This window comes from Neisseria sp. 19428wB4_WF04 (assembly GCF_015235335.1).
Taxonomy (GTDB): domain Bacteria; phylum Pseudomonadota; class Gammaproteobacteria; order Burkholderiales; family Neisseriaceae; genus Neisseria; species Neisseria musculi.
Map to the genome: position 1 here is coordinate 1 of NZ_JADGLG010000003.1, position 56,856 is coordinate 56,856.

Here is a 56,856-nt window from a genome sequence, read left to right on the forward strand (position 1 = left end):
CTGCAGATATTTGGCGACTGTATTGCGGGAGAGTTTGAGTTGTTTGGCGATTTCACGTTGTGAGAGTTTCTGTCGGTGAAAAAGCCGGTGCACTTTTGCGATGGTTTCCATGCATAACATCCAGGTTGGGCTCCGCTGTGTGATAAAGCGGAGCAGTTTATAACAAACGGAGAGTGGCTCAATTTTGGAGCACAACTCCCCGTTTCCCTGGCTCAGTTTTGCACGATATTTAACACATAGCGCATGATTTCCACCTCGGAGCGGTGTTTAACCTTAATCCGCTGCGACACCGTGCTCATTGGTCAACTCGAAAATCTGATTGATATAGGCCGATTCTTCCTCATGGCATTCGCAGCACATGAATAAAAATTCAAGCTGCTCCGATTTGCTTAATTCACGCCCGCAGGCTTCGCAGGTTTCAGACGGCATCATTTTTCGATTCCTTTTTAGCTCGGGCCTCTGCCATAAATTTCCGATACTCTGCATCATCACAGGATTCGTTCAGCCATCCGTAATGCAGTTTTTCGTTTCCATTCAACTCCGCCCCGCATTTTTCGCAGTGGGTTTGGTATTCGTTATTAGGATTGTTCATTATTTCCGCCGTTCTGCTGATACTCAATCAATACTGGGTCTTGCATCTTTTTAGCGTTCGCCCGCCGTGCCAAATCCGCCAAATTCTCCAATGCCGCTGCCTGCCGCTGCGAATATTCCAGCAACGATTGCTGCGTTTCGCCGTCCTGAGCCAGCTTGCCAAGCGCGGCTTCTTCCTGCTCGATAACGTGCGGCGTCATGCCCATATCCGCCAGCGACATACCGTTTTTCGATAAAAAATCTTGTAACGAGCGCAACAGCGGATGGGCCTTCACGTCGTAGATGGTGCGGCGCTGGCCGGTTGCCAAATCTTCATATTCAGCAATCACCACATTGCCATCCTTATCCACCGCCCACGCTGGCGTGCGCAACGACACCCCCTTCTTTCAAAATGGTTTGTAAAATCTGCTGCATGATAGCGGTGATACCCGCATGCATATCGGCATAAATCGGGATTAAATGCTTCGGGTCGCGCTGTTCAAAAGCCGCCTGATGCAGCATGAAAAGCTGCGTCTGCTTTTGGCAGGCCGGCTGCGCCGCAAAACGCACGGTCGATATCGCAGGTTTCGCACACCGCGTAGCGGTCGGGTTTTGCCGGGAAATACTGAGCCACACGGACGGGCATTCAACCCGTGCTTCATCGCATTAAAGCGTGTTCGCTTCGCCTCTTCCGGCGTCGGGTGGCCGTCTAAATTTTTAGCTATCGCCGCCTTTCCCTCCGCCGTTTTCGGCTCCATCACATTGCACCAAGCCTTAATCAGATTCACTTCATACTGCGCTTGCTCAACTTCCGCACCGCGGGTAGGGTACGACGCGAAATAACGGAAAGGGTGGTGCGGCCTGACCGGCTCATCCTCCCCCCACTCAGGCGCTCACTCAAAGTTTTCCGGCAGCCGTAACAGCCGAAAACCACCGAATCAAGGGATTGTGAATAATTGCGCGATTTTTTAGACATACCGCCATTAAATGGCCAAAGGCAAAACTAAAACAGCGTGATTTTTAACAATCACGCCGCTTTCGAGAATTATTTAGGTAACTGAATAGATAAAACTTTGGTTCGCATCTGGGCTAGAACGGGGAGCCAAGTTTTAAAAGCCCTAAACAACGTTTAGGCTTTTTTTCTTTGTCACCCTCCTATTTTGGAGGTTGCTGAATTAGGCTTAATCTCCGATTCCTTGTCTTGCTCAAAAGCAAACAGATAAGGTAGATTGCGTTTCAGGCTGTTATACGCGCTTCTTAATCTTTATTTTGTGTGCTGTCTTCATTGAAACTGATATCATTGCCCATACTTCACCCACCTACTGATGCCAGTGTAGCGTTTCAGACGGCTTTACATTAAAACACGTTGGCTGATGCCGGTCGCTCTTTCAGACGACCCTTCTTGATGGTACTAAAAATCACGAAATAATCATTTTGGTAGAAATAAAAGCTGTTTAGAAAAAAATGTAATCAACTCGACCTTTCCAAAGATTGAGGCTGCCCGAAAATAAGATACCCGATGGATATAAACCATCAGGTATCTTATTTTACTTTTTCACTATATAAGTTTATGAATAAAGTCAACTGCCGATTAGTTTTAAGCGTTGGCCCGGTGTTACTGTGCGGGTATTTCGGTTCCAACGGCGGATATCGTTTACATCAACATTAAAGCGGCTGGCAATCGTGTTGAGTGTATCACCTTTGCGTACAGTATAAGAGACATTACGTACGGCATTCCGCTGGGTAGAGGCTGCGGTTACTTTTAATACTTGGCCTTTGCGGATACTGTTACCTTTGATATTGTTTACGGTAATCAAATCAGCTACGGTTAAGTTATAACGCTGGGAAATATTGAACAAAGTATCACCGGCTTCTACTCGGTGGGTATTATTGGCATGTTGCGCAGCTGCATTGGCTCGAGCTAAGCGGGCTTCGGTACGTTGCTGCTGTTTACTGCGGCTGGCAACAATACGGTTAACACGGGCTTTGTTGGCAGTTTCTTCGGCCTCTAATTGGGCTAGTGTGTTTTTAATGCTGTCGGCAGCATTCAAGCGTTGCTGTTCTGTGTCATTAACCAGTGCCAGCAAGGGGTCTGTAGGCTGGGTGGCTTGGGGGGTACGGTTGGGCAGAGCGGTGTCGTTTACGGCAACATCGGCAGATTCGTCAGAGGGGGTTGGTTGTTCCGAAATAGGGGTTGCAGAGGTTTGCGTAGGCAGGGGCAGGGGCTCCGCAATAGCAATTGTTGTGGTTTCTGGGGCCTGAACTGCGGTAAGATTAGTCTTCTCTATCTTAACGGAATTGGCTGTGTTACCTACTTTTTCAGGAAGTTGGTTGGGGGCAATCAGAGAGGCTGCAATGGAAACGGGTGCTGGTGAGGTGCTGCTTTGTTCCGAAACAGGTTTTGTTTGGCCTGTCAGAATGGCAATTGGAGCCGAACTGGATTCAGCTATTTTGACATCAGAACTGTTGATCTGTTTTAGAGAGGCTGTATTGGTGTTGTAACTGTTGGGTAAGGGGCTGCGTTCAGTTTCGATGCGAACATAGTTGTAGTCATTGGTGCTTTTGCCTTTAATGCTGTTTTTAGCCACCAACAGATTGCGGCCGGAGTTGAGCGAATCGCTGTTGGTATTGTTCAAACGTTTGAGTTCGGTTATATCCATGCCAGCTTCGGCGGCAATACGGTTCAAACTGGTTTTTCCGCCGGCGGTGTAAACGTCCCAAGAAAGCAATTCGTCAGACTTGGCATTGCGGTAGTTTTTCTCAAATGTAGAGGTGGCATGAGCCGGCAGCAGCAGTTTGCGGTTGGCTTTCGGTACAAAAACAGGTACATTGAACGCCGGGTTCAGAGCCAAAAATTCACTTTCGCTAATATTGGCCAAGCGCGCAATAGCTCTTGTATCAATGGGTTTATCTATATTTACGGCTTTGAAATAAGGTTTGTTTTCAATATCGCTCAAGCCCATGCCGAAAGCGTGGGGGTTTTTCACGATGTTGCGAACAGCAAGCAGTTTGGGAACATAATTGCGGGTTTCTGCGGGCATTCGCAGGTTTTCATAAACGGGAGCCAAGCCTTGTGCCCGTGCACGGTTGATTGCGCGGCTGACATTGCCTTCACCCCAGTTGTAAGCAGCCAATGCCAATGACCAGTCACCAAACATGCCGTGGAGATATTCAAGATAATTCAATGCGGCGTTGGTGGCGGCATATACATCGTGGCGGCCATCATATAAGGCGGTGCGTTCCAATCCGAAGTGACGGCCTGTGGCGGGCATAAACTGCCATAAACCCGAGGCACCTACATGGGATCTGGCTTTGGTAACAAATGCGCTTTCAATGAAAGGTAGTAGGGCGATTTCGGCGGGCATATTGCGTTTTTTGACTTCATTCGCAATATGATACATATAGGGTTTGCTGCGGTTGATGGTACGGTCGAAATAGGCGCGGCTGGCAGAAAATTTATTTTCGTGACTGCGCACCAAATTGGAATTAACTTCGGCCATACGGAAATCTTTACGCATGGCATTCCACAAACTGCCGGACGCAAGATTATTTTGGCTTCTTTTCTCTTGATCAAGTAATGATGAATTCAAGCGCATCATTGCCATACCTGCTGTTTGACTGGAAGGAGCTGCGTAGGTGTATGTTGCACCTGAAACTGCCGATACGCCGGTAACGGCTAAGGCTATAGATTTTAGTTTGGCCATAGTCTTTGTAAATTCGGAGATAGTGATTTTGAATATAAGGGATGGTAATATTTTAAAGGCATGAAGTCAAGAAGTTATCCAGAAATATCTGAAGCAATTAAAATACTTACCATGTAAATCATATTTTTTAAAATAATTTTTTCAGATATATTTTATATATTGTTATGATTGTTCGAAATTCAATTTAAAGTTTGAGTGATATGAATTTGGAAATGTTTGATAGCTGGTTTTTACAAACAGTAGCAGGGCAATATGTCGCTGGTTGGGAAAAAAGCTTTTTCAAGCGGTTTTACTTCTGTAACGAAATGCAGATAGCTGTTCAGGCAGGTATGTGCGGCTGGTTGGAGCCGCCCGGCACATGGCTTTGCAATAGTCGCGATTTTCATATGGATGCAGGCGTGTGGGCATGGGCAGATGAGTCGGTAGATGTATTATTGATGCCGCATACGTTGGAATGCAGCGGGGTTCCCCATATTGCGCTTGCTGAATCTTACCGCGTGATAAAACCGGAAGGAAAAGTAGTGCTGACGGGGTTTAACCCTTATTCGTTGTGGGGATGCAGTAAGTGGTTTGACGGCGTGCTTTTGCCCGACAAAAAATTTTGCCTGCCTCTGCAAACGCTAAAAGCGAATGCTAAAGCTTTGGGGTTTGCAGTCGTTTTTGGTCAGTTTATGGTTTATGTGCCCCCTTTCGACAACGAGAAGCTGTTGCGGCTGTGTCATTTTATGGAAGCGGCAGGCAACCGCTGGTGGCCGCATAAGGCGGCAGTGTATGGGCTGGTGCTGCAGAAAAGTGTGGGCGGGGTGCACATACTGCCGGAATACGGACAAGTCCTGCAGAATGCTGAAATGGTCTTGGGTATGGCTAAAATCAAAAGCCGTTCCTTAAACGCAGGCTGTTGTTAATCATTGTTTGTATGCCGGTTTACCAATAAATATGTGAAAGCATGGCGATATAGCCGGCCTGCCACAACAATGATAAAGATGCCAATGGAGATATTGCGTTTGCAATCGGGCTTGGCTGGGCTGTTCATACAGGCCAAGGCCGCAGCACGGCGCTGCTGTTCTTGCGCGCTTAAGGGGCGCAAGAACAGCAGGCTTTGGGGCAAAGGTTGCAGCGCCATTTTCAGTTCCCTCCCTGCGCTTTGCGCTCATAAGATTCTTGTAACTCAGCTTCGTAACGCAACCGCTCCGGGTCACGCTCTGATTGTTGCCACAAATGGTATCCAGGGTGCTCGGGAAGATCCAACCCCATATTCAGCTTGACAACATAAATCTTTACTTCATCATTGGGCAAAAAAATCACTTGAAGATTTCCCTCTTCCGGCTCATAAGGCTCAATCGGTACATGGCGTTTGAGATGGCGCTGGACCCAGTGCTTTTCACTCAGCTCTTGGGTAGAGAGTGCATTTCTTTCCTCGCCCGTCATAAAACGACCCTCTTTTTGAAAATGACCGATCCGCCATTCCACTTCCGCATCCAGGCCAGGGCGCCATTTTATGGGCAAGGTCACGCAACAAACACCACCACTCCCCTCCGCTATAACTGCCAATCCCACCTCCCCAAGCACCGTTCACATAAAACGCCTGTACGCCTTCTCGCGTGTAATTGGCTCCTGCCATGCTGGCCGGATATGTTTCTTCCTTGGGCGGTTTGGCTTCACAAGCGCCTAATACCAGCAAGCCGCACAGGCACAGGCTTTTGAGCCACATCAAAACCTCGCGTTTATTGGAAAAGGCACCTTGTACATGTTCATTGCTCATCTTCCTTTTGTTGAGTGGGCTGCTGTTGTCTGCCAGATAAATGTCCAACTGCCCGTTTCCCCAAGTCTTTTGTGCAGCAGTTAGCGCAGTTCGAGCGCTGCCCCACCTTGTATTCGACACTATCCACAGCCCTCCGGCTTGCATTTTCTTTATCGGAGATCAGATCTATTCACAGATACAGACAAGATATGTTTCTGTGGAGCGGTGCAAGAAAACAACATTTTTTGCTGAATATATTCTTGCATAATTTAACATATAGATACAATTATTTTGATTGGTTATAATCACACCGTTGATAACCAAAATGAAAAAAAGCCCGGCAAGCACGCGGGAATAACCGATTAAAAAGGATTTATCATGGAACCGCTTCTCACTTCGCTTCTGATTGTTTTCTGTTTGTTGCTGCCGATAATGGTTTATAAACGTTTACTGGTGGGAAAGAAGCAATATCTCAAGGCTTTTTCGCAAATTCAAATCCAACTCAAGCGCCGCCACGATATTATTCCTACTTTAGCAGATGTGTCTAAAGATTATTTCAACCATGCCCCTGCCGTTTTAAAGGCGGTTATTTCCGCCCGCGCACGTGCAGAAGTAGTTTTACTGGCGGCATCGGCCAATATAGACGAAAGTTCGCTGCTTTCTTTAGGTGCAGTAGAAACCGAATTGAATGCGGCTTTGCGCCATTTGCAGAGCGTGATTCAGAGCCATCCCGAGTTGAAGTCGGATTCGGATATCCGCCGTTTGATTGAAGCATTGGACAATGCCGAAAGCAGGGTGGCAGTAGCGCGCCAAGCCTATAATGATTCAGCAGTTTCTTACAATACCATGCGCCAATCCTTTCCGGCCAATGTGCTGGCTGGGCTGCTCGGACACAACAAAAATGCCGCCTTATTGAAATTTGAAGACAACACCGCCATCAGCATCAGCCCGCGTGTTTTGATGTAAGGCCGTCTGAAACTTATTGCAAACCAAACCAATGAAACCGCCGGTTTAATCTATATTTTTTAGATAGCCGGCGGTTGTTGTTTGGGCTTTATGGTGTGTATTCAGACGGCCGGAACAGGTTGCCGGTGCTGACGGTCTTTTACACCCATCATCCGAAAATACAGCGCTTTATCGGCTATAATAAGCGTTTTATTTTAGAGTCTGCCGGCGGGAAGAGGCCGTCTGAACAGCTGTGAAACTTGTTAGAAACTACCGCCGTTGGTGGCGTTACCATACGCTGCAGCGAGATGCGGCACTGCCGGCACATATGCTCGACTGCCCTGAATGCGGGCAGCGCATGGCGTTACCGTATTTGCGGCAGGGGCAGGAGGCGCACTGCCCGAATTGCGGTTATGAAGTAGTGGAGGTGGAAAACAATCCGTATGTTGCTCCGCTGGCCTATGCGGCGGCTTCGCTGGTGTTGATGGTGTTTGTGTACAGCATGATGTTTGTTACGGTTACGATGGCCGGGGTAACTTCGATCCTGTCGCTGCCTTCGATGATGAAACGCTTGGTGCTGCTCGATTTCGGCTTTTTGGCCGAAGTGATGTTTGTGCTCACGTTTGGCACGCCGCTGCTGTTTTTATTGCTGTGTGTTTATGTATATGCGGCATTGTGGCAAAACAGAGGATATCCCGGCCTGCTCTATGCCACCCGAACGCTGGTTCGGCTGCGCCACTGGATTATGGTTGATGTGTTTTTTATTTCGACATTGGTCGCGTATATCAAACTCTCTTCGGTGGCGCAGGTGGAATTTGGTGCGGCATTCTATTTGATGTTTGCGCTCTCGGTGATGCTGATACGCACTTCGGTGTCGATTCCCCAGCATTGGGTGTATTATAAAATCCACCGTATTTTGGGCCGTGATGCGGTTCAGACGGCCTCGGCAGGGCGTGTCTGCTGCAGCCATTGTCTGTATTTCCGCAGCCGTGAAGAAGCAGCTTGCGGGGTGTGCGGATCCGATCTGTATGTGCGCCGCCCCAAGAGCCTGAGCCTCTCTATTGCGTTTCTGATTGCGGCGGTGCTGCTGTATATTCCGGCCAACGCGCTGCCGATTATGATTTCTTCCAATCCTGCCACCGTGCAGATAAACACCATTTTCAACGGCATCGTGTATATGTGGAACGAAGGCGATAAGCTGATTGCCGCAATTATTTTCAGTGCCAGCATTTTGGTGCCGGGGGCAAAAATCGTGTTGATGTTGGTGCTGATTCTCAGCGCGCGCTGCGGCTTGCCGGCCGGCGTGCACACCATGCAGCGGCTTTACCGCTTTACCGAATCCATCGGCAAATGGTCGATGATTGATATTTTTGTGATTATTATTCTGATGAGTGCATTCCACACTTATGTGGCGCGGGTAGTGCCGGGGCCGGCGGCGGTATATTTCTGCCTGGTGGTGTTGCTGACCATGCTTTCCGCCTATTTTTTCGACCCGCGCCTTTTGTGGGACAGAGCGCGCTCTTTTGAACAATCTGTAAACAGGCCGTCTGAAAACCTGCCGGCAAGCCAACCTGAATGATGAGTAACGATAACGACAAACAACCCCATCAGCCCGTTGCGGCTGTGGTGCGCAAAGCAAACCTATTTAGCTCGGTTATCTGGCTGATTCCGCTGATTGCCCTGATTGCAGGCGGGTGGCTGCTGATGAAAGACATCCGCAACCGCGGGCCGGAAATCACCTTGTTGATGGACAGTGCCGAAGGCATCGAAGTAAACAATACCGTGGTGAAAGTGTTGAGTGTGGAAGTAGGGCGGGTAACCCGCATCCGCCTGCGCAGCGACCAAAAAGGCGTGGAAGTTACCGCCCGCCTGACTGCCGATGCAAAAGACATGATGCGTAAAGACACCCAATTCTGGGTGGTGAAGCCACGCATCGACCAAAGCGGAATTTCTGGTCTCAATACCTTAGTTTCCGGCTCGTATATTGCCTTTACACCTGGTAAAAGCAAAGAAACCGAAGAGCGTTTTGAAGTGCTCGATATCCCGCCGATCGCCGCTATCGGCCAAAACGGCCTGCGCCTGAGACTTATCGGTCTCAACGACAAAATGATAGGTGTGGGCAGCCCGGTGCTGTTTGAAAACTTCAGTGTGGGCGTGGTGGAAAATGCCGGGTTCAACCCTAAAGACCAAACCGTCAATTACACCGTATTCATTCAAAGCCCCAACGACAAACTGGTGGGCGAACACAGCCAGTTTTGGCTGCAACGGGGCATCAGCATCGCAACCACCGGTAACGGTATCAGCGTGGATTCCGCCCCTATTCCCGCCTTGCTTTCCGGTGCCATTTCCTTTGCTTCGCCGGCCGGAGGGGACAAAGGCAGGCCGGCGGTAAACGATGACACTTTCGAGCTTTATAACAACCGTAGCGAAATCGACAACCTGCCGACCGAACGCTCCCTCTATTACACCGCCTTTTTCAAACAAAGCGTGCGGGGTTTGATGAGCGGCGCACCGGTAGAATATAAAGGCATCAACATCGGCACCGTGGCCGAAGTACCTTATTTTGCCGAAAACGACAGCCTCAAACTGTTTGAAAACGGCTGGATTCCCGTGCGCATCCGCATCGAGCCGGAGCGCATAGAGCTTAACGCCGGGGCGCAGAGCCGCGAATATTGGCAAAACCAGTTTCAGACGGCCTTAAACAAAGGTTTAACCGCCACTATTTCCAGCAACAACCTATTAACCGGCAGCAAAATGATAGAGCTGGACGACAGGCCGTCTGAAAGTGCCAAACTCAAACCATTTGCCGACTATAACGGCAACGTAGTTATTGCCACCCGCAGCAGCGGATTTGACGATTTGCAGGCACAACTGGGCAGCCTGCTCGAAAAACTCAACAAACTGCCGCTCGCAAACACTGTGGGTGAGTTGAACGGCACACTGCGTGAACTTAAGGCTACTTTGAATGCGGCCAATGCCTTAATCAACAAACCGCAAACACAAAATATCCCCGGCGAGCTGAACCAAACCCTGCGCGGATTACGCCAAACCCTGCAGGGCGTGTCGCCGCAGTCGCCGTTCTACAGCGATGTGCAGAGCACTTTACAGAGTATCGACAAAACCCTGAAAGATGCACAGCCCGTGATAAACACCTTAAAAGAAAAACCCAACGCACTGATTTTCAACAGTAACATAAAAGATCCGATACCGAAAGGACGCCGCTGATGCACAAATGGATGATGATAGGCGCGCTGGCCGCACTGAGCGCCTGTAGCACGCCCGCTACCCAATATTTCACACTGCCCGACAGCCGATACACCCTTCCTGCCAAAAGCGGCAGCGAAATCGCCGTGCACGTGTATTTGGCCGATCCGCTCAATAACGGCGGGCTGGTATATCAAACCGATGATTATCATGTGAACTTTGCCCGCAACCACCTGTGGGCAAGCCCGCTGGATAAAGCATTGGCATCAGGTTTCAGCAATAAGCTCAACCGCTTGGGCGGCCGCTACGTTTTTGTACCTGCGGCCAGAAGCAGCAGTATGCAGACACTGAAAATTTATATAGAAGCTTTTCAAGGAAATTATCAAGGCAAAACGCTCATTAGCGGTTATGCCGTATGGCCGAACGGGCAAAGCCGTCCCTTTCACATTGAAACACCGCAAAACGGCGACGGCTATACAGCAATGGTTGAATCACTGAATCAAGGGTTGGAAAAGGCAGCTTCGGCAGTTGTTTATTGACATACAATAAAATTTTCAAATAGTTAGCAGGCCGTATGAAAATATTGTGAACACGGCCTGAAACAATGAGGGCTTCCATTACAATATCAGGTAGGTATTTGGGAGCAGATTAAGTGTAAATAAAAAGTCTGTTTCGGTACACCGTTAAATTTAACCAAGCGGTTTTTGGCATAACCCCAAAACAATTCGATGCCGTTAATGTGTTGCGCACCCCGGGCGAACTCGTCTGCACCATGATGTACCCTGAAGTGCTTTTCACAGCCCATATCGACCAAGCCGTGATAGCCGCGCCAGCCGTCAGTATTGATGACAATTTCAACAGCAACCCGCCCTCGAATAACCTGTTGCAGTGTAGCTTTCGAAGTATCCGGCACGATTTCGGTATAGACTTTGTCGTCCCGTTTTAAGATGCCGAAAGCAATGGTTTTGCCTCCCTCTCCCCCGCCCGCACTCGGATGCGTTTGGAGCCGAAGTAGGATTCGTCCAGTTCGACCACACCGGCAGAGGGAGTTTGCCGTTCACATTCAGCAGCCATACGGCAACGCAGTTTGAGAAACAGATATTGGCACTTTGGGTACTGATGCCGGTGAGTCTGGCGGTATCGGAAGCGGTCAAATCAAGTGTGAAAAGGCGCAGGATTTGACGGAATTTTGATTCGGTAATTTTACTGAACTTTTGGTATTTGTTTTTAATAGGTATATCAGAAGCTTAACATCATTTTTGCTGATTTTGCTTCGTAAGCCCATTTTTGAATAATTTGCCCTGAACATCAAAGAAACAATAGCCGGTAATACTCTATTCTCTGCGCTGTTAAGACGGCATTTCCGATTTGTCTTTTGTGAATTAGGCGGCCAGCTTTGGCTCGCGTAGGCGGAAATTGTCAAAGCCGTGATGTGTGAAAGTGAGAGTGTTGGAAGTCGATGCTGAACAAACGCACTGTTTTCACCATGCGCCTGCATAGCACGGCGAAAAGCGGCAGTCTGCCTAATCGGGTTTCAAACACGGATTGTGTTGAAAGGCCGTCTGAATTGTGTTTTCAGACGGCCTTCATTTAAATGAACGGGTTTATTCTCTCAACGAAGCAAACAGGTCAAAATAAGTGGGGAAGGTTTTGTGTGTGCATTTCGGGTTGTTGATGACAACCGGCACGCCCAGCAGCGACACCAGCGAAAAACACATGGCCATGCGGTGGTCGTCATAGGTGTCGATTTCGGCGTTGGGCGTAAGCACGGCAGGCGGGGTGATGTGGATGGCTTCGGGTTCTTCAGCCACATTTGCGCCCACTTTGCGCAGCTCGGCAGCCATGGCGGCGATGCGGTCGGTTTCTTTCACACGCCACGAGCCGATGTTGCGCAGCGAGCAGGGTGCGCCCGTGGCAAGGGCGGCTACGGCCAGCGTCATGGCGGCATCGGGGATGTGGTTGGCGTCTAAATCGAACGGCAGTACGGCTTGGCCGGCGGGGCGGGAAACTTCGATAAAGTTGTCGCCCCAAACCACGGCGGCTCCGATTTTTTCAAGCTCGTGCGCAAAAACTGCATCGCCCTGAATGCTGTTCTTACCGATGCCGGTAACGCGCACGGGTTGGCCGGAAAGCAGCCCGGCGGCGAGAAAGTAAGATGCGCTCGAAGCATCGCCTTCCACATAAACGTTTTCGGGCGCACGGTAGTGCGCGCCGGCGGGAATGTTGAATACGCGGTAGCCGTGGTTTTCTACGTTTACGCCAAACTGCGCCATCAGTTTGAGGGTGATGTCGATATAGGGTTTGGAAATCAGCCCGCCCACCATTTCTATGGCAAATGCCTCTCCGGTGAGCGGCAGTGCCATCAGGAGCGCGGTGAGAAACTGGCTCGACACATTGCCTTTGATCGGAATCGTGCGCACGCCGTTGTCGGCGCGCCCGTTAATTTGCAGCGGCGGGTAGTGTGTGTTGCCAAGATAGCGCACATCGGCGCCGGCGATGTGCAGGGCATCGACCAAGTCGCCGATGGGGCGCTCGTGCATACGCGGCACGCCGTGCAGGCGGTAGTTGCCGCCGAGTATGGCCAAAACGGCGGTGAGCGGGCGGAAGGCGGTGCCGGCATTGCCTAAAAACAGATCGGTGCTTTGGTTGGGAAAACGCCCGCGGCAGCCGTGTACTTTCAGACGGCCGTCTGAAAAAAATTCGAGCTTCACGCCGAGCGTTTGCAGGGCTTCAAGCATACGGTCGGTGTCGTCTGATTTGAGCAGCGAGTGGATTTCGCAGGTGTTGTCGGAGAGGGCGGCCAAGAGCAGCGTGCGGTTGCTGATGCTTTTCGAGCCGGGCAGTGCAACGGTGGAGGGTTTCAGGGCGGCGGCGGGCAGGCGGATGGATGCGGTCATTCGGGCGTTCTCTGCTGGAAATCGGTAAGGCCGTATTATGCCAAGAATCGGAGCCGGTGGAAAACCCGCCGGCGCGATGTTTCAGACGGCCTCATATATGGAACCGCTTTATTTCGCACCATGCCTGTTTTTTGCTTTCAAATTGTGCCACAATGGCCGGGTGTTTTATAACTTATTGATGTAAATAATATTATATTTTTTTGAAATATTTGTATGACTGATAAAAGGAGTGCGCAACATGAGCAAAAACATTTGGCTTCACATCGGCTTGGGCAGCTTCCACCGCGCCCACCAGGCATGGTATCTCAACGAATTAATCAAGCAGGGAGACGACAGTTGGACGATTGCGGCCGGCAATATCCGCAACGACAGCGAACATACCATCGAAGCGCTGCGTGCGCAAAACGGCGAATATGTGCTGGAAACCGTCAGCCCGCGCGGCGAGCGTGAATATGAGGTGATCAAGTCTATCCGCAAGCTGATTCCGTGGCAGGCCGGTTTGGTGCCGCTGATTGAAGAGGGCGGGCGGGAGGCGGTTAAAGTGATTGCTTTCACCGTTACCGAGGCCGGTTATTATCTCGACAGCAATTTCAAACTGGTGCAGAACGACCCTGCGCTGAAAGCGGATTTGGCGGATGGCAGCCAAACCATTTACGGCATTATTGCCAAAATCCTCAAAAAACGGATGCAGCTTGAAAACGGCGCCGTTACCTTGCTTTGCTGCGACAATGTGCGACACAACGGCGAGCGTTTTCACGATGGCTTGGTCGAGTTTCTCGGCCTGACCGGCCAAAACGACATCATCGAATGGATGAAAGCCAACGTCACCACCCCCAACACCATGGTAGACCGCATCGTGCCGCGCCCGGCCGAAGAGCTGCCGGCACGCGTTCAGGCGCAAACAGGCATTGCCGATAAAGCACCGGTAATGGGCGAAACCTTTACCCAATGGGTGATCGAAGATAATTTCAAAAACAATGTGCGCCCCGCGCTGGAGAAGGCGGGCGTAGAGCTGGTGGAGTCGGTGATTCCTTACGAAGAAGCCAAAATCCGCGTGCTCAATGTGCCGCACGCCGCCATTGCCTGGATGGGCACGCTGCTGGGCAAACTGTATATCCACGACAGCACCAATCTCGAAACCGCGCGCAAAATCGCCTACGATTATGTTACCGAAGACGTGATTGCCAGCCTCGGCAACGATTTAATCGACTTGGGCAAATACCGCGATGTGGTGCTGGAGCGGTTTACCAACCCCTATATCAAAGACACCAACCAGCGTGTGGCTGCCGATGGTTTTTCCAAAATTCCCGCCCAAATCCAGCCCACGCTGATTGAACGTTTCAAACAGGGCGCGCGCCCTGCGGCCACCGCCAAACTGCCTGCGCTGTTTTTCGTGTTTATGGAACGCTGGCACCAAGGCAGGCTGCCGTTTGCCTATCAGGACGGTATTCTTGACGAAGCTGCCGTACACGCCGTGTATGAGTCCGCCGATCCCGTGAAAGCCTTTGCCGCCGATCCGGCCCTGTTTGGCGAATTGGCAGGCAGGCCCGAGTTTGAAGCTCTGCTGCGCGAACAGATTGAGGAAGTGCGCAAACTGATAGCCTAACGGCGCAAAGGCCGTCTGAAGGGGAGCGTTGCCGGCTAAGCGGCAAACCCGTTTCAGACGGCCTATTTTATGCTCTGCCATACACGGGCTTTGTTAAGTAAAACAAATACATTTTATTTTCGACATAAGGCAGGCCCCAGACGGTGCAGGCAATACGGAACCGATTCTGCCGCCGCTTGGGAAGCCTGGCAAAACCGTACTCTTTGGGCTAAGAACGCCGCAGGCAATAAAGGGGTTCGCTATATTAAAAACCATGCCGCCCTGCCGACTCGGGGTATTCTGAAACAAGCCGCAAAAAAAACGCAAAAAACCAAACAGGCTTTCACGCCGAAACAGATCTTCAAGGGGTAGCCCGAATCAGGTATCCAAGCAAAAAACAGGGAATAAAAAACGGAGGAATGTAGGCAAGGCCGGGATTTGCCACCCTCTTGGCCGTCTGAAAACAGATTGCAGAGAACAGACAAATTTCAGAGAACAGAAAGAAAAAAGCACCGTTTCAAACCGGTGCTTTTTTCCGAGAAGGTTTTGGCGGAGTGGACGGGGCTCGAACCCGCGACCCCCGGCGTGACAGGCCGGTATTCTAACCAACTGAACTACCACTCCGCGCAAGAAACTTGGTGGGTGATGACGGAGTCGAACCGCCGACATTCTGCTTGTAAGGCAGACGCTCTACCAACTGAGCTAATCACCCGTTTTGCGTTGTGAGAAAGTGATTAAACCAAAATTCCCAAGTTTGTGCAAGCATTTTGATGCTGCTTCTTTGCACTTCCCGGCAAATGGTTAAAACTAAAAGAAATTACTTTTAGTCTTTACCTGCTGCCGCCCGGCAGGCAAAAGAGCAGGGCGGGCGGTACAAACCGGCAGCCCCTGCAGGCTAGGGCATCAGCATACCGCCGTTTACGTGCAGGGTTTGGCCGGTGATGTATTTGGCTTGGTCGCAAGCGAGAAACAGCACGGCATCGGCGATATCTTGTGCATCGCCGAATTTGCCCAGTGCCGTTTGCGCTTCAAACATTTTGCGGGTTTCTTCGGGTAGGGCACGGGTCATATCGGTGTCGATAAAGCCGGGGGCAACGCAGTTGACGGTGATGCCCCTGCTGCCGACTTCGCGCGCCATAGATTTGGAAAAGCCGATTAAGCCTGCTTTGGCGGCGGCATAGTTGGCCTGCCCGGCATTGCCCATAGCGCCGACAACCGAGGTGATGTTGATAATGCGGCCGCTGCGCTGCTTCATCATGCCGCGCAACACGGCTTTGCTGGCGCGGAACACGGCTTTGAGATTGACCTGCATGATGTCGTCCCATTCTTCTTCTTTCATGCGCATCAAGAGGTTGTCGCGGGTGATGCCGGCGTTATTGACGAGAATGTCGAGCTTGCCGGATTCTTTTTCGATGAGGGCAATCAGGTTTTCGATGCTTTCGGGTTCGGCGGCATCTAGGGCTCGGCCTTGTCCGCCCCATTGTGCGAGGCGTTCGCCGATGGCTTGGGCGCCGCTTTCGCCGGTGGCGGTGCCGATAACGGTGGCACCGGCAGCTGCCAGCGTGTCGGCAATCGCTGCGCCGATGCCGCGGGATGCGCCGGTAACGAGGGCAGTTTTGCCGCTTAAATCTTGTGAGCTCATGTGGTTTCCTTTGTGGTCGGTTTGGGGTTCAGACGGCCTTATATCATAAAATAAGGCGGGTTATCTATTTTGAGGCCGTCTGAAAACTTTTGGGCGGTCAGACAGGTTTGCCCGGTTTTTGATAGACGCAACAACCGCCTGAAATCTTTCAGACGGCCGGTCGGCTTTATGATTGGGGCGCGGGCACTTGGAATACTTGGCGCAAATAAGCAAGGAAGGTGTCGTTGTCGGTCATGGTTTTGCCGGGGCTGTCGGAAAGTTTGGCGACCGATTGGCCGTTGCATTCGACCAGTTTCAATACGATATTGAGCGTGGTATGCCCCAAATCGTTGGTGAAATTGGTGCCGATACCGAAACTGGTTTTGAAGCGGTTTTTGAAATATTGGTGCAGTGCCCATGATTTTTCGATATCGAGGCCGTCTGAAAAAGTGAGCATTTTGGTGCGGCTGTCGATTTTGAGTTTTTTGTAGTGCGCATAGGCTTTGTCGCCCCAAGTGTAGGGGTCGCCGCTGTCGTGGCGCAGGCCGTCAAACAGCTTGGCGAAATAGAGATCGAAATCGCGCAAAAATGCGTCCATACCCACCACATCGGTAAGGGCGATGCCGAGATCGCCGCGGTATTCGCGCACCCAGCTCTCGAGGGCGGCTTTCTGAAAATCGCGCAAGCGGACATCCAGCGCTTGAAAAGCCTGTAAAAATTCGTGTGCCATGGTGCCGATGGGGGTGATGCCGAGTTTTTTGGCGAGATAAACATTGCTGGTGCCGCGCATGATTTCGGGGGCAGCGGCGTAAAGGGTTGTGATAACGTGTTCCTGCCAAGCAAGGGTGTAGCGGCGGCGGGTGCCGAAGTCGGAAATCAGAAACGGCGGGTCGGCGGGGCTTTGCAAGGCGGCCAGTTGTTTGAGCCGCGCGGCTTTGGCCTGCAGGCGGCGTTGGCCTTCGGCCAATACTTCGGGAGTTTCGAGGCGGCGGAAGTAGAGCTCGTTAACGATGGCGAGAATGTAAATTTCGAAAAACATCGCCTGTATCATCGGCCCTTCAACGCGGATGTTCAGACGGCCTGCTTTGTCGGTGGCAACTTTTACGAAACGGCGTTTGAGTTGGAACAGTTCGAGATAATCGACAAAATCGCTTTTGATAAAACGCAGGCTGCGCAGATAGTCCAGCTCGCTTTGGGTTAATTGCAGCCGGCATAATCCATCGAGTTCCTGCTCCAATTCGGTTTGGATTTCGGCCAGCGGATAAGCGGTTTGATCGTTGTTGCGGCAGCGGAATTCATACACGCCGTGGGCTTGCGGAAATTGATGCAGGATAACCTGCAACATGGTGAACTTGTATAAATCGGTATCGAGCAGCGATTGAATGATGGGGGGGCGTTGGGCCATGGAACGGTTCCCGTTTGGTTGGGCAGGCTGCCATTAAATCATGTTTCAAGGCGTTTGTGGGGATTCGGTAGAATGCCTGAGTCTGATTCTTTTCTTGTTTTGATTCTGCATGTGCGGCTTATGCCGGAAATTTCAGGACGGTTTTATACCGGGCAATGGCCGGCAAAACCTTTCCAAAATCAATGCCAAAGGCCGTCTGAAAAAGTTGGAAGGTGTTTATATTACATAAACAATCTGATTTACCTATTGAAATGTAATAATAATACATCATTGCTTTTCCATCCGGCCAAACAACCGGCACTAGCGGGGAGGGGCAGCAAAAAAACTTGCCATATTTACGCCGGCCGTCTGAAAAGCCCAACAAACGCATTCCTGCAGGGTATGAATGGTGGCACGCAGCTTTGAGGCATGGTTTTCGAGTACAGACAAAACTTCCCAAAACCCGCCATTTTTCCGTTTTTTGCATATTTCAGAAATATTATCCAATTCAACTGCTTAAAAACCAACAGTGAATCAGGCGGTGCTTTTCGTTAAAGTGCGGTGTTTATGACGCAAGTCAAGAATATTTGTAACAATATTACTTATACTGTATTTAATGAAAGTTTATTACTTTATTCCTTACTTCTTTTCAGGAGAACACTATGAATGCATCTGCCGATAAAACTGTCAGCCCTGCGGTAGCCGAAGTCAACCGCTTGGTCGAACAAGGCTTGGCCGCACTGGATCGGTTTCTCACACTCAACCAGGAACAAATCGACTATATCGTGGCCAAAGCTTCGATTGCCGCGCTCGACAAACACGGCGAGCTGGCCATGCACGCAGTGGAAGAAACCGGGCGCGGGGTGTTTGAAGACAAAGCCACCAAAAACCTGTTTGCCTGCGAAAATGTGGTGCGCCGCCTGCGCGATTTGAAAACCGTGGGCGTGATCAGCGAAGACGATGTAACCGGCATCACCGAGATTGCCGACCCGGTGGGCGTAATCTGCGGCATTATCCCCACCACCAATCCCACCTCCACCACCATTTTTAAAGCACTGATTGCGCTGAAAACCCGCAATCCGATTATCTTTGCCTTCCACCCTTCTGCCCAGCAATGTTCCGCCCACGCTGCGCGAATCGTCCGCGATGCCGCCATTGCCGCAGGTGCGCCGGAAAACTGTATCCAATGGATTGAGAAACCTTCGATGGAAGGCACGTCTTCATTGATGAAACACCCGGGCGTGGCCACTATTTTGGCCACCGGCGGCAATGCCATGGTGGAAGCGGCCTATTCCTGCGGCAAGCCCGCGCTCGGCGTGGGTGCAGGCAATGTGCCCGCCTATGTGGAAAAATCTGCCGACATCAAACAGGCCGCCCACGACATTGTTATGTCGAAAGCGTTCGACAACGGCATGATCTGCGCCAGCGAGCAGGCGGTGATTGCCGACAAAGAAATCTATAACGAGTTGGCCGAAGAATTTAAATCTTACGGCGTGTATTTCGCCAACAAAAAAGAAAAAACGCTGCTGGAAGAATTTATTTTCGGCGTGAAGGCCAACAGCGCCAACTGCGGCGGTGCCAAACTCAATGCCTCGGTGGTGGGCAAACCTGCCGCCTGGATTGCCGAGCAGGCCGGTTTCAAAGTGCCTGAGCAAACCAACATTATTATAGTGGAATGCCGCGAAGTGGGCCCCAAAGAGCCGCTCACCCGTGAAAAACTCTCGCCCGTTTTGGCCATGCTGAAAGCCGAAACCACCGAAGAAGGCTTGAAATTTTCTGAAGAAATGGTGGAGTTTGACGGTTTGGGCCACTCCGCCGCCATTCATACGGCCGATCAAGAATTGGTGAAAACTTTCGGCGGGCGCGTGAAAGCCCTGAGGGTGATTTGGAACGCCCCTTCTTCATTCGGCGGCATCGGCGATGTGTATAACGCGTTCCTGCCCTCGCTCACCCTGGGCTGCGGCTCTTACGGCAAAAACTCTGTGGGCGGCAACGTCAGTGCCGTCAATCTGTTGAACATCAAAAAAATAGGCCGCCGGAGAAACAACATGCAATGGTTTAAAGTGCCCGCCAAAATCTATTTCGAGCGCGATTCCATCCAATATCTGCAAGATATGAAAGATTGCGAAAAAGTGATGATTGTTACCGACCGCTCCATGGTGGATTTGGGCTTTGTCGATAAAATCACCCACCAGCTGAGTCTGCGCAAAAACAAAGTTACCGTGCAGCTGTTTACCGATGTCGAAGCCGACCCGAGCGTGCAGACTGTGTATAAAGGCACCGACCTGATGCGCAGCTTCCAGCCCGACACCATTATCGCGCTGGGCGGCGGCTCGCCGATGGATGCGGCCAAAGCCATGTGGCTTTTCTACGAACAGCCGCAGGTTGATTTTGAAGACTTGGTGCAGAAATTCATGGACATCCGCAAACGCGCCTTCCGCTTCCCCGAGCTGGGGCGCAAAGCCAAGTTTATCGGCATTCCCACCACATCGGGCACCGGCTCCGAAGTAACGCCGTTTACCGTGATCAGCGACGGCGACAAAAAATACCCGATTGCCGATTATTCGCTCACCCCCACCATTGCCATCGTTGATCCCTCGTTTACGATGACCGTTCCCGCAAGCGTAACCGCCGACACAGGCATGGACGTGCTCACCCACGCAGTAGAAGCCTATGTTTCGGTGCTGGCCAACGATTTTACAGACGGCCTGGCGCTGCAGGCCATCAAGCTGGTGTTTGAATTTTTGGAACGCTCCTACAAAAACGGCGCAAGCGACCCCGAAGCCCGAGAAAGAATGCACAACGCCTCCACCATCGCCGGCATGGCATTTGCCAACGCATTTCTCGGCATCAACCACTCGCTGTCGCACAAAGTGGGCGGAAAGTTTCACACCGTTCACGGCCGCACCAACGCCATATTCCTGCCCCACGTTATCCGCTACAACGGCACACGGCCGCAGAAAACCGCCACCTGGCCGAAATACAACTACTACAGGGCCGATGTACGCTACCAGGAAATCGCCCGTATGCTCGGCCTGCCGTGCAGCACCCCGGCAGAAGGCGTGGAATCGTTTGCCCAAGCCTGCCACGATTTGGCGCACAGCGTAGGCATCAAAATGTCGTTCAAAGAGCAGGGCATCGATGAAAAAGCCTTCACCGCCGCCCGCAGAGAGCTGGCACTGATGGCTTATGAAGACCAATGCTCGCCCGCCAACCCGCGCCTGCCGATGGTGGCCGATTTGGAAGAAATCCTCACCAAAGCCTACTATGGCGGATAATATCCCTGCGCATTGACGATTGAGGCCGTCTGAACATGTTTTCAGACGGCCTCGAATTTAAAAAATGAAAAGGCAGGTTTTTGCAATATTTGCAGGCTGGCGTTTGCAAAATTCAAAAAACTTCACAAGCAGGTTGCCGGCCGTCATGCACCTGTAGGCAGGAAGCCCGGCGTTTGGCATCTAAGCATTGGTTTAATCGATGCTTCAATATTTCTATCCGGATTTACCTGTGCGGTAATGACGGTATTTGCGCGTTTCAGACGGCCTGAAAGTATTTTTGCGAAGGCATCGGGTGTAGAAAATCCCATTAAAACAGCTCGGGCCGTCTGAACACCCGGGCGCGCAGACCGTACGGAACGGCTTCTGTTGCCGCTCAGGCGGCTGCAACACCGTTTGCTTTGCACCAAAAAACAGCAAGGCGTAACAGAAATACCGTATTACCCAATCTGCCAAATTGGCGGTTGATAGCGGAAAACGGTTTGCGGCGTTTTTGAATATTGTTTTGAATATTGAATGTTGTGAAAGTCCCAACCGGTTTGCCCGCGCAGCCCCTGCCCTCAAACCTGCGGCTTCGGGGGGGTTACTTTATGCCGCCTGCTTCATCGTCAAGCTGTTTGAGCCGGGCTAGTTTTTCACCGATTTTGATTTCGAGGCCGCGCGGCACGGGTTGGTAGAAATCCGGCTCGGCCAAACCGTCCGGCATGTAGCTTTCGCCGGCGGCATAGGCGTGCGGCTCATCGTGGGCGTAGCGGTATTCGCGGCCGTAGCCCAACTCTTTCATCATTTTGGTGGGGGCATTGCGCAGGTGTACGGGCACTTCGCCGGAGGCATTGCTTTTCACGAAAGCGCGCATTTGGTTGAAAGCCGTGTAGCCGGCATTGGATTTGGCAGCGGCAGCCAGATAGAGCACGGCCTGCGCCAGTGCCAGCTCGCCTTCGGGCGAACCCAGGCGTTCGTAGGCGGCGGCCGCTTCGTTGGCAATCTGCATGGCTCTCGGGTCGGCCAGGCCGATGTCTTCCCAAGCCATGCGCACGATGCGGCGGGCGAGATAGCGCGGATCAGCGCCGCCGTCCAGCATGCGGCAGAACCAATACAGCGCGGCGTTGGGGTGGGAGCCGCGCACGGATTTGTGCAGGGCAGAAATCTGGTTATAAAAACTCTCGCCGCCTTTGTCGAAGCGGCGGATTTGCGTGCCCAGGCTGTCGGCGAGAAACTCGGGGGTGAGTGCGTTCAGACGGCGGGTGGCGGCAGCGCGCAGCAGTTGTTCCAACAGATTCAGCAGCCTGCGCGCATCACCATCGGCAGCATGGCACAACAGTTCGCGGGCTTCGCCGTTAATGGCAAAGCCCTGATAATCGGGCAGGGCAAGCACTTTATCAATCAGTTGCTGCAAATCCTGCGCCGAGAGCGGCTGCAACACATACACCTGCGCACGGCTCAGCAGGGCAGAGTTCACTTCAAACGAAGGGTTTTCGGTGGTGGCACCGATAAAGGTGAGCAGGCCGCTTTCCACATGGGGCAGAAACGCATCCTGCTGGGCTTTGTTGAAGCGGTGCACTTCATCGACAAACAAAATCGTTGCACGCTCCTGCTGCAGGGCGGTTTCGGCTTTCAAAATCGCTTCACGGATGTCTTTCACCCCTGAAAACACGGCCGAAACGGGCAGAAACTGGGCATGGAAACTCTGCGCCAAAATTCTCGCCAGCGTGGTTTTGCCCACACCCGGCGGCCCCCACAGCAGCATCGAATGCGGCTTGCCGCTTTCCACCGCCACCCGCAGCGGTTTGCCTTCGCCGATTAAATGCTGCTGGCCGATCACTTCTTCGAGAGAGTGCGGGCGCAGGCGTTCGGCAAGCGGGGCATCGGGAGGGCGGGTAAACAGGTCCGGCATGGCATTGTTCCGTTACTAAAGTTTCCCCGCATTATAAGCCCGATACGGTACAATGGCGCCTGTTTTGTTTCAGACGGCCTCCGATGATGAAAAGCGAATGCGAAAAGATGCTCTCCGGTATGCCGCACAATGCGTTGGCTGCCGGTTTGGCTGCCTGTCGCAACCGCGCCAAAGAGCTGCTGCACGACTATAATGTCTGCACCCGCCCGGGCGACACGGCCGCGCGCGAAGCGATTATCCGCCGCCTCTTCGGCAAAGCAGGTAAAGACGTGTTTATCACCCAGCCGTTTTACTGCGATTACGGCACCTATATCGAAGTGGGCGACGGTTTTTATACCAATTTCAACTGCATTATGCTCGATGCAGGCGGTATCACCATCGGCAACGGCGTGCTGCTGGCGCCCAACGTGGGGCTGTACACCGTGGGGCATCCGCTGGATGCGGATTTGCGCGCCCAAGCCTATGAAGATGCCAAGCCGATTGTGATTGGCGATAATGTATGGATAGGTGCGCAGAGCATCATTCTAGGCGGCGTTACCATTGGCAGCAACACCGTGGTGGCCGCAGGCAGCCTGGTCTGCAAAGATCTTCCCGCCAATGTTTTGGCGATGGGTTCGCCCTGCCGCACCGTGCGGGCCATCACTGAAGCAGACAGAGCGGCCTATCTGGCCAGAATCCGCGCCGCCGGATAAACATTCTTACCACTTGTTTGAAAAAGGGAAACCATGAAAAAAATCATTGCACTGCCGTTGGCTTTACTGCTTGCCGCCTGTGCGGCAGACGGCAATATCAACAGCGGTTTGGGCATGGGCAACGCTTTGGTGAAGGCAGCCCTAGACAACCAATGCCGCGCCGAACTCAACAAACGCAACGAATGGCGCTTGATCGCGTTGGCGATGACGGCCGAAAAACAGCAGGAATGGGAAAACAAAATCTGCGGCTGCGCCAGCGAAGAAGCCCCCAACCAGATAACCGCCAACGAAATGGTGCAGATTGTCAATCCTGCTACCCGCGCGCAGGCCGCAGCCTCGGTAACCGCCAAAACCGTAACCGCCTGCGTGAAGCGTTTATACCGTTAATCTTGTTTCAGACGGCCTGCCCGCATACCGCAGGCCGTCTGAAAACCTATAATGCCCTCCGGCGTATTTGCCCGATGATTGAAGAAACCGAGCCATGAAATATATCAGCACCCGCGGAGCCACCGCACCCAAACCGTTCAGCGAAGTATTATTGATGGGGCTTGCGCCCGATGGCGGCCTGATGCTGCCCGAACATTATCCGCAAGTCGATGCGGCAACCCTGCAGCAATGGCGCGGCCTCAGTTACCCCGAGCTGGCGTTTGAAATCATCAGCCTGTTTGCTACCGATATTCCCGCCGCCGATTTGCGCAATATTATCAACCGCACCTACACCGCCGAAATTTTCGGCAGCACCGAAATCACACCCGTGCGCACCCTTTCAGACGGCATCAAAATCCAAGCCCTTTCCAACGGCCCCACGCTGGCGTTTAAAGACATGGCCATGCAGTTTTTGGGCAATGCGTTTGAATATGTGCTGGCCAAAGCAGGCAGGCAGCTCAACATTCTCGGCGCCACCAGCGGCGACACCGGCTCCGCCGCCGAATACGCCCTGCGCGGCAAAAAAGGCATAAACGTGTTTATGCTCTCGCCTGAGGGCAAAATGAGCAGTTTCCAACGCGCGCAGATGTTCAGCCTGCAAGACGCAAACATCCACAATATCGCCGTTCAGGGCATGTTTGACGACTGCCAAGATATCGTAAAAGCCGTGCAGAACGATGCCGCCTTCAAAGCGCAACACCACATCGGCACCGTCAATTCCATCAACTGGGGGCGCATCGTGGCGCAAGTGGTGTATTACTTCGCCGGTTATTTCAAAGCTACCGAAACCAACGCGCAAAAAGTGAGTTTCTGCGTGCCCAGCGGTAACTTCGGCAACATCTGCGCAGGCCATATCGCCCGACAGATGGGGTTGCCCATCCGCCGTCTGATTGCTGCCACCAACGAAAACGATGTGCTTGACGAATTTTTCAAAACCGGTGTTTACCGCCCGCGCACCGCCGAACACACCCACGTTACCTCCAGCCCCTCGATGGACATTTCCAAAGCCTCCAACTTCGAGCGTTTCGTGTTTGACCTGACAGGCAGAAACGCAGCACAAATCCGGGCATTATGGGCAGAAGTCGGCAGCGGCAAAGGTTTTGATTTGTCGGAAAAACTGCCGGAGATTCATGAAAAATACGGCTTTGCCTCCGGCCGAAGCAGCCACCGCAACCGCTTGGACACCATTGCTGATGTTTACCTCAGCGGCGGCGGATTGATTGACCCGCACACTGCAGACGGCATCCAAGTGGCGCGCGAAGTGCGCCAAGCGGGTGAAACCATCGTCTGCCTCGAAACCGCCCTGGCCGCCAAATTTGAAGACACCATACACGAAGCCGCAGGCAGCGTAACCGTGCCGCGACCCGCCGCCCTCGAAGGCTTGGAGCAACTGCCGCAACGCGTTCAAACCGTGCCGAACAATGCCGATATTGTCAAAACCATTATCCGGGAAACGTTGGAAAAATAAAGGTGTACGCGTACAGGCCGTCTGAAAAAACCAGAGACTTGTTTACTTGCGGAAACGGTGTTACCGGTTTCTTTCGGAAACTGCGTTTTGGCTTCGCAGAGACTGGTTTCCTTCGGAAACGGCGTTTTCAGACGGCCTCTGATGCCGTGGAGCCGTTTGCTCGGGCAGGCCAAGCATGGCAGCAAAGGGAAAAATATGAGGGCAGCGCACAAGCACGCACTTGGCACTTGGCTGCAGCAAATGGCTGTTTACGCCTTGCACCGAAGATGAGAGCCGTGCTTGGACGGTTCAATGGCTGCGGGAGGAAGATGAAAAAACGGCGGCAAAACCCACCGCCGCTTATCCGCCAAGCTTCCGCAGGCATAACCGGCCGGCGTTTTGGCTGAAAGCGGCTGCATCGGTAAACAGCGGGCAAAACAGCATCCGTATTCACGAGATTATGTTTTATCGGGAAAACGAAAGCTGCCGCCCCGCTGATTTTCTCGATGCCTTGTTTCCTTAACGCTTCTGCCGGAAAACCGGTAGGGAACACGGCGGCACAAGCGGTGCTTGCAACCTGCCGTTGGATACGGGTAATCCGTTTGCGGCACCGCAGCAGAAGCCATGCCCGGCATTGCGGCGCAAACCCGATGCCGTCTGAACGCTCCGGCAGCAACCGGCAAACTGCGGCGGTCGATATTATGATACGAAACATTTTATTTAGAACTCGGCATTTGTTCGCATCACCGTTTTGGGCGGATCCGCAAGCCCGCTTTGGTGAAGCCTGCCGGCCTTGTGTTCAGACGGCCTGTTGCTGAAGCCGTCTGAAAAAACAGCGCGGTATGGCTGCCCGGGTAGGGCAAATAACCTTATTGGGCACTGTAGCAGATTAGATGAACAATATGGCTGATTATCAACAAAATACATTTTCCGATGCGCCGCTGCCCATTTCCGGCACGGGGCAGCCGGAGAAAAAGCCCGGAAACAGAAAGCCGGCCGCCCGATTACCACAGCGAATTATCGCGGCTTTCTGCCCGCCAGCAGGGGGCTGCGATTGACCGCTATATATTGGATAACGGCGAAACGGTGTGGATCCGCAAAGCCGGCAAGAGAAATGCCGCATGGCGTTACGCGCTTTTGGCGCTGCCTGCGAAGATGCTGCAACTGTGCGTGCTGACCCCTGTACCCAACTTGTGGGCAGCAACCCGAGCATTGCCGCCGGAGCTGCCAGGCTGCGTGAGCTTGCGGCATCGGGGGGGGCGTTCCCCCTCTTTTGGCCGTACAGGAAAATTCTCTGATGATGGGGCATCTCTGCGGCAGGCCGTTGCAGGACGTTATCGCGGAAGAAGCCGCTGCGGGCAGCCTTAGTGCATGGCGGCAGGGCTTGGCGGCCAATTGGCAGCCTTCATGGCCGGGGGGGGGCAGTATGCCAGCCAGGCTTTTGCGCGGAACATGATGTTGGACGATGCCGGCAATATCGGTTTTTTGATTTTGAAGACGACCCCGCAAGTGTATTGGCGAGGGCCGACTGCCGCGATTGGCTCTGTTATCTGCATTCCACCCTGTTGCCGTTGGCGCGCAACGGCCTGTTGGATGAGGCGGCGGCAATTTGGCGCATATATTTCGAGAGACTGCCCGATCGCCATGCCGCTGTTTTGAGCCGCCCCCTGCGCTATATTTATTGGATGAGGCGGCTGAGAAACCGCCGCTGGGGGCGCGATCCGCTGCAATTGGCGGCATTGGCCGAATTTTCTGCCGCTTCAGGCATGATGCAGCGGCGTTGATAAAGATTGTGGGCATAATTCTTTTTGTTTAAAATCAGATTAACATTGACAGCCTGCCCGAACAGCAGGCATTTTTCAAACGTTTCAGAGCCGTTTTCAGACGGCTTCCTATTTCAGAAAGCAATCATTATGGCAGCATTCAACACCCAGAAAGTTTTATCCGTACACCATTGGACAGACTCCTATTTCACCTTCACCTGCACCCGCGATGATTCGCTGCGTTTTGAAAACGGCCAGTTTGTAATGGTGGGTTTGATGGTGGACGGCAAACCGCTGATGCGCGCATACAGCGTAGCCAGCGCAAATTGGGAAGAACATCTCGAATTTTTCAGCATCAAAGTGCCTGACGGCCCCCTGACCAGCCGTCTGCAGCATCTGAAAGTGGGCGATGAAGTTTTAGTGAGCAAAAAACCCACCGGCACCCTGATTTGCGGCGACCTCAACCCCGGCAAAAACCTTTACCTGCTTTCCACCGGCACCGGCATCGCGCCGTTTTTAAGCATCACCAAAGACCCGGAAGTTTATGAACAGTTTGAAAAAGTAATTCTGGTACACGGCGTGCGCTACAAAAAAGATTTGGCCTATTACGACCGTTTCACCCGAGAGCTGCCCGAACACGAATATCTGGGCGAACTGGTCAAAGAAAAACTGATTTACTACCCCGTGGTATCGCGCGAAGAATACCCGCACCGCGGCCACATCACCGACCTGATGAGAAGCGGCAAAATGTTTGCCGACATCGGCCTGCCGGTGATGAACCCCGAACACGACCGCGCCATGCTGTGCGGCAGCCCCGCCATGCTGAAAGACACCGGCACAGTGTTGGAGGAATTCGGTCTGCAGGTTTCGCCGAAAATGGGCCAGCGCGGCGACTATCTGATTGAGCGCGCGTTTGTGGATCAATAACCCGCCGCAGTAAACATCAGGCCGTCTGAAAGTTGTTTTTCAGACGGCCTGATGCTTTAAAAACAGGATGATGGTGAATCCACTGTATTTCCGCTACCCGGCACGCAGGCCAAACGATAGCGGCATGGCAGAGCCGGTTATGCTGCCGCTTCGGCAGCCGGCGAAACCACTCTCTTGGTGGTGGGGCGGGATGCAGCCCCTCAACAGGAAATAGAGCGGGGCACTATCATTTAAAGACTGTTTGAAACGTTTTCCCGCAAAGCCTGGGAGGCCTGCTCGTCGGCGTGGTAAGAGCTTCTGACCATCGCGCCGACGGCGGCATTGGTGAAGCCCATTGCGTAGGCCTCTTGCTCGAATGTTTTGAACTGCGCGGGGGTAACATAGCGTAAAACGGGCAGGTGGCCGTCTGAAGGTTGCAGGTATTGGCCGACAGTAATCATTTCGATATTGTGCGCGCGCATATCGCGCATGATTTCGCGCACTTCTTCATCGGTTTCGCCCAAGCCGACCATAATGCCCGACTTGGTGGGGATATCGGGCTGCATTTCTTTATAGCGGCGCAAGAGTTCGAGCGAGTGCCGGTAATCGGAACCCGGGCGCGCCTGTTTGTAGAGGCGGGGATGGGTTTCGAGATTGTGGTTCATCACATCGGGCGGAGTTTGGGAAAGAATATCCAAAGCAATATCGAGACGGCCGCGGAAATCGGGCACTAAAATTTCAATCTTGGTTTGCGGGCTTTTTTCGCGGATGGCGCGGATGCAGTCGGCGAAATGTTGGGCACCGCCATCGCGCAGGTCGTCGCGGTCAACCGAGGTTATCACCACATAGCGCAGTTTCATGGCGGCTACGGATTCGGCCAGATTTGCAGGTTCGGCCGGATCGAGCGGGTTGGGGCGGCCGTGGCCGACATCGCAGAACGGGCAGCGGCGGGTGCAGATGTCGCCCATAACCATAAAGGTGGCGGTGCCTTTGCTGAAGCATTCGCCGATGTTGGGGCAGCTGGCTTCTTCGCACACGGTGTGCATTTTCTGATCGCGCAAAATATTTTTGATTTCAAAAAATTTTTTACCCGTGGGCAGCTTGGCGCGTATCCATTCGGGCTTTTTGAGCTTTTCTTCCAGCGGCACCACTTTGATGGGAATGCGTGCAGTTTTGGCGGCACCTTTGTGTTTGACGCCTTGGGCATTGTTGGATTTGACGGTTTCGTTGTTCATGTCTGACATATTTCTGTTATCGGTTGGGCGGAGGCCGGTTTGGTTTCGGGGAAGGCGCAAGGCTGTATTGTAAAGCATAAGCACGGCCGGTGCGGTGTTCTTTTTGTGCATCGGCAACGGCGGCCTTTTATGGGATAGGGCAGGGTAAAGTGTCTGCCCGGCCCGCGCGGTTTGCTGTTTTCAACCGCAAAGCCGTGTGTGCCGGCCGGGGGGGCTATACCGTAAACTGGTGCAGGGAGCCGGCAATATCCGCAAACAGACACGGCCGGCGTTTTCTAAAGCTGTGTATCGGAAAATAATTTTCAGACGGCCTCTGCGGCAGGCGCTTCCAGTTTTTGCTGTAAATGCGCGGTCAGTTTTCCGGCCACCTCGGCAAGCGGCGGGCAGGGTGAGAGGAAATCGGCCATCTGAACCATTTCCATGCCGGCGTAGCCACAGGGGTTGATGTGCAGAAAAGGCGATAAGTCCATATCGATATTCAAGGCCAGGCCGTGATACACCGAGCCGTTTTTAATCCGCAATCCCAAAGAGGCGATTTTGCGTCCGTTTACATATACTCCCGGGCGTTGCGGGTCGGCCGCAGCGTTGATGCCGTATTCGGCCAGTGTGGCGGTAATGCTGTTTTCAAGCGCGCTCACAATACTGCGCACGCTGGTTTTGCGGCGTTTGAAATCGATGAGGGTGTAAACCACCAACTGACCGGGGCCGTGGTAGGTGATTTGCCCGCCCCGGTCAATCTGCACAACGGGTATGCAGCTGTGCCGCAGCAGATGTTCGGGCTTACCCGCCAAACCTTGTGTAAATACGGGCGGATGCTCAACCACCCACAATTCGTCTTCCGTTTGGGCTGTGCGCCGGGCATTGAATGCTTTCATGGCTTCGAACACGGGCTGGTAATCCGCCAGGCCGAGATACACGGTTTTCATGCTACAGCACCATTTTCACCAGCTCGTGGCCGGTAAGCCCGCGGTAGATATCGTTCAACTGCTCTTGGTTCTGCACATTGACCGCTTCCACTGTGGCGCCCAGATAATTGCCTTTGCTGCTGGCGCGCACGCTGATATGGTGCGCCCGGGTTTCGGGTGCATGTTTCTGCACGCAGGCCAGTACGGACGAAGTAAATTCGGGATGCTGGATTCCCATCACTTTAATGGTGAAGTTGCAGGGAAAGTCGATTAAAGAAGGGTTTTGTCCGGACATAGTGTTTCCTTAAAAAGGCCGGGGCGTGTCATCAGAAGGCCGGCCCAAAAACAAGCAAGATTGAATATCTTGCGGGCATTTTCAACGCTGCAGGCGTGGATTTTACCCCCCAATACTGCCGCAACGTACCAGGTGGTACGACCTAATCAGGCCGTCTGAAAAAATTTCACTTTTCAGACGGCCTGATACATTTTCGGCAATATTTTAACGCAAACACGGCGGGCAATCCATTATACTGCCGTCTGAAAAGGCATTTTGAAGAGATAAGCGGCAAGACTTGAAATAGCAGGCTGCCAGCCCCATGTGGGCGGCAATCCGACAAACAATCGTGGATTTGCATTTTCGCCGCAAGACCGATGCACAGCAACGCCGTCACGGAAATGTTGCAGCAACCACTTGAATGAATAGAGACAAAGATATGGCAACAAACAAGCATTCTGAGGAATATGCCGTTTTGGCAACCTTGCCGCTGAGGGACGTGGTGGTTTATCCGCACATGGTGCTGCCCTTGTTTGTGGGGCGCGAAAAATCCATTGCGGCACTCGATTCGGCCATGGCCAAAGACGAACCGGTGTTTCTGCTCGCCCAGCGCGACCCCAACGAAGAAAATCCCGGTGCCGGAGATTTGCATAAAATGGGCACGGTAGCCCAAGTGATGCAGGTGTTGAAGCTGCCGGACGGCACCGTGAAAGTGCTGGTGGAAGGTATCCGCCGCGGCCGCGCCCTCCGTGTGGAAGACAACGGCGAACTGTTTGTTTCGCATGTGGAATCCGCCGAAGACACCGATGCCGACATTCCTGATATGGAAGCCCTGCGCCGCACCTTGCTGTCGCAGTTCGACCAGTTTGCCAAACTGAACAAAAAAATTCCGGCCGAAGTGATCGGCACCATCCACGGCATCTCCGACAACAGCCGCTTGGTCGACACCGTTGCCGCCCACCTGCAACTCAAACTCGAACAGCGCCAAGACGTATTGGGCATGGTCAGCATTGCCGGGCGCATGGAATACCTGCTTGGCCAGCTTGAAGCCGAACTCGACATCATGCAGGTAGAAAAACGCATCCGCGGCCGCGTGAAACGCCAAATGGAAAAATCGCAGCGCGAGTATTATCTTAACGAACAGGTAAAAGCGATTCAGAAAGAATTGGGCGAAGAAGACGAACGCGGCGAACTCGAAGCGCTGGAAAAGCAGATTAAAGAAGCCGGCATGAGCAAAGAAGCCGAAGAAAAATCTCTTTCCGAGCTGAAAAAACTGAAAATGATGCCGCCTATGTCGGCAGAGTCTACCGTGGTGCGCAACTACATCGACACCCTTCTGGAATTGCCGTGGAAGAAAAAATCGCGCGTGAGCAAAGATTTGGCCAAAGCCGATTTGGTGCTCAACGCCGACCACTACGGCTTGGAAAAAGTCAAAGAGCGCATTTTGGAATATTTGGCCGTGCAAAAACGCATGGATAAAATCAAAGGACCGATTCTGTGCCTGGTCGGCCCTCCGGGTGTGGGCAAAACCTCGCTGGGCGAGTCTATCGCCAAAGCCACCGGCCGCCAATATGTGCGCATGGCCTTGGGCGGTGTGCGCGATGAAAGCGAAATCCGCGGCCACCGCCGCACCTATATCGGCTCGATGCCGGGAAAAATCCTGCAGAACATGGCCAAAGCCGGTGTGAAAAACCCGCTGTTTCTGTTGGACGAAATCGACAAACTCGGCAGCGATTTCCGCGGCGATCCCGCCAGTGCCCTGCTTGAAGTGCTCGATCCCGAACAAAACAATAAGTTTGCCGATCACTACGCCGAAGTGGATTACGACCTGAGCGATGTGATGTTTATCGCCACTTCCAACAGCCTCAATATTCCGCACGCGCTGCTCGACCGCATGGAAATCATCCGCTTGTCGGGCTACACCGAAGACGAAAAAATCAATATCGCCATGCAGTATCTGGTACCCAAACAAATGAAGCGCAACGGCGTGAAAGAGGGCGAGCTGGAAATTGCCGAAAGCGCGGTGCGCGACATCATCCGTTATTACACCCGCGAAGCAGGCGTGCGCTCGCTTGACCGCGAGATTGCCAAAATCTGCCGCAAAGTGGTGATGCAGATTACGCTGGCTGCCGACAAGAAAACCGCTGCCGCCGTGAAAGGCCGTCTGAAAGCCAAAACCGTGAAGGTAACCGAAAAAAACCTCCACAATTATTTGGGTGTGCGCCGATTCGACTACGGCGTGGCCGAAGACGAAAACCGCATTGGCCAAGTTACCGGGCTGGCGTGGACGGAAGTGGGCGGCGAACTGCTCACTATCGAGGCTGCAGCTTTGCCCGGAAAAGGCAACATCATCCGAACCGGCCAACTGGGCGATGTAATGAAAGAGTCGGTTTCCGCTGCTTGGAGCGTGGTGCGCTCTCGCGCCGAAACAGTCGGACTTGCCCCTGACTTCTACGAGAAAAAAGACATCCACATACACGTTCCCGAAGGTGCCACCCCCAAAGACGGCCCCAGCGCAGGCATTGCCATGACGCTGGCGATGGTATCGGCATTTACGCAGATTCCTGTGCGTGCCGATGTGGCAATGACCGGCGAGATTACCTTGCGCGGCGAAGTGCTGCCTATCGGCGGCCTGAAAGAAAAACTGCTTGCGGCGCTGCGCGGCGGCATCAAGCATGTGCTGATTCCGAAAGACAACGTGAAAGACTTGGAAGAAATTCCCGACAATGTGAAGGAAGGCCTGACTATCCACCCGGTGAAATGGATAGACGAAGTTTTGGCTTTGGGTTTAGAGCATCAGCCAGAGCCGTGGAAAACCGAAGGGAATGCCGCCGAGGCTGTATTGACGGGCACTGAAAACCAGTCAAGCACAAAAGCAACCAAACATTGAATCTGTAGGAATGTGTTGTAAAAGATGCGGTTGTTGTGAAGAAAGCCTGCAAAAGCGCAATATTCCGCATCTTTTCGCTTGACACAGCGATTTTAGGCTTGCTATAAAGTCGCCAGACGTACGAAACCGTACCCCAAACGCCCGATTATCGGGGCTTTTATTATTTCAAACGATAGAAAGGGACTTATTGTGAACAAGTCTGAACTGATTGAAGCCATTGCCCAAGAGGCAGATATTTCCAAAGCCGCCGCCGCCAAAGCTTTGGACGGCATGACCAATGCCGTAACCAGTGCGCTGAAAAAAGGCGATACCGTAACTTTAGTGGGTTTCGGTACTTTCTACGTTGGCGAACGTGCCGAACGTCAAGGCCGTAACCCGAAAACCGGCGAGCCACTGACCATCGCTGCTGCCAAAACTCCGAAATTCCGCGCAGGAAAAGCCTTGAAAGACGCTCTGTAAACATTCGGAATCCCTAGAATCCGTATAAGAAAAGCAGGCTTGTGTCTGCTTTTTGCGTTGAAAAGTTCGGATTGTTTACACTTTGCGGTATTTCGCTGTGTTATCTATATTGCTTGGTTTGCCGTTTTGTAGTGTAAATTAATTGGATACATAAATTTGATAATTTTGAGAAACCAAGCAAAAAGAATATAGGCATGAAAATTTCCGGGGCCGTCTGAAATTTTTCAGACGGCCCCGGAAATAATTCATCGGCCAACCGGTTTATACGATTTCCGCTTTGGTGATCACAACGCTCTCAACGGGCACATCATCGTGATAGCCGTGGCGTTTGGTGGCCACGCCCTCAATGGCATCTACAACCTCCCGGCCTTCAACTACTTTGCCGAAGACGGCATAGCCCCAACCGTGCAGGCTGGGTTCGGTGTGGTTGAGAAAACCGTTGTCTTTCGTGTTGATAAAAAACTGCGAAGAGGCGGAGTGGGGAGCTTGGGTGCGTGCCATGGCGAGGGTGTATTTGTCGTTTTTCAGGCCGTTTTGGGCTTCGTTTTGAATCGGATCGCGGCCGGGCTTTTCGTTCATGTTTTCATCCATACCCCCGCCTTGAATCATGAAGCCCTTGATAACACGGTGGAAAATCAAACCATCGTAAAATCCGTCTTTTACATATTGCTCAAAATTGGCGGCGGTAACGGGGGCTTTTTCGTGGTCGAGTTCGATACCGATGGTGCCGAAATTGGTGTGTAGTTTAATCATGGAAAATCCTTTCTTCTGTCGATAGACCGGGTTGCAGTAACCGTTACCCGGAAAACAAGGGAAGGCCCGAAAGCCCGAAATGTAAAATTTGCTGTTTAACGCCGATTTTATAGATATTTTATAGATATAGGTGCTGTCTGTTATTCAGACGGCCTCCAAATCTGTTTAGTTCTGGCGGTCGAGCCAGCGTTCCGCATCCAAGGCGGCTTGGCAGCCCGAGGCAGCGCTGGTGATGGCTTGGCGGTAGGTGTGGTCTTTCACATCGCCGGCAGCCCACACGCCTTCGATATTGGTGAGGCCGATATTGTCGCCGCTGCCGCCTTTGGTTTTCAGATAGCCGGCTTCGTCCATATCAAGCTGGCCTTTGAAAATATCGGTGTTGGGCTTGTGGCCGATGGCGATAAACACGCCCTGCACGGCAATTTCTTCGCTGCTGCCGTCATGATATTTCAAACGTGCGCCGTTCACGCCCATATCATCGCCGGTGATGTCTTCGAGTACGGCATTCAGCTTCAAAATGATTTTGCCTTCTGCAACCCGTTGCATGAGTTTGTCGATCATGATTTTCTCGGCACGGAAAGTGTCGCGGCGGTGGATCAAGGTAACGGTGTTGGCGATATTGGCCAAATACAGCGCTTCTTCTACTGCGGTGTTGCCGCCGCCGATAACCGCTACATCTTGTTTTTTATAGAAAAAACCATCGCAGGTGGCGCAAGCCGACACGCCCTTGCCGGCAAATTTTTCTTCGCAGGGCAGGCCGAGATATTTGGCCGAGGCACCTGTGGCGATAATCAGCGCATCGCAAGTGTATTCACCCATATCGCCTTTCAGCGTGAAGGGGCGGTTTTGCAGATCGGCTGTGTGGATTTGGTCGAAAACCAACTCGGTGCCGAAACGTTCGGCGTGGGCTTGGAAGCGTGCCATCAGCTCGGGCCCCTGCACGCCGCCTGCATCGGCCGGCCAGTTATCGACTTCGGTTGTGGTCATCAGTTGGCCGCCTTGGGCGACACCGGTGATAACCACAGGTTGCAGATTGGCGCGGGCGGCATAAACGGCAGCGGTGTAGCCTGCGGGGCCGGAGCCTAAAATAATCAGTTTGTGGTGCTTGCTCATGGGTTTTCCTTGCTTGAAAACGATTATGTCGATGGCCGAAACCATACTACGGAACCGGTTTGGTTTGGCCGTCTGAAAACGATTGGGCTAATCAACAGAATCTGTAAATAAAATATAGCGTTATAAAAATATAGCGTTATATTCGGCGGACAGATAAGGCCGTCTGAAAAAATTTCAGACGGCCTGCATTTCAACGCCGGCGGAAACCGCCTCTGCGCATGGGGCGGCGGGTGTTGGAAGGGGCTTGGGTAGTTTGGCGGTAATTCTGTTGTGCGGCTTGGTTTTGCGCGGGCAGCGACTTGGTGTTCAACTGCCGGCTGGTGCGCTGCTGCGCTTGTGCCGACTGGTAATAATCGGCCCGCGCGCGCCGTACTGCAGGGGTGTCGGCTTGGGCTTTTTGAAATTTATTGGCCAAGGCATTGCCGATAAACGCGCCCGCAGCCGCCCCCACCAGGCTTTGCAGCAGCCAGCTTCCGGTCGATTGGTCGTAAATATATTGCTGGCCGTCTGTGCCCGTTACCGGCTCGCCGTTGTTGCCGTTGGCCTGATATTCTGCGGGAATGGTATCTTTTACTGCATCGGCGGTCAGCTCGTAAACAGTGTTGTCTTGCTGCGCATTTTGTTGGGCAAGCTGTTGTTGCAGTGCTTCGATTTGTTTCTGCTGCTGCTCCAATCGGGCTTGCGTATCGTCTTTACAGGCAGCCAGAGCCAAAGTGGAAATTGCAGATAAAGCAATGATTCGTTTCATTATTCTTCCATTTAAAAGAAAAGCGGGATAATGCAGGGTTTGCAGAATGTTAATAAGGGCAGGGCGGTGCTTATTCAAGGCCGTCTGAAAAGGTTTTATAGCGGCTTCGTTACAATAATACAGCATTGCTCCTTATCGTATTAGTTGTGCTGCCTGCGGCTCCGCAGCCTTGTTCCATGGTAACTAAACCGCTATATTTTACTGCTAAAATAGCGTTTTTCCATACAAAACCCAATATGAAATACGAAGCTCCCGAAGAAATCCGCCTGCACGGCAGCCGTGCTGCGCTTACCTTGGTTTACCGGGATAGCAGCAAAAGCCTGCCTGCCGAATTTCTGCGCGTTTATTCGCCCAGTGCCGAAGTGCGCGGTCACAGCCCCGGCCAAGCAGCCCTGCAGACAGGCAAAGCCGGCGTAACCATTTCCGCCCTAGAGCCGGTGGGGCACTACGCCCTGAGAATCACATTTTCAGACGGCCACGACAGCGGGCTTTACAACTGGGATTATTTATATAAATTGGCGCACGAATACGATACAATGTGGGCCGACTATCTGCGCCTTATCGAAGCGGCCGGCGCATCGCGCACACCTGCCGCCGCAGGTAGAGCCGCACCCGCCCTGAAACACGGATGCGGCAGCGGCGGTTGCGGCAAACACTAAACAGGAATCCATAATGAGCGACAACAAAACCCATTTCGGCTACCAAACCGTAAACGAAAGCGAAAAAGCCGGCAAAGTAGCCGAGGTGTTTCATTCGGTAGCCAAAAACTACGACATTATGAACGATGTTATGTCCGGCGGCCTGCACCGCGTGTGGAAACATTTCACCATCAACACCGCTCCTCTCAGCAAAGGCGGCAAAGTGCTCGACATCGCCGGCGGCACGGGCGATTTATCGCGGGGCTGGGCAAAGAGGGTGGGCAAAGAGGGCGAAGTATGGCTCACCGACATCAATTCTTCCATGCTTTCGGTAGGCCGCGACCGCCTGCTCAACGAAGGCCTGATTCTGCCTGTATCGCTGGCCGATGCTGAAAAACTGCCGTTTCCCGACAATTATTTCAATTTGGTGTCTGTGGCTTTCGGCTTGCGCAATATGACCCGTAAAGATGCGGCTTTAAAAGAAATGTATCGTGTATTAAAGCCCGGCGGCACCCTGCTGGTTTTAGAATTTTCAAAAGTATTCAAGCCATTGGAGCCGGCCTACGATTTATATTCATTCAAACTGCTGCCGCTGATGGGCAAAATGATTGCCAAAGATGCCGACAGCTACCAATATTTGGCAGAGTCCATCAGGATGCACCCCGATCAGGAAACGCTCAAACAAATGATGCTTGACGCGGGTTTCGATACGGTGGATTACCACAACATGACCGCAGGTGTCGTTGCTCTGCATAAAGGGGTAAAATACTGATTTATTATAATAAAAATCAAAACCAACCTATTGATTTAAAATGCAGGCCGTCTGAAAACCCGAAGCAGGGCATGTTCAGACGGCTTGAAAAGCTTTCAACACCATATGGTTTTAACAGCTTGCAAAGAGTGGTGATGTAGGGAATCTGAGTGTTTGCCTAAGCTGAAATAAGCTGTTTGGGCAGCGCGGAATTGGCAGCGTATCAACACCTTGTTCCATTCTATTGATCTGTTGCGGGAAACGGTAAACGGTAAACACCGGCAGCCGCTTTGACGGCTGCTTTTCAGGCCCCCCGGTAAGCAGCGTTCTTGGCTATTGCTTTTAATGCAAAAGACCGTCTGAAAAAATTCCCGTTGTTTCAGACGGTCGTAATCATTTATCGCCGGCTTGCCGCCTGCATAGGCGGTAAATCATCATAATGCACCTTTGTTAAAATATCAGATTGTTTTACTACCGCCCGAATTGTGCGCAACACGATGCATCATTTTACCTGGCAGAATGGAACAATGTGGTTCAGCCATATTATTTTTTATTTTTCGGATTGCCGAATATATCTGTTTTATTATCCTTCGCCCTGCGTCCGTTCATGCTGCCATTTGCTTTGCCTGCAACGGCGGCCATACCGGCAAGTACTAGGCAGTATACATTCATCAGGAACAACTGCAGCTGGTTGAACAACCAATTCAGCCTGTGGCGGATGTGTGTTTGAAACGTATTACCGAAGCCGTTGGGGCAATTATCGATGCCTCAAAACGAAACAGCCTGTTTTGCCGTCTATCAGAGCTCTCTTTCCGAGCAGCCGCCATATTTTAACTTGTGCTGAATAAAGCCCTCAAACAATCCAATTTCAAGCCCGGTATGTGTTTGGTAGCGTAGGCATCAACCACCATAACCTTGAGCGCAAAACGCGGTGATTAACCGCAGCCCTAGGGTAACGAACTCTCCCCCTGATTAACGGTAGTAGAACCGTAATCTATGCTGATGCGGTTTGCCTTAAAAGATGAGAGCCTTCTTGCCAATGGCGGCAGCAACAATCAAACAGTTTTACCCGAAGGCGGCATATTTTTCGTCAATTTTAACTTATATCATAATTTTATCGTAATTTTTTGAAAAAAATTCATGATGTTTTTTATGCGCCATACCGATTTAATCAAGTAGCTATCAATTGATGAGGTGTGACACGAAACAAGTTTTTGGTCAAAACTGCTTCCAGTTGGCGCAAGTCCGAAGCCCAAATCGTGCTGCTACCTCACAAAGCGGCGATGTTTTTCGAAACACTGTCGTTTAAAAGGAAGAGGTGATAGGAGCACGGCAGGTAAAGTAGTGGCTTTCGGTATTCCTAAATATTGAGGTAAGGTTTATACGGTCATAGTGAATAGCACCAATCCTATGGTTACGGGGAAAATTATGCCTGACAGTGTAGTATACAGATAGTGTAGTATACAGATAATTTGAGTAGCTGCGATGTGTCGAATATCAGCAAAGCTTATTATCATAGAATTAATCATAGCAAACAATTTTTCCAACCAACAAAAAACAATTTTTCCAACCAACAAAGTCATATTGACAGCATTGAAAACTTTTGGAGTCAGATAAAACGTGTTTTATGTAAATAGAATGGAGTCAATCAGAAATTTTTTCCTTTATTTTTGAAGAGTATGGATTTTGCTTTAACTTTAGAACACCAAAACAACAACTAAAAACCCGAGTCTTTGGGGTAATATTTAGAATCAATCTCAAATTTTCAGTCTTAAACCTTACATACCTACTTTAGTGCACGTATCCCCACTGCATCGCGCACTTTGTCGAGCAGCACTCGGGCTTCTCGGCGGGCTTTGGCCGCTCCTTCCTGCAAAACGGCCTCAATCTGCGCGGGATCGGTAGTAAGCTCAGCATAGCGTTCGCGCGGTTCGGCCAGTTCGGCATTGATTTTCTCTGTCAGCAGTTTTTTCGCCTCCCCCCAAGCCAAGCCTTCAGCCAACATATGGATGAACTCCGCAGTTTCTTCAGGTGTGGCAAAGGCTTTGTAAATTTCAAATAACGGGCTTTCAGACGGCTGTTTCGGTTCGCCCGGCTCTTTAAGGTTGGTAAGGATTTTATTCACCGATTTCTGGGTTTTTTTATCGTTCTCCCACAGCGCAATGGTGTTACCGTAACTTTTACTCATTTTGCGCCCGTCCAAACCCACCAAGAGCTCCACGTTTTCATCGATTTTCGCTTCCGGTAGGGTGAACACTTCTTGAAAACGGTGATTGAAGCGGCCCGCTATATCGCGCGCCATTTCAACATGTTGGATTTGGTCTCGTCCCACCGGCACTTCGTTGGCCCGGAACATCAGAATATCTGCGCTCATCAGAATCGGGTAACTGTATAGCCCCATCTCGATTTGGTGGTCTTGATCTTCCAGCCCTTTCTCCAAATTTTCCTGCAAAGCAGTCTTATAAGCATGAGCGCGGTTCATCAACCCTTTGGCTGTGATGCAGGTGAGTATCCAATTTAATTCCATAATTTCGGGAATATCACTTTGGCGGTAAAACGTGGTGCGCTCGGGGTTTAAGCCGCAGGCGAGCCAAGTGGCGGCAATAGCCCGGGTGGATTCGTGAATTACCACCGGGTCATGGCATTTGATGATGCCGTGGTAATCGGCCAAAAATAAGAAAGATTCGGTTTGCTCGCTTTGCGAGGCACGGATGGCGGGGCGGATAGCGCCGACATAATTACCCAAATGCGGTATGCCAGTAGTGGTTACACCGGTTAAAACGCGTTTTTTGATCATAGTCGCTTCATTCTCTGTAAAATCTTTTCAGACAATCTAAAATAAAGACGGTCTGAAAAAAATGGCTCTGCCTAAATTATACATCTTTAAAACCCAATGATGTTTACCTGCTGCTTCCATCTGTTTTTAAATCATATTTACCTATTAGAAATATGAACTTTAAAAATACAAATTAATGCAAAATCCTTACTTAACCAAAAACAAATAGTGGTTGACAATTAAGATGGATTTTATCCAAATCTAAATATTTTTGATTAATGCCTAGCTAAAATCTAGCTGCTTCGGGTGTGGCCAAACCAACTGGAATCAGTGTCAAAAGTATCAACAGCCTGCACCTAAAATTGCATCAGCACTTAGCTCGTAAGCATGGGGGCAGACACTTTTAGGCGGCATCTTGGAGCTGAATAAATCCTATTTCGGTACTAGTGGCATCCGCAGTAAGCGCAGCTTGGCAAGGGCATTAAAATCATTGCTTCCTACATTTTAAAACGTTACGGTGGTAGGTTTTCTGAGTAAACGTTATGGCAGTCTGAAAGACATCGGACACCTGCAGTTTTAGTGAAAGGGTCAGGTCTTTTTGCCAGTCCTACAGCAATAGTTTTGCTTGTCGCTGTTTCAGCAGAGGAACGGTCGGCTTCGGCAGCATGGATTCCTACACTACCTGAGTTGATTGGGTAGAAGGCCTTTATGTTAGTAACGCTTCAGATGGTTTGTTAAGTAAGCCTCAAAGCCCATCAGTGTTGCCATGACCCTGTTCACAATGAAGCGGTCAAGCCTCTGCGCTTCATGCAAAGCCGCAAAATTACTGAGTGCGATTCCATGCTACCACGAACTTGCCGCGTAGGCGTGGCTGGTTAGAGCAGTCCCTACCGAAGCAAGGAAAACGTCTATATTCTATGTTAATGTGGATGATTTTACGGTCTTCTATAAATAAAATAGAAATAGCGGTTTAGGGTAGAGTGAACATGGAAGCCGTTTGAAAAATGTAGCAGATGTTGTTGTAATTTTTTTAGCGGCTTGCTTTATCTTTGCAGACTGGTATATAATTTCAAAATTTCTAACCTTGCCTTTTGCTTTTCGCATGGCTGAAGGCTGTTAAAACCGTAAGGAGGCAACATGCGTCATTATGAGGTTGTGTTTATCGTTCATCCTGATCAAAGTGAACAGGTGCCAGGAATGGTTGAACGCTATAAAACCATGATTACCGAAGCTGGTGGTAAGATCCACAGGCTTGAGGATTGGGGGCGCCGCCAACTGGCCTACCCGATCAATAAAATCCACAAAGCTCACTATGTTTTGATGAACATCGAAACTTTACCTGAAGTGGTTGATGAACTGGAAACTGCTTTCCGCTTCAACGATGCCGTTCTACGCCACCTGACCATCAAGACCAAACACGCCGTAACCGAAGCTTCTCCGATGCTGAAAGATGAAAAGTCTAAAAATCTGCTAGATGGCGGCAATGCAGCCAAAGAAAAAACTGCCGAAGCGTAATTTGAATTTAAAGATTGGATAATCTTTTCACCCTTGCTGCACAAATTGCCGAATGCAGAGAGCTGAGATATACCCCTGCTGGTATTCCTGTTTTAGACATTATGTTGGTACACGAATCTTGGCAGTGGGAAAACGGGCAGCAATGTTTGGTTAAGCTCGAAATGCCTGCTAGAATTATCGGCAAGGATGCACTTAATTGGCAGCACCGCGAACAAACCGCAGTAGAAGTAAGCGGCTTTTTGACTCAAAAAAGCCGTTGTTACAGCAAGCCGGTGCTGAGGATACAAAATATTAAAGAATATAAAGGTTAAACACATGGCTCGTCAATCATTCAAACGTAGAAAATTCTGCCGCTTTACGGCTGAAAGAATCCAAGAAGTCGATTACAAACAAGTGGATTTGCTCAAAGACTTTATTTCTGAAAATGGCAAAATTATTCCGGCACGCATTACCGGAACCAAAGCGCATTATCAGCGGCAATTATCTACCGCAGTAAAACGTGCCCGCTTTTTGGCTCTGCTGCCTTATACCGACCAACATAAATAATTAACGGAGACTCATACCATGCAAATTATTCTGTTAGAAAAAATCGGTGGGTTGGGTAATCTGGGAGATGTTGTAACCGTGAAAAACGGTTATGCCCGCAATTTCCTGATTCCTTCGGGTAAAGCCAAACGTGCCACCGAAGCCAATATGAAAGAATTTGAAACACGTCGTGCTGAGCTGGAGGTTAAACAAGCTGAAATTCTAGCCGATGCCAAAGCCCGTCAGGAAAAACTCGATGGTCAAACTCTTACTATCGCACAAAAAGCGGGTGTTGATGGCCGCTTATTCGGTTCTGTTACCAATGCCGACATCGCTGCCGCGATCATTGCTTCAGGCATTGATGCTGTCAAATCCAGTGTACGTCTGCCCAATGGCCCACTGAAAGCTGTTGGAGAATACGAAGTTGAAGTAGCTTTGCATACCGATGTTCTTGCAACTATCAATGTTGCTGTAGTAGCGGCTGTTGAATAAAGGAGCATTTAATCCATGCTGTATAAGGCCGTTTGAATGCCCTGAACTGCGCCCCAAAAGTTGGATATCCTCCAACCCATTAAGGTGCAGTTTTTCTATATCCCAATATACCCCTGTTACCCGGTGCGCAGCCAACAGAGTGCCGCATGGTGCTTCAACATCTCACGCACACACCCGTACCGTTGGATAGTGGCCCTCTAGCCCCACTTCAAAAAATCTGCAGGCTGTCTCTCTATGAAAGCCAAATGCCCCCTTATTTTGCAGCTAACCCTGACTACGAAAAACCTGTGAGGAACAACAGTGTGTTGTAGGGGCGAAAAACAAACTGCCTAAAGCACATGAAAGCTCCTAGAGAAAAGCAAAAGAACGCCGCCAAACCGTCCAAATGTAGAGGGTAATGCCCACCAAACTATCTATTGCACAGCGCCATCCTGTCCAAAACAGCTTTTATTATCCCTGACCCTGATGCGCAGGATAAAGCTGCCGTTGCCGAAGTTTATGCCTGCTATAAAGACCTTGAGGCTGGAGTATTCTTTAAGCCGTAAGCTAAAGCGCTAAGATGGGTAGAGCAAATGCCGGTCCAGTCATTTGTCCGTCTGAAAGGTAAAATCCCGCTGTTGCATTCTGGTCGGATCATTTCTTTAAGTACATTGAAAACACAAAACTTCTATGGGGAGGGTGCGTTGACGGTGGCGTAGTCGGCAGCTGTATAGATGATTACATACATTACCATAATGATGAGTGGATTAGTCTAAACTTAAAAAAGCCTAGTCCTGTCGGTTGTAGAACTCAGCTTGAAAAGTATTTTTGAAACATATACTTAACTTGTCCAAGTTTTTTGCGGGAGCGGTGCAATACTATGGTTGTGAAGTCGTTAACAAACCTATCTATATCGCCGCAAACAAAATGGGCGGCTTAACCCGCGTGGAATGGAACGAAGCCGCAACTAATCCAACGGCGCAAAGCCGAAATGCTTTATCGTCCAGCCATAAAATCAGACAGGAAGTACCCAATTACTATAAATTTTGAAGTACACACTAGATATAAACACATTAAAAGCCGCTGGTATTATGTCATTACCGCTATACTCGTTCTCTTGGCTATGATATTTTACTTGGTTGGTTTTATGGGTTATAAAATGTATAAAGGCTATCAGGAAAAAGCAGCTATAGCTGCCATGCCAGCCAAGCCACGCCGCTCAAAGAAACCGGCACGGAAATGTGCAGGACTGCGTTGAAAAAGGCCTCCGCTCAATACCATAAAGACAACCCCACCCAAACGCCCGATACAGGCCGTCTGAAACCGTTTCAGACGGCCTTGCCGCTGCAGCTATCGGCTGCCATGACAGCACGCTGCAATAACCCGCGTGCCAACATCGGCCGAACGGCAGCCGGCCCTTTGGACAGGGAGTTTCAAACTGGATTTGAAGCCTTTCAACGTTGCCAAACGATGGCGGTCAACGCCAAAACGCCCGCGCCGGTGGGGGTGTTTAAAGCAACCATTGAACACTTGGGCAAACGGCTTGCCGCTCCGGCGCGGGAACCCAAAGCCGGCTACTGACGAAGCCCTACATACAACCAAGCCCGCAGCCGTCTGAAAATCATCGCGACCACGGGCGGAAACGCCATAACTGTTTGTTTTTACCGTTTCAATTTCAATCCGGCGGGTTCGTGCTTTAGCTGTGGAACTCTTTTTCAACTGCCCGGCGTGCTTTTTCGGCAGAGGCTTCGATGTCGGTTTGCGCTACCTCGGTGCAGGGCAGGGTTTCTGTTGAGGCGGTTTTTTCGTGTCCGGGAGCAATATCGGCTGTGTCGGCGGTAACCGCTTCGGCGATGGGTTTTGCTTCGGTTGCTTCGGGAGTGGCCGGCGGCAGACGCGCCAAGATGGTTTCCGTGGCGCTGACTTTGTCGCCTATCGCTACCAGTGCCTGCGCATCGGCCGGCAGATAAACATCAAGGCGCGAGCCGAAGCGGATAAAGCCGTAACGCTCGCCGCGGCGCAGGGTTGCGCCCGCTTGCGTGTAACACAGAATCCGCCGTGCTACCAAGCCCGCTATCTGCACGAAGGTTACTTCGCGGCCACTGCGGGTGGTGGCCAAAACGGCGTTGCGCTCGTTTTCGGCGGAGGCCTTGTCTAAGGCTGCGTTCACAAATTTGCCCGGGGTGTATTCCACCGCTGTTACCGTGCCATCGATGGGTGAGCGTTGCGAGTGTACGTTAAATACGTTCATAAACACGCTGATTTTCAGCGATGGTACCCGGCGGTAGGGATCGGTGGTGCGTTCCACCACTACGATGCGGCCGTCTGCCGGGCTTAATACCGCATCGGCATCTTGCGGTGCCGAGCGCGCGGGATCGCGGAAAAACTGCAATGCAAACACGGTAAACAGCCAGAAGGGCAGCGACCACCAACCGGCACACAATGTGATGAAAATGCTGGCAATCAAACCGCTGCCGATAAACGGCCAGCCTTCGCGGGCAATAATCGGATGCGGGTAAAAACGGGACATAACGCTTCCTTCCGTATTATCTGTTTTTAAAGGGTTGTTAATTATAGCCGATAACGCGATGCAAAAGGAAAAGGCCGTCTGAAAACCAAAACGGCAGCGGCTTCTCGGCTATAATACCGTTACTTAACATCAAAATGACGCAGTGTTGCCCGCCTTTGCCGGTCGCTGCCGCTTTGTTTCATTTTTATTTTAAACAACAATAGAATAACTTTTTATCGAACAGGCCGTCTGAAATGCCCCATTCCCTGCAAAAAACACTACGCCTTTCCAAACGTATGGCCGAACTCGGCCTTTGCTCGCGACGTGAAGCCGACAGCTATATCGGGCAGGGCTGGGTGAAGGTGAACGGTCAAACTGCGGTGATCGGTCAAAAAGTTACCTCGGCCGACCGCATCGATCTCAACCGGCAGGCGCACGAAAAACAGGCGCAGCGGGTAACGATACTGCTGAACAAGCCTGTGGGCTGGGTGAGTGCGCAGGCCGAAAAAGGTTATCCTTCCGCCGCCGGGCTGATCGCCCCCGAAAACCGTTGGGAAGGCGACAACAGCCGTATTCAGTTTGATGAAAAACACAAATTCGGCCTCGCGCCCGCCGGCCGTTTGGACATCGATTCAACCGGCCTGTTGGTGCTCACGCAAGACGGTCGTATCGCCAAACAGCTTATCGGCGAAAACAACAACAGCGAAAAAGAGTATCTTGTGCGCATACGCGGCACTTTGAGCGAAGAGGGCTTAAAACTGCTCAACCACGGCTTGAGCCTGGACGGCGAAAAACTCAAGCCCGCCAAAGTGGAATGGCAAAACGAAGATCAGTTGCGCTTTATTTTAAAACAAGGCAAAAAACGCCAAATCCGCCGTATGTGCGAGCTGGTCGGCCTGCGCGTAACCGGCCTCAAGCGCATCCGCATGGGCAGAGTGAAGCTGGGGCGGCTGCCGCCGGGCAAATGGCGCTACCTGCGGCATGATGAAACATTTTAAATGCCGCCAGAAATACAGAAACCGGTTGTTTCGTTCAGCTTGAGGCCGTCTGAAAAAAACACTGCAAGAAGCCAACAGCTTGGGCAATACCGAATGAAACCACGCTGCCTCAAGCCGCCCGGCCTTCCCGCCGGAAAGCACAGCCGGCACTGTATCCTTTCGCTCCTTGCCCGGGCAACCCCGGCTTTCAACTGTATTTTCTGCACGGCCCGACTGAAATGTAAGCGCAAGGCGGCAGCCCGCATATCTGCAAACAGCATACAGCATACAGCCCCCCGAAACGCTACCGGCCGTCTGAACGGGCGGCTGGAAAAACAGGCAGATTTATCAGATAATCCGAAATCCGTTTCCATCACAAAGGCAACCATTATGAAAGCCATCATCTACACCGACAACGCCCCTGCTGCCATCGGCGCATACAGCCAAGCTGTGCGCGCAGGCGATACTGTTTATATGAGCGGTCAGATTCCTCTCGACCCCGCCACCATGACCGTAGTCGGCAACGGCGATTTCCGTGCCGAAGCGCACCAAGTGTTTAAAAACCTGCAAGCCGTGGCGCAGGCAGCCGGCGGAACGCTTGACGATATTGTAAAAATCAATGCCTATCTAACTGATTTAAAACATTTTTCCGTGTTTAACGAAGTTATGGCCGAATACTTCAACCAGCCTTATCCCGCCCGCGCTGCCATCGGCGTAGCGGCGCTGCCCAAAGACGTGCAGGTGGAAGCCGAAGCTGTGCTGGTGTTAAACGACTATTGATTAACAGATATATCGCAACACAAAATCATACGGACTGCCCGCTTCAGCCCAAAGACAGCGGTTTGCAAATCTTTGACGCAAGAACAGAATGGTTCCACGTTGCCTGAAGCGGCTTCACCCGTTTTCCTTTCTTTTTTGCCGCCCGCCTGAACTGTTAAATTAAGGTTGTTGTACAACATAAGGCCGTCTGAACGTTTCAGACGGCCTGCGGTTCAAAAACAAAACGGATCCACACAATGACACACTACGCAATCGGCGATATCCAGGGTTGTTACGATGAATTCATCACCCTGCTTGCCACCATCGGCTTCAACCACGGAACCGACACCCTTTGGCTCACCGGCGACATTGTCAACCGCGGCCCCAAATCACTCGAAGCCCTGCAATTTGCCATCAAACACGAAAGCAGCATACAGACCGTGCTCGGCAATCACGATCTACATCTTTTGGCCGTGTCATACGGTTTCGGCAGACTCAAACGCGGCGACACCATCAGCCCTATTCTCAACCACCCCAACAGTAAAAAAATGCTCGGCTGGCTGCAGGTCCAGCCCCTGCTGGTGCAAAACGCTACCCACGTTTTGGTACACGCCGGCCTGCTACCGAAATGGGATATTGAAAAAGCCGCCGGGCTTGCCCGCGAAGTGGAAAGCGAACTGCAAAGCAGCAAGGCGCGCAACTACTTCGCCAATATGTACGGCAACCGGCCGCACAGCTGGAAAAACACACTCGAAGGCTATGACCGCCTGCGTATGATCACCAACGTATTCACCAGAATGCGCGCCATTACCCGCAACAAACACAAACTCGACTACGAATTCAAAAGCTGTCCCGATGAAATGCCGGAAAACCTGATTCCCTGGTTTCAAGCCGCCGACCGCCGCCATCTGAGCCATACTGTTGTGTTCGGCCATTGGTCGGCACTCGGCTACATCAACAACCACCGCGTAATCGCACTCGACACCGGCGCCCTGTGGGGCGGCCAGCTCACCTCCATCAACCTCGCCACCGGCGAAACTGCCCAAGTGTCTTCCCAAGGCGGACTGAATTGGAAAACTGCGTTATAAGTATGCGGCCTTAAAATTTTCATCTGCCGCTAACAGCTTTCAACCGAAAATGTGAAAAATAGCCGAATGATTTATGCAACACGCTGATAAAAGCAGCGTCTGTATGGTTAAGTTATTTGTATGGTTAAGTTATTTTATGTGAGAAACAGCAGGCCGCAAACAACATAGAACCCGTTCTGCTGCCCCTATCAGCGGCTTACAAAACCGTTCTCTTTGAGTTAAGACACCTTAACACTTCAACGGAAATAAAGTAGATTCACGATAATACCCCAAAAGCCTCTTTCCCTTGGCTTCGTATGCGTCTTAAATTTCATTGTTATATTTTCCGACATTCTTGACAACCCTGAAAAATTCCCAAATGGATCTTCATAAATGGATCTTCATAAAAATGGAAATTTAGATAACTAGGGTTTTCTATAAATTAAAGATAAAGGCCATCTGAAAACGACCTAGACATAGTTAGGGTAATCTGTTGATTCGTAACGGGTTTGGTTGACTGCTATTCAGTTAAAAAACACGGCTTTACTGCTTAATTTAATGAGTCAGCTGCATAAAAAATGAGTGTTGTTATAACCATCGTTAGCCTTTTGCAGATATTGGCCATTGTTGCAGTCACTACATATTTCGCTGGTGGGAATGCTGCGCTAAAATTGCAGATGACCTCGCAGTTCGGCATATATTAGAATTCAGGTGTGTATGATCAAATATTTTGTATGTTAAGTAACAGCCTATTCACTGATAAATATAATATAGCCCCCAATTCCACTGCAATCTTTCACCACAAAATCCATACTGCTATCAACCATTATTTGCCGAAAAAAGCCAAAAGCTGTTTTGTAGGGTGCCTATATTAGCAGAAAGTTGTTTTGCTGACAAACGAAAAGGAAAATATGGCAGAATTATCCTAAGAAATAAATGGTCTTTTTCGGTGTTCTCAAACGTGCCAAAAGGTTGATACTGTGCTTGTGGATAATCTAAAAAATAGAGCTTATCTCCTATTATCTTATTGAAAAAATCATATCTAGTAATATCGTTTATACTGACAGCTTAATCATCTTTAACATTATATATTTTAATGATTTTCAAAACTTGAGTGTTGACTACAGTAAGCACTTTGTGGATGGTTGCAATCACATCAGCGGTATTGAAAGTTTCCAAAATTGAGCAATGTAGTATTTATATACAGGAATAGAATTGACCGCTAATTTTTCCCATTTTTAAGAATACGCATCCAGATTTAACTTAAGTATACCGAGTGAGCAGCTGAAAATCTTATGGATTTAGTGTGGTGTTTTTAGTGCTGTCCTAGCATAACCCTAAAAATTAAAGGAGCTGTACTATTATTAATTAGCCCTAAATTCTACAGTAATCCCGCAGCGTTTTAAGTTGTCAGGTCGGTGTACCGAAGTTAAACCGAAATTCGCATTCTTTCAAAAACAGCAAGAAAGATTTCCGCCCGATTCCGCCCTATTTGCGTAAGACATGAAAAAGGGGCATTTTATATTTTGCTGCTTGCCCGACAAGGTGTGCTACCCGAGATGGTTGTTTCTGTAGCGTTGCGCTGTTTTGCGTGCCACAGCAAACCAGTGTTTCTGTGTGCACAGGGGCGGCCTTTCGGCTGCATAAAGCCAGTGTTCGTATTGCTGTAGCAGATGCGACAAGGCCGGGTCGGTCATGCCGTTGCTGCGCAGCAGGTTGTCCAGCTCGCCTGCGCTGACGGCGGCAGCGGTTTCATCGTCTTCACCTAAAACTGCGCTTTTGAGCAACGTGAAGCCTTCGTTGAGAAAATCACGCTCGCGGTTGCGGCCGCTTAGCCACCAGCGCACCAGCGGCAGCAGAGCGGCGGCGAGGGCGATGGGCAGCACCAGCAGCAGGGTTTGCCAGTTGAAACCGCCGAGGCCGATGCGGGCAAACAGGCTGTTTTGCTTGGTTTGGTCGTAATTCACCACCCATTGCTGCCAATAAAACTGCCCGGTGTCGCGCCAGCGGGCAAGCAGGCCGCTGTTGTCGGCCACCATTGTCCGTTCGTTGGCGGCAAGGGCTTGGCCGATGCCGCTTTCGGCACGGGCGGCCGAAACGATGGCGGTGGGATCGACGCGCAGCCAAACCTGCTCGTGCGGCAGCCACACTTCGGCCCAAGCGTGGGCATCTTTGGCGCGAATCTGCCAAAAACCCGCCTGTTCGTTATAGTCGGCACCCAGATAGCCGGTTACTACACGCGCAGGCAGGCCGGCGGCGCGCATCATCACCACAAAGCTTTGGGCGTAATGTTCGCAGAAGCCCCGGCGGGTGTGAAACATAAACCCATCGATGCCGTTTTGCCCCCGTGTGGGCGGCGGTTGCAGGGTGTAGGTGAAACTGTGGCGGCGGTAGAGTTCGAGCACTTTACCGATAAATTGACGGGGTGTGGCCGACTGCTGCGCCAGTGTTTCGGCGAGGCGGCGGGTTTGCGGGTTGCCGTTTGGCAGGCGGGTGTAGAAATTCTGCCCGAGGGCATCGAGGGCGTGCGGCAGGGTGTCGCCCAGCGATGCCTGCAGGCTGAGACGGCGTAAGCCTTCACGGCTGCGGCTTGCGCGTATGGTCTGCCCCAATCTTTTCTCCACGCCTGCGGGCAGCTCTGCTGCGGGGTAGTCCAACGCGGGTAAAACGCCGTTTTGGTCACGGATAATCATCTGGTAGTCAACGGTGCGTTCGGACGGGGCGGAGCGGGCTTCGTCAATGTGGTTGCCGTTAAGCGCCTGCCAGCGCGTGCCGTCAAATTCGCCCATGATAACGGCGCGCCAATATAAATCGCTGCGCTGCGGTTTGAAGCCGTCTGAAAAAGTGATGTTGGCCACCCATCTGCCGCTCTGCACCAAATTGCTGATGCTGCCCGGCTCCATCGTTTCCGACAAGCCTGTTTCGGCCTGCTGCGCCTGCTGCGGAATGCGCCACAGGGGCTCGCTCAGGCGCGGCACCGCCACAAACATCACCATCGTCAGTGGCAAGGTGAGCAACAGTGCCTGCACACTGCGTTTGAACGCTTCCCTGCCGCCTAACCCGCACAACACGGCAAAACACAGGCTGACGGCAGGCAGCGCCGGCAGCAACCATATGCCGATAAGCAGGCTTTGGTCGAGCAACACCGATGACCCGATTAAAAACAACATAGCCAGCAGCAGCACCTGCCAATCGCGCCGGCTGCTGCTTTCAAACGCTTTGAGCATCACCAGCAACAATAAAAACGCCACGCCGCCTTCGCGCCCGACTACGGTGCCGAGTTGCTGCCACACCAGCAGGCCGGCCGCTGATGCCAATAACAGCAACACCGCTTTCGGCACACGGCCGATACCGGCTTTCAGTAAGGCCAGCCGCAGCAGCCACAAGCCGCCGAATACCGCCGTAACCGCGCTAGGCAGCGCAACAGCCAATGGCAGCGCTGCCCACAGCAGGGCGGCCAGCACCACAAATGCCACCGCTCGAGGCGGCGGCTGTTGCAGAAAAGAAGGATTGGCAATCAGCATAATGTTATGGGTTCAATATGGCTTTTCAGACGGCCGCGATTCAGACGGCCTTTATATAGCGGATTCACATGTTTCCGGTATCGCTCAGCAAGGTCGTGCGGGCGTATGGAACCTGATTTTGCTGCCGCTTGGGCGGCCTGCAAAGCCGCTCTCGGCAAACCGGAGTGTAACCACGCCGCAATGAATCAAGGGTAAGCCGGTTTTACCGTCCGGCCGATCTGACGACACCCATACCCAACCGGCCAACACAGTCATGATGTCAAATACGGAGCCGGCTATTGAGGATCGGTGTGTTTTATGACCGCCGCAATGCCGGCGGCCTGCAAAACCGTTCTCTTTGAGCCGGGGCACCCGCCGGCGGCCTGATGCGCGCCGTTTGCCGCTACCACAATGCCAGCGCCGTCAAACACATTTCCCGCTGGCCGTGCTGCGGGGAAATCAGCCGCTGCGGCAGCTCCAGCGAATACGGCAGGCCGAGGCGTTCGGCTTCAAGCACACGGAAACACAGCAAGCCCGCCAAGCGCTCTTTGTCGCTGACGGCGGGGTAGTCTGCATAGGAAATAATGGTGTTGCGGGCGGCCTGTTGCGGCTCTTCAAAGCGTTTGTCGAGCATTTCGCCGGTTTTGGCATAGGTTTTCCAGGCAACGTGCTGCAACGATGCGCCCTGTTGGTGCATCTGCAAATAGGCCAAATCGCCGCCGCCCTGCGCGGGCGGGCACTGCCTGTCGGCTTCACCGCTGCGGGCAGGTATATCGGGCACATCGTGGGGAACAGGTGCGGGAAACACCACTGCTTCGTCCGACCAGTGCCGCACGCACTGCACCATGCTCACGCCGAACGGCGCCACCGAGGCCGCATGCAGCGGCGGTATGCGCAGATAGCCGCGCATCAGGGCGGGAATGCGCCATTGAAAAACAGGCAGGCCGTCTGAACCGATATGCCAGGCCTGCCACAATTTTGCAGGCGGCGTGTGCGTATCAGCCAAATCATCTCCGCTGCACAACCACAGCAGGCGGCGGGTGTTGCCGGCAGCGGCCAGCTCCAGCACTGCATGGCCGCCGGCAAACACTTCGGCCGGCATCTCCGCCGTTATCTGCAAAGCCGAAAGCTGGCGCAGGTTGAGCAGCACCGACACCAGCAAAAACCCCGCCAGCCAGAAAGCGGCGGCATAAGCCAGATTAACCTGATAGTTCAGCCCCACCAGCCACAACAGCAGCACCGTTACCGCCAGCCCCACCCCCAAGCGGGTAGGGCGGCAATGCAGCGCGGCGGCAGAAGCAGCCCCCTCCTGCACGGCATTCAGACGGCGTTTAGGCAACGGCAACATGATTGAGCAGATCCGCGAGAATCTGTGCGCCGGTCAAACCCTGCTGCACGGGTTGCAAACGGTGGTTGGCCACCGGCACCCACACGGCTTTTATATCTTCGGGCAGCACATGCGGCCTGCCCAGCATAAACGCCCGCGCCTTGGCCGCGGCCACCACCGCCAAACCCGCACGCGGGCTTAAGCCGATCACGAAACGGCCGGGTTGGCGCGTGGCCTGCACAAGGCGGTACACATAATCGGCGGCCGCCTGCGAACATTTCACCTGCGCGGCCTGCCGCTGCCATTGTGCGAGCGTTGCGGCATCGCAAACGGCCTGAAGTGCAGGCAGGTTGCGGCGGCCGCCGCCTTCGGCATACAGCCGTTTTTCGGCATCGGCGGCGGGGTAGCCCATGCTCAGGCGCATCATAAAGCGGTCGAGTTGCGATTCGGGCAGGGGAAAGGTGCCGAGCTGTTCGGCGGGGTTTTGGGTGGCGATCACGATAAACGGCCCGGGCAGCGCGTAGGTTTGCCCGTCCACCGATACCTGACGCTCCTCCATCGCTTCCAGCAGCGCCGATTGCAGTTTGGGCGAAGCGCGGTTGATTTCATCGGCCAATAAAAAGTGATGGAACACAGGGCCGGGCTGGAACTCAAACCGGCCTTCGTTGGGGCGGTAAACATTGATGCCCAGCAGATCGGAGGGCAGCATATCGTTGGTAAACTGCACACGGCGGTAATCCAGGCCCAAAACTGCCGCCACGCCGTGTGCCAGCGTGGTTTTGCCCACGCCGGGCACGTCTTCGAGCAAAACATGGCCGCCGGCAAGCACGGCGGCAAACAGTTGCTGTAAAACGTTTTCTTTCCCTAGAATCAGCGTGTTGAGCTGTTGTAGTGCGTGTTGTATGTCGGTATTCATCAGAGGGTTGTCAAATGGGTTGCGGGGTATATTCAGGCCGTCTGAAAATTTTTCAGACGGCCTGCCCGATTGTTTGTGCTTTATGTTTGCACAGCAAATTTTAACACAATCATACACAATACTTACACATCCGCTTAAAAAACCATCAGCCAAAGTATTTTTCTGTATCAAAATTACCCGCCCATCCTGAATGCACGGTTTCAACACCGGGCGGCACGCTGCGGCAACGGGATAATGCGGCACCGGTTCCGCTGCCCTTTCAGCGGTTTCACAACCGCTCTCTTCGGGCAAAAACCGGTAATGCCGCCGCGCAAATACCATCGGTACGCCATCACCCGTATGGTTTGCAGGCCGTCTGAAACAGCAGCCCCGCCAACGGCAATACAGCCGTATCCTTATCCCGCGCCGCCGCGCCTTTTCAGACGGCCGAAACCTTTGCCAAATACCCTTCGGCCGTCTGAAAGGCTGAAATGCCGCCATTCCCGTGCCGGCGGGAACCTGAATCAAACCGGCCAACCTATTGAAGCACCGGTGAAACCGACACAAACGCCGAATGTTGCAGTTGCCCGGCACGGAAACAACGGCAGACAACTTCTTGCGGCTTGAATGCCGAAACAACCCCGGCCGCTTCCGGCACGCTGATAAATTGCCCCTGCCTCAGGTATAATGCCCCGTCCGACCACTTTTGATTGCCCGCCATGCAAGCCGACTTTTCCCGCCCCGTTTTAGCCATCGACACCAGCACTCTGTTTCTGTCGCTGGCTTTGCGCGCGGACGGGCAAACCCTGCTCCGCCACGAAAACGCAGGCAACCGCCAGTCTGAGCTGATTCTGCCGCACATCGGTGCGCTGCTGGCCGAAGCAGGCATCACCGCGGCCGGTTTGGGCGGAATTGTTTACGCACAAGGCCCCGGCGCATTTACCGGTCTGCGCATCGGCGCAGGCGTGGCGCAGGGCTTGGCGGCACCGTTCAACCTGCCGCTTGTCGGCGTGCCGTGTTTGGATGCGGTGGCATACCAAATCAGCGCACTGTGTGTATTGGCGGCCACCGATGCGCGCATGGGCGAAGTGTTTTATGCCTGGTTCGACACCGAAAACCACCGCCGCCTGAGCGGTTACCAAATAGGCAAAGCCGCAGACATCGCGCCGCCGGCAGCTTGCGCCGAACCACAGGGGATAGGCAATGCCTTTGCGCTGAACGAGAAACCACCCTTTGGCGGCACGGCGCAGATGCCCACTGCGGCAGACTATCTCGACCTGGCCGCAAGCGGACGCTACCCCGTCACCGATGCCGCCCGTGCGGGCTTGCTGTATGTGCGCAATAAAATCGCGCTCACCGCCAAAGAGCAGGCCGAACAAAAGGGCGCGCTGTGATTATCCGTCCCGCCTTGCCCGCAGACTGCCCCGTGCTGGCCGCACTCGATGCGCAATGCAACCCGTCGCCGTGGTCTGCTGCGCAGTTTCAGACGGCCTTAAACAACCGTTTCGACAGCGTAACCGTGTTGGCTGAAGCCGATGGCACCATCGGCGGCTTTGCCGTGTGGCAGACCTTGTGCGGCGAATCGGAGCTGCATCTGATTGCCACCGCCCCCGTTCGCCGCCGCGCCGGTTTGGCTTCGCGGCTGATGGCGGCATGGTTTCATACGGCTGCGGTGCAGCATGCCGAGCGGCTGTTTTTGGAAGTCCGCGCCGCCAACCTTGCCGCGCAGGCGCTCTACCGCAAACACGGTTTCAGCGAATACGGCCGCCGCAAAGCCTATTACCCGCTGCCCGGAGGCGTGTGGGAAGATGCTGTTTTAATGGAGAAATTATGTTAAGCAGCCGTTATCTGCATTTGCACGAAGCACTGGGCTTGGGGCCGATGTGGCTGAACAAAGGTGCAAAAGTGCTGCCTGCCGAAACCGCCGCGCATATCCCGCAGGGCGCACCCCAAACACCACTGCAAACTACTGTCGCGCCTCAACCCGCAGCCCGCACGCCGGCCGCCGCAACCGCGCGCTTGGCGGCAACGGCTGCCGTCAAATCCGCTGCCAAAGTTTCAGACGGCCATTTTGCGCACGGCAGGCCGTCTGAAAAAAGCACAGCTGCGCCGGCCGGCCGGCCGTCTGAACCCGTGCTGCCCGAAACGCGGGAAATACCGTCTGAAAACACCGCCTACATCATGCCGTTGATGCACGATGCCGAGATACAGCCTGCTGCTGTAATGGCGGTCAGCATCTGCCCCGCCCCGGAAGACAGCGCCACAGGCCGGCTGTTCAGCGGCAACACGGGCGTGCTGCTCGACAATATGCTCGCCGCCATCGGCCTGAAGGCGGCCGATGTCCACAAAACCAGCTGGGTAAAAGCCGCCGCCGTATTTACCCCCGAGCCGCCGCCCGGGCAGATGGCCGCCGCACTGCCGCAAATGCAGGCCGAACTCGCCGCATCACGGGCACAGGCAATACTGTTTTTGGGACAGGTGTTTTTGCAGTCGCACTACGCCGAAACCATCGCGCAACTGTGCGGCAGCACACCCGCATTTACCGTTCCCCACCCCGCCCGCCTGTTGCGGCAGCCGCATCTGAAAAAACAGGCTTGGGAAGAGTTGAAAAAACTGCGGAATATACTGGCAGCAGGCGCAGTACCGTCATAAACCAACAAGTCGCAACCCTTCAAAAATTTTGAGGCACTCTACCGGGGTTATTCAAAAGCA

Annotated in this window: 56 protein-coding genes, 2 tRNA genes and 3 pseudogenes; 32 read left to right on the plus strand and 29 right to left on the minus strand. The window is 52.3% G+C overall.

Annotated features, from left to right (window positions below; genetic code table 11):
- The 7 genes from IR141_RS01225 to IR141_RS01255 form a co-directional block, all read right to left on the minus strand.
- A partial coding sequence (locus tag IR141_RS01225; RefSeq protein ID WP_135033893.1) for a winged helix-turn-helix transcriptional regulator occupies positions 1-120 on the minus strand: 120 nt, incomplete at its 3' end.
- A 153-nt stretch (positions 121-273) separates the two neighbouring features.
- Positions 274-432, minus strand: a complete 159-nt coding sequence (locus tag IR141_RS01230) for a hypothetical protein (protein WP_167742973.1) — start codon at positions 430-432, stop codon at positions 274-276.
- The gene (locus tag IR141_RS01235; protein ID WP_167742975.1) at positions 419-592 is read right to left on the minus strand and encodes a hypothetical protein; all 174 of its coding nucleotides are present in this window, start codon (positions 590-592) and stop codon (positions 419-421) included. Before IR141_RS01235 ends, IR141_RS01230 begins: the two co-directional genes overlap by 14 nt.
- The gene (locus IR141_RS01240; protein WP_194198359.1) at positions 579-920 is read right to left on the minus strand and encodes a hypothetical protein; all 342 of its coding nucleotides are present in this window, start codon (positions 918-920) and stop codon (positions 579-581) included. The genes IR141_RS01235 and IR141_RS01240 overlap by 14 nt, the downstream gene beginning before the upstream one ends.
- A 13-nt stretch (positions 921-933) precedes the next feature.
- Positions 934-1,092 (minus strand): hypothetical protein, encoded by a 159-nt coding sequence (locus tag IR141_RS01245; protein ID WP_167742977.1) that lies wholly within the window; start codon positions 1,090-1,092, stop codon positions 934-936.
- The gene (locus IR141_RS01250; protein WP_167742979.1) at positions 1,070-1,216 is read right to left on the minus strand and encodes a hypothetical protein; all 147 of its coding nucleotides are present in this window, start codon (positions 1,214-1,216) and stop codon (positions 1,070-1,072) included. The genes IR141_RS01245 and IR141_RS01250 overlap by 23 nt, the downstream gene beginning before the upstream one ends.
- A gap of 934 nt (positions 1,217-2,150) precedes the next feature.
- Positions 2,151-4,274: a LysM peptidoglycan-binding domain-containing protein gene (locus tag IR141_RS01255; RefSeq protein WP_135033895.1), complete on the minus strand. Its 2,124-nt coding sequence runs from the start codon at positions 4,272-4,274 to the stop codon at positions 2,151-2,153.
- A gap of 200 nt (positions 4,275-4,474) precedes the next feature.
- On the opposite strand from IR141_RS01255, the gene IR141_RS01260 reads away from it, so the two are divergent.
- A complete protein-coding gene (locus tag IR141_RS01260; protein ID WP_135033896.1) occupies positions 4,475-5,179 on the plus strand; it encodes a class I SAM-dependent methyltransferase in 705 nt (234 codons plus the stop codon).
- On the opposite strand, the gene IR141_RS01265 is transcribed toward IR141_RS01260, so the two are convergent.
- Together IR141_RS01265 and IR141_RS01270 are read right to left on the minus strand one after the other, a co-directional pair.
- Positions 5,176-5,397 (minus strand): hypothetical protein, encoded by a 222-nt coding sequence (locus IR141_RS01265; protein ID WP_135033483.1) that lies wholly within the window; start codon positions 5,395-5,397, stop codon positions 5,176-5,178. The two genes, IR141_RS01260 and IR141_RS01265, sit on opposite strands and share 4 nt — an antisense overlap.
- Before the next feature lie 2 nt (positions 5,398-5,399).
- Positions 5,400-5,843 (minus strand): DUF3304 domain-containing protein, encoded by a 444-nt coding sequence (locus IR141_RS01270; protein WP_135033897.1) that lies wholly within the window; start codon positions 5,841-5,843, stop codon positions 5,400-5,402.
- Between the two features lie 550 nt (positions 5,844-6,393).
- Between IR141_RS01270 and IR141_RS01275 the strand changes: the two genes are divergently transcribed.
- The 4 genes from IR141_RS01275 (at position 6,394) to IR141_RS01290 (ending at position 10,703) form a co-directional block, all read left to right on the plus strand.
- Positions 6,394-6,981, plus strand: a complete 588-nt coding sequence (locus IR141_RS01275) for a LemA family protein (RefSeq protein WP_135033898.1) — start codon at positions 6,394-6,396, stop codon at positions 6,979-6,981.
- Between the two features lie 232 nt (positions 6,982-7,213).
- Positions 7,214-8,539, plus strand: a complete 1,326-nt coding sequence (locus tag IR141_RS01280) for a paraquat-inducible protein A (protein ID WP_245231714.1) — start codon at positions 7,214-7,216, stop codon at positions 8,537-8,539.
- Entirely contained in the window at positions 8,536-10,185 is a 1,650-nt protein-coding gene (gene pqiB / locus IR141_RS01285; protein WP_228068109.1) for an intermembrane transport protein PqiB, read from the plus strand. Before IR141_RS01280 ends, pqiB begins: the two co-directional genes overlap by 4 nt.
- Complete coding sequence (locus IR141_RS01290; protein WP_135033899.1) at positions 10,185-10,703, plus strand: membrane integrity-associated transporter subunit PqiC; 519 nt, start codon at positions 10,185-10,187, stop codon at positions 10,701-10,703. Before pqiB ends, IR141_RS01290 begins: the two co-directional genes overlap by 1 nt.
- An 86-nt stretch (positions 10,704-10,789) precedes the next feature.
- On the opposite strand, the pseudogene IR141_RS01295 reads toward IR141_RS01290, so the two are convergent.
- A pseudogene (locus tag IR141_RS01295) lies at positions 10,790-11,402 on the minus strand (IS1595 family transposase).
- Between the two features lie 366 nt (positions 11,403-11,768).
- Complete coding sequence (aroA, locus tag IR141_RS01300; protein ID WP_135033900.1) at positions 11,769-13,061, minus strand: 3-phosphoshikimate 1-carboxyvinyltransferase; 1,293 nt, start codon at positions 13,059-13,061, stop codon at positions 11,769-11,771.
- A gap of 238 nt (positions 13,062-13,299) precedes the next feature.
- Here aroA and dalD point away from each other — a divergent pair, with 238 nt between their 5' ends.
- Positions 13,300-14,667, plus strand: a complete 1,368-nt coding sequence (gene dalD / locus IR141_RS01305) for a D-arabinitol 4-dehydrogenase (RefSeq protein WP_135033901.1) — start codon at positions 13,300-13,302, stop codon at positions 14,665-14,667.
- 526 nt (positions 14,668-15,193) lie between these two features.
- Here the strand turns inward: dalD and IR141_RS01310 are convergent.
- The 5 genes from IR141_RS01310 to IR141_RS01330 form a co-directional block, all read right to left on the minus strand.
- Positions 15,194-15,270, minus strand: a tRNA-Asp gene (locus IR141_RS01310).
- A 12-nt stretch (positions 15,271-15,282) separates the two neighbouring features.
- Positions 15,283-15,358: transfer RNA gene (locus IR141_RS01315), tRNA-Val, on the minus strand.
- A gap of 183 nt (positions 15,359-15,541) precedes the next feature.
- A complete protein-coding gene (gene fabG, locus IR141_RS01320) occupies positions 15,542-16,288 on the minus strand; it encodes a 3-oxoacyl-ACP reductase FabG (RefSeq protein ID WP_135033902.1) in 747 nt (248 codons plus the stop codon).
- A 166-nt stretch (positions 16,289-16,454) separates the two neighbouring features.
- Positions 16,455-17,672, minus strand: coding sequence for a nicotinate phosphoribosyltransferase (gene pncB / locus IR141_RS01325; protein WP_135033903.1), 1,218 nt, complete (start codon positions 17,670-17,672; stop codon positions 16,455-16,457).
- 118 nt (positions 17,673-17,790) lie between these two features.
- Complete coding sequence (locus IR141_RS01330; RefSeq protein WP_135033904.1) at positions 17,791-18,033, minus strand: hypothetical protein; 243 nt, start codon at positions 18,031-18,033, stop codon at positions 17,791-17,793.
- A gap of 280 nt (positions 18,034-18,313) precedes the next feature.
- On the opposite strand from IR141_RS01330, the gene adhE reads away from it, so the two are divergent.
- Positions 18,314-20,929, plus strand: a complete 2,616-nt coding sequence (gene adhE, locus IR141_RS01335; RefSeq protein ID WP_135033905.1) for a bifunctional acetaldehyde-CoA/alcohol dehydrogenase — start codon at positions 18,314-18,316, stop codon at positions 20,927-20,929.
- A gap of 580 nt (positions 20,930-21,509) precedes the next feature.
- On the opposite strand, the gene IR141_RS01340 is transcribed toward adhE, so the two are convergent.
- Positions 21,510-22,820, minus strand: coding sequence for a replication-associated recombination protein A (locus IR141_RS01340; RefSeq protein WP_135033906.1), 1,311 nt, complete (start codon positions 22,818-22,820; stop codon positions 21,510-21,512).
- 83 nt (positions 22,821-22,903) lie between these two features.
- On the opposite strand from IR141_RS01340, the gene IR141_RS01345 reads away from it, so the two are divergent.
- The 6 genes and pseudogenes from IR141_RS01345 (at position 22,904) to IR141_RS01370 (ending at position 28,075) form a co-directional block, all read left to right on the plus strand.
- Positions 22,904-23,512, plus strand: coding sequence for a sugar O-acetyltransferase (locus IR141_RS01345; RefSeq protein WP_209304392.1), 609 nt, complete (start codon positions 22,904-22,906; stop codon positions 23,510-23,512).
- 33 nt (positions 23,513-23,545) lie between these two features.
- Entirely contained in the window at positions 23,546-23,899 is a 354-nt protein-coding gene (locus IR141_RS01350; protein ID WP_135033311.1) for a hypothetical protein, read from the plus strand.
- A gap of 94 nt (positions 23,900-23,993) precedes the next feature.
- Positions 23,994-25,406 (plus strand): threonine synthase, encoded by a 1,413-nt coding sequence (thrC, locus tag IR141_RS01355; RefSeq protein ID WP_135033907.1) that lies wholly within the window; start codon positions 23,994-23,996, stop codon positions 25,404-25,406.
- Positions 25,407-25,626: 220 nt separating this feature from the next.
- The gene (locus tag IR141_RS01360) at positions 25,627-25,908 is read left to right on the plus strand and encodes a hypothetical protein (RefSeq protein WP_135033340.1); all 282 of its coding nucleotides are present in this window, start codon (positions 25,627-25,629) and stop codon (positions 25,906-25,908) included.
- Positions 25,909-26,318: 410 nt separating this feature from the next.
- A pseudogene (locus tag IR141_RS01365) lies at positions 26,319-27,169 on the plus strand (hypothetical protein).
- A 129-nt stretch (positions 27,170-27,298) separates the two neighbouring features.
- On the plus strand, positions 27,299-28,075 hold the full coding sequence (locus tag IR141_RS01370; protein ID WP_135033908.1) for a ferredoxin--NADP reductase: 777 nt from the start codon (positions 27,299-27,301) through the stop codon (positions 28,073-28,075).
- A gap of 230 nt (positions 28,076-28,305) precedes the next feature.
- On the opposite strand, the gene lipA is transcribed toward IR141_RS01370, so the two are convergent.
- From lipA to IR141_RS01385, 3 genes are all read right to left on the minus strand, one after another.
- Positions 28,306-29,289, minus strand: a complete 984-nt coding sequence (gene lipA / locus IR141_RS01375; protein WP_135033968.1) for a lipoyl synthase — start codon at positions 29,287-29,289, stop codon at positions 28,306-28,308.
- Positions 29,290-29,591: 302 nt separating this feature from the next.
- Entirely contained in the window at positions 29,592-30,215 is a 624-nt protein-coding gene (gene lipB, locus IR141_RS01380; RefSeq protein WP_135033909.1) for a lipoyl(octanoyl) transferase LipB, read from the minus strand.
- 1 nt (position 30,216) lies between these two features.
- Positions 30,217-30,489 carry a YbeD family protein gene (locus IR141_RS01385; RefSeq protein ID WP_135033910.1) on the minus strand — a complete coding sequence of 91 codons (273 nt, stop codon included), beginning with the start codon at positions 30,487-30,489 and terminating at the stop codon, positions 30,217-30,219.
- A gap of 418 nt (positions 30,490-30,907) precedes the next feature.
- On the opposite strand from IR141_RS01385, the gene lon reads away from it, so the two are divergent.
- Together lon and IR141_RS01395 are read left to right on the plus strand one after the other, a co-directional pair.
- The gene (lon, locus tag IR141_RS01390; protein ID WP_135033969.1) at positions 30,908-33,358 is read left to right on the plus strand and encodes an endopeptidase La; all 2,451 of its coding nucleotides are present in this window, start codon (positions 30,908-30,910) and stop codon (positions 33,356-33,358) included.
- Between the two features lie 189 nt (positions 33,359-33,547).
- A complete protein-coding gene (locus IR141_RS01395; RefSeq protein WP_135033911.1) occupies positions 33,548-33,817 on the plus strand; it encodes an HU family DNA-binding protein in 270 nt (89 codons plus the stop codon).
- Between the two features lie 261 nt (positions 33,818-34,078).
- On the opposite strand, the gene IR141_RS01400 is transcribed toward IR141_RS01395, so the two are convergent.
- The 3 genes from IR141_RS01400 to IR141_RS01410 all read right to left on the minus strand — a co-directional run bounded on the left by IR141_RS01400 (position 34,079) and on the right by IR141_RS01410 (position 36,431).
- Positions 34,079-34,570 carry a peptidylprolyl isomerase gene (locus IR141_RS01400; RefSeq protein ID WP_135033912.1) on the minus strand — a complete coding sequence of 164 codons (492 nt, stop codon included), beginning with the start codon at positions 34,568-34,570 and terminating at the stop codon, positions 34,079-34,081.
- A gap of 165 nt (positions 34,571-34,735) precedes the next feature.
- Complete coding sequence (gene trxB / locus IR141_RS01405; protein ID WP_135033913.1) at positions 34,736-35,683, minus strand: thioredoxin-disulfide reductase; 948 nt, start codon at positions 35,681-35,683, stop codon at positions 34,736-34,738.
- 190 nt (positions 35,684-35,873) lie between these two features.
- Positions 35,874-36,431, minus strand: coding sequence for a hypothetical protein (locus IR141_RS01410; RefSeq protein WP_135033914.1), 558 nt, complete (start codon positions 36,429-36,431; stop codon positions 35,874-35,876).
- A gap of 236 nt (positions 36,432-36,667) precedes the next feature.
- Here IR141_RS01410 and IR141_RS01415 point away from each other — a divergent pair, with 236 nt between their 5' ends.
- Together IR141_RS01415 and ubiE are read left to right on the plus strand one after the other, a co-directional pair.
- Positions 36,668-37,090, plus strand: coding sequence for a gamma-butyrobetaine hydroxylase-like domain-containing protein (locus IR141_RS01415; RefSeq protein WP_135033915.1), 423 nt, complete (start codon positions 36,668-36,670; stop codon positions 37,088-37,090).
- 13 nt (positions 37,091-37,103) lie between these two features.
- Positions 37,104-37,841, plus strand: a complete 738-nt coding sequence (ubiE, locus tag IR141_RS01420; RefSeq protein ID WP_135033916.1) for a bifunctional demethylmenaquinone methyltransferase/2-methoxy-6-polyprenyl-1,4-benzoquinol methylase UbiE — start codon at positions 37,104-37,106, stop codon at positions 37,839-37,841.
- A 1,765-nt stretch (positions 37,842-39,606) separates the two neighbouring features.
- Here ubiE and trpS read toward each other — a convergent pair.
- Complete coding sequence (gene trpS / locus IR141_RS01425) at positions 39,607-40,617, minus strand: tryptophan--tRNA ligase (RefSeq protein ID WP_135033917.1); 1,011 nt, start codon at positions 40,615-40,617, stop codon at positions 39,607-39,609.
- A 976-nt stretch (positions 40,618-41,593) separates the two neighbouring features.
- Between trpS and IR141_RS13740 the strand changes: the two genes are divergently transcribed.
- From IR141_RS13740 to IR141_RS01450, 8 genes are all read left to right on the plus strand, one after another.
- Entirely contained in the window at positions 41,594-41,716 is a 123-nt protein-coding gene (locus tag IR141_RS13740; RefSeq protein WP_255518781.1) for a hypothetical protein, read from the plus strand.
- 17 nt (positions 41,717-41,733) lie between these two features.
- Positions 41,734-42,111, plus strand: coding sequence for a 30S ribosomal protein S6 (rpsF, locus tag IR141_RS01430; RefSeq protein ID WP_135033918.1), 378 nt, complete (start codon positions 41,734-41,736; stop codon positions 42,109-42,111).
- 14 nt (positions 42,112-42,125) lie between these two features.
- A complete protein-coding gene (gene priB / locus IR141_RS01435) occupies positions 42,126-42,422 on the plus strand; it encodes a primosomal replication protein N (protein ID WP_135033919.1) in 297 nt (98 codons plus the stop codon).
- A 4-nt stretch (positions 42,423-42,426) separates the two neighbouring features.
- Positions 42,427-42,657, plus strand: coding sequence for a 30S ribosomal protein S18 (gene rpsR, locus IR141_RS01440; RefSeq protein WP_135033920.1), 231 nt, complete (start codon positions 42,427-42,429; stop codon positions 42,655-42,657).
- Positions 42,658-42,675: 18 nt separating this feature from the next.
- Entirely contained in the window at positions 42,676-43,128 is a 453-nt protein-coding gene (gene rplI, locus IR141_RS01445; protein ID WP_135033921.1) for a 50S ribosomal protein L9, read from the plus strand.
- A gap of 709 nt (positions 43,129-43,837) precedes the next feature.
- Complete coding sequence (locus tag IR141_RS14135; RefSeq protein ID WP_368665545.1) at positions 43,838-43,939, plus strand: hypothetical protein; 102 nt, start codon at positions 43,838-43,840, stop codon at positions 43,937-43,939.
- 95 nt (positions 43,940-44,034) lie between these two features.
- Positions 44,035-44,157, plus strand: a complete 123-nt coding sequence (locus IR141_RS13745; protein ID WP_255518782.1) for a hypothetical protein — start codon at positions 44,035-44,037, stop codon at positions 44,155-44,157.
- 204 nt (positions 44,158-44,361) lie between these two features.
- Entirely contained in the window at positions 44,362-44,688 is a 327-nt protein-coding gene (locus IR141_RS01450) for a hypothetical protein (RefSeq protein ID WP_135033922.1), read from the plus strand.
- A 115-nt stretch (positions 44,689-44,803) separates the two neighbouring features.
- Here the strand turns inward: IR141_RS01450 and IR141_RS01455 are convergent, their stop codons facing one another.
- Positions 44,804-45,637 (minus strand): phosphatidylserine decarboxylase, encoded by an 834-nt coding sequence (locus tag IR141_RS01455; protein ID WP_135033923.1) that lies wholly within the window; start codon positions 45,635-45,637, stop codon positions 44,804-44,806.
- A gap of 233 nt (positions 45,638-45,870) precedes the next feature.
- Here IR141_RS01455 and IR141_RS01460 point away from each other — a divergent pair, with 233 nt between their 5' ends.
- The 3 genes from IR141_RS01460 to IR141_RS01470 all read left to right on the plus strand — a co-directional run bounded on the left by IR141_RS01460 (position 45,871) and on the right by IR141_RS01470 (position 48,440).
- Positions 45,871-46,614, plus strand: a complete 744-nt coding sequence (locus tag IR141_RS01460) for a pseudouridine synthase (RefSeq protein ID WP_135033924.1) — start codon at positions 45,871-45,873, stop codon at positions 46,612-46,614.
- 366 nt (positions 46,615-46,980) lie between these two features.
- The gene (locus IR141_RS01465; RefSeq protein ID WP_135033970.1) at positions 46,981-47,373 is read left to right on the plus strand and encodes a RidA family protein; all 393 of its coding nucleotides are present in this window, start codon (positions 46,981-46,983) and stop codon (positions 47,371-47,373) included.
- A gap of 236 nt (positions 47,374-47,609) precedes the next feature.
- Positions 47,610-48,440, plus strand: a complete 831-nt coding sequence (locus tag IR141_RS01470; protein WP_135033925.1) for a symmetrical bis(5'-nucleosyl)-tetraphosphatase — start codon at positions 47,610-47,612, stop codon at positions 48,438-48,440.
- Positions 48,441-49,829: 1,389 nt separating this feature from the next.
- Here the strand turns inward: IR141_RS01470 and IR141_RS01475 are convergent.
- Together IR141_RS01475 and IR141_RS01480 are read right to left on the minus strand one after the other, a co-directional pair.
- Positions 49,830-49,922: pseudogene (locus IR141_RS01475) on the minus strand (IS1595 family transposase); the annotation flags it as partial.
- Positions 49,923-49,969: 47 nt separating this feature from the next.
- Entirely contained in the window at positions 49,970-51,943 is a 1,974-nt protein-coding gene (locus IR141_RS01480; protein ID WP_135033926.1) for a DUF3488 and transglutaminase-like domain-containing protein, read from the minus strand.
- A gap of 1 nt (position 51,944) precedes the next feature.
- Here IR141_RS01480 and IR141_RS01485 point away from each other — a divergent pair, with 1 nt between their 5' ends.
- Positions 51,945-52,127: a hypothetical protein gene (locus tag IR141_RS01485; protein WP_135033927.1), complete on the plus strand. Its 183-nt coding sequence runs from the start codon at positions 51,945-51,947 to the stop codon at positions 52,125-52,127.
- 198 nt (positions 52,128-52,325) lie between these two features.
- Here the strand turns inward: IR141_RS01485 and IR141_RS01490 are convergent, their stop codons facing one another.
- Positions 52,326-53,270, minus strand: coding sequence for a DUF58 domain-containing protein (locus IR141_RS01490; RefSeq protein ID WP_135033928.1), 945 nt, complete (start codon positions 53,268-53,270; stop codon positions 52,326-52,328).
- Positions 53,254-54,165: a MoxR family ATPase gene (locus IR141_RS01495; RefSeq protein WP_135033971.1), complete on the minus strand. Its 912-nt coding sequence runs from the start codon at positions 54,163-54,165 to the stop codon at positions 53,254-53,256. Before IR141_RS01495 ends, IR141_RS01490 begins: the two co-directional genes overlap by 17 nt.
- 698 nt (positions 54,166-54,863) lie before the next feature.
- Here IR141_RS01495 and tsaB point away from each other — a divergent pair.
- Genes tsaB through IR141_RS01510 form a run of 3 tightly spaced genes read left to right on the plus strand, consistent with a single transcriptional unit; the run spans position 54,864 to position 56,796 of the window.
- A complete protein-coding gene (gene tsaB / locus IR141_RS01500; protein ID WP_135033972.1) occupies positions 54,864-55,538 on the plus strand; it encodes a tRNA (adenosine(37)-N6)-threonylcarbamoyltransferase complex dimerization subunit type 1 TsaB in 675 nt (224 codons plus the stop codon).
- The gene (gene rimI, locus IR141_RS01505) at positions 55,535-55,981 is read left to right on the plus strand and encodes a ribosomal protein S18-alanine N-acetyltransferase (protein ID WP_135033929.1); all 447 of its coding nucleotides are present in this window, start codon (positions 55,535-55,537) and stop codon (positions 55,979-55,981) included. Before tsaB ends, rimI begins: the two co-directional genes overlap by 4 nt.
- Positions 55,975-56,796 (plus strand): uracil-DNA glycosylase family protein, encoded by an 822-nt coding sequence (locus IR141_RS01510; RefSeq protein ID WP_135033930.1) that lies wholly within the window; start codon positions 55,975-55,977, stop codon positions 56,794-56,796. The genes rimI and IR141_RS01510 overlap by 7 nt, the downstream gene beginning before the upstream one ends.
- Positions 56,797-56,856: the final 60 nt, after the last annotated feature.

Excerpts from the sequence above, each read along its gene's own strand:
- pncB (WP_135033903.1), bottom strand. The coding sequence starts at position 17,672 with ATGGCCCAACGCCCCCCCATCATTCAATCGCTGCTCGATACCGATTTA.
- aroA (WP_135033900.1), bottom strand. The coding sequence starts at position 13,061 with ATGACCGCATCCATCCGCCTGCCCGCCGCCGCCCTGAAACCCTCCACC.
- IR141_RS01275 (WP_135033898.1), top strand. The coding sequence starts at position 6,394 with ATGGAACCGCTTCTCACTTCGCTTCTGATTGTTTTCTGTTTGTTGCTG.
- trpS (WP_135033917.1), bottom strand. The coding sequence starts at position 40,617 with ATGATCAAAAAACGCGTTTTAACCGGTGTAACCACTACTGGCATACCG.
- IR141_RS01400 (WP_135033912.1), bottom strand. The coding sequence starts at position 34,570 with ATGATTAAACTACACACCAATTTCGGCACCATCGGTATCGAACTCGAC.
- IR141_RS01345 (WP_209304392.1), top strand. The coding sequence starts at position 22,904 with ATGATGAAAAGCGAATGCGAAAAGATGCTCTCCGGTATGCCGCACAAT.
- rpsR (WP_135033920.1), top strand. The coding sequence starts at position 42,427 with ATGGCTCGTCAATCATTCAAACGTAGAAAATTCTGCCGCTTTACGGCT.
- IR141_RS01460 (WP_135033924.1), top strand. The coding sequence starts at position 45,871 with ATGCCCCATTCCCTGCAAAAAACACTACGCCTTTCCAAACGTATGGCC.
- IR141_RS01495 (WP_135033971.1), bottom strand. The coding sequence starts at position 54,165 with ATGAATACCGACATACAACACGCACTACAACAGCTCAACACGCTGATT.
- thrC (WP_135033907.1), top strand. The coding sequence starts at position 23,994 with ATGAAATATATCAGCACCCGCGGAGCCACCGCACCCAAACCGTTCAGC.
- lipB (WP_135033909.1), bottom strand. The coding sequence starts at position 30,215 with ATGAAAACCGTGTATCTCGGCCTGGCGGATTACCAGCCCGTGTTCGAA.
- IR141_RS01410 (WP_135033914.1), bottom strand. The coding sequence starts at position 36,431 with ATGAAACGAATCATTGCTTTATCTGCAATTTCCACTTTGGCTCTGGCT.
- adhE (WP_135033905.1), top strand. The coding sequence starts at position 18,314 with ATGAATGCATCTGCCGATAAAACTGTCAGCCCTGCGGTAGCCGAAGTC.
- IR141_RS01415 (WP_135033915.1), top strand. The coding sequence starts at position 36,668 with ATGAAATACGAAGCTCCCGAAGAAATCCGCCTGCACGGCAGCCGTGCT.
- IR141_RS01340 (WP_135033906.1), bottom strand. The coding sequence starts at position 22,820 with ATGCCGGACCTGTTTACCCGCCCTCCCGATGCCCCGCTTGCCGAACGC.
- IR141_RS01235 (WP_167742975.1), bottom strand. The coding sequence starts at position 592 with ATGAACAATCCTAATAACGAATACCAAACCCACTGCGAAAAATGCGGG.
- fabG (WP_135033902.1), bottom strand. The coding sequence starts at position 16,288 with ATGAGCTCACAAGATTTAAGCGGCAAAACTGCCCTCGTTACCGGCGCA.
- IR141_RS01265 (WP_135033483.1), bottom strand. The coding sequence starts at position 5,397 with ATGGCGCTGCAACCTTTGCCCCAAAGCCTGCTGTTCTTGCGCCCCTTA.
- IR141_RS01260 (WP_135033896.1), top strand. The coding sequence starts at position 4,475 with ATGAATTTGGAAATGTTTGATAGCTGGTTTTTACAAACAGTAGCAGGG.
- IR141_RS01350 (WP_135033311.1), top strand. The coding sequence starts at position 23,546 with ATGAAAAAAATCATTGCACTGCCGTTGGCTTTACTGCTTGCCGCCTGT.
- pqiB (WP_228068109.1), top strand. The coding sequence starts at position 8,536 with ATGATGAGTAACGATAACGACAAACAACCCCATCAGCCCGTTGCGGCT.
- IR141_RS01490 (WP_135033928.1), bottom strand. The coding sequence starts at position 53,270 with ATGTTGCCGTTGCCTAAACGCCGTCTGAATGCCGTGCAGGAGGGGGCT.
- IR141_RS01510 (WP_135033930.1), top strand. The coding sequence starts at position 55,975 with ATGTTAAGCAGCCGTTATCTGCATTTGCACGAAGCACTGGGCTTGGGG.
- IR141_RS01255 (WP_135033895.1), bottom strand. The coding sequence starts at position 4,274 with ATGGCCAAACTAAAATCTATAGCCTTAGCCGTTACCGGCGTATCGGCA.
- IR141_RS01250 (WP_167742979.1), bottom strand. The coding sequence starts at position 1,216 with ATGCCCGTCCGTGTGGCTCAGTATTTCCCGGCAAAACCCGACCGCTAC.
- IR141_RS01290 (WP_135033899.1), top strand. The coding sequence starts at position 10,185 with ATGCACAAATGGATGATGATAGGCGCGCTGGCCGCACTGAGCGCCTGT.
- dalD (WP_135033901.1), top strand. The coding sequence starts at position 13,300 with ATGAGCAAAAACATTTGGCTTCACATCGGCTTGGGCAGCTTCCACCGC.
- IR141_RS13745 (WP_255518782.1), top strand. The coding sequence starts at position 44,035 with ATGGGCGGCTTAACCCGCGTGGAATGGAACGAAGCCGCAACTAATCCA.
- ubiE (WP_135033916.1), top strand. The coding sequence starts at position 37,104 with ATGAGCGACAACAAAACCCATTTCGGCTACCAAACCGTAAACGAAAGC.
- IR141_RS01385 (WP_135033910.1), bottom strand. The coding sequence starts at position 30,489 with ATGTCCGGACAAAACCCTTCTTTAATCGACTTTCCCTGCAACTTCACC.
- IR141_RS01230 (WP_167742973.1), bottom strand. The coding sequence starts at position 432 with ATGATGCCGTCTGAAACCTGCGAAGCCTGCGGGCGTGAATTAAGCAAA.
- IR141_RS01370 (WP_135033908.1), top strand. The coding sequence starts at position 27,299 with ATGGCAGCATTCAACACCCAGAAAGTTTTATCCGTACACCATTGGACA.
- tsaB (WP_135033972.1), top strand. The coding sequence starts at position 54,864 with ATGCAAGCCGACTTTTCCCGCCCCGTTTTAGCCATCGACACCAGCACT.
- IR141_RS01480 (WP_135033926.1), bottom strand. The coding sequence starts at position 51,943 with ATGCTGATTGCCAATCCTTCTTTTCTGCAACAGCCGCCGCCTCGAGCG.
- IR141_RS01455 (WP_135033923.1), bottom strand. The coding sequence starts at position 45,637 with ATGTCCCGTTTTTACCCGCATCCGATTATTGCCCGCGAAGGCTGGCCG.
- lipA (WP_135033968.1), bottom strand. The coding sequence starts at position 29,289 with ATGAACAACGAAACCGTCAAATCCAACAATGCCCAAGGCGTCAAACAC.
- rpsF (WP_135033918.1), top strand. The coding sequence starts at position 41,734 with ATGCGTCATTATGAGGTTGTGTTTATCGTTCATCCTGATCAAAGTGAA.
- trxB (WP_135033913.1), bottom strand. The coding sequence starts at position 35,683 with ATGAGCAAGCACCACAAACTGATTATTTTAGGCTCCGGCCCCGCAGGC.
- IR141_RS01470 (WP_135033925.1), top strand. The coding sequence starts at position 47,610 with ATGACACACTACGCAATCGGCGATATCCAGGGTTGTTACGATGAATTC.
- rplI (WP_135033921.1), top strand. The coding sequence starts at position 42,676 with ATGCAAATTATTCTGTTAGAAAAAATCGGTGGGTTGGGTAATCTGGGA.
- lon (WP_135033969.1), top strand. The coding sequence starts at position 30,908 with ATGGCAACAAACAAGCATTCTGAGGAATATGCCGTTTTGGCAACCTTG.
- IR141_RS01485 (WP_135033927.1), top strand. The coding sequence starts at position 51,945 with ATGTTATGGGTTCAATATGGCTTTTCAGACGGCCGCGATTCAGACGGC.
- IR141_RS01245 (WP_167742977.1), bottom strand. The coding sequence starts at position 1,092 with ATGCTGCATCAGGCGGCTTTTGAACAGCGCGACCCGAAGCATTTAATC.